At 67.5% G+C, this 48,236-nt stretch carries 97 protein-coding genes (2 of these 97 only partly in view); 91 read left to right on the top strand and 6 right to left on the bottom strand.

Features of this window, described 5'->3' with window-relative positions:
• From KME78_RS48025 to KME78_RS48015, 3 genes are all read right to left on the bottom strand, one after another.
• Positions 1–1,488, bottom strand: the 5' portion of a protein-coding gene (locus KME78_RS48025; protein ID WP_219536682.1) for a site-specific integrase. 69 nt of this gene lie to the left of the window's left edge; 1,488 of the gene's 1,557 nt are visible here — the first part of the coding sequence; the start codon lies at positions 1,486–1,488; its stop codon lies off the left edge, out of view.
• A gap of 179 nt (positions 1,489–1,667) precedes the next feature.
• Positions 1,668–2,453: a hypothetical protein gene (locus KME78_RS48020; RefSeq protein WP_219536681.1), complete on the bottom strand. Its 786-nt coding sequence runs from the start codon at positions 2,451–2,453 to the stop codon at positions 1,668–1,670.
• A 531-nt stretch (positions 2,454–2,984) separates the two neighbouring features.
• Positions 2,985–3,494 carry a helix-turn-helix domain-containing protein gene (locus KME78_RS48015; protein WP_219536680.1) on the bottom strand — a complete coding sequence of 170 codons (510 nt, stop codon included), beginning with the start codon at positions 3,492–3,494 and terminating at the stop codon, positions 2,985–2,987.
• A gap of 202 nt (positions 3,495–3,696) precedes the next feature.
• Here KME78_RS48015 and KME78_RS48010 point away from each other — a divergent pair, with 202 nt between their 5' ends.
• The 27 genes from KME78_RS48010 (at position 3,697) to KME78_RS47880 (ending at position 16,374) form a co-directional block, all read left to right on the top strand.
• Entirely contained in the window at positions 3,697–3,930 is a 234-nt protein-coding gene (locus KME78_RS48010) for a hypothetical protein (RefSeq protein WP_219536679.1), read from the top strand.
• A complete protein-coding gene (locus tag KME78_RS48005) occupies positions 3,927–4,265 on the top strand; it encodes a hypothetical protein (RefSeq protein ID WP_219536678.1) in 339 nt (112 codons plus the stop codon). The genes KME78_RS48010 and KME78_RS48005 overlap by 4 nt, the downstream gene beginning before the upstream one ends.
• Positions 4,266–4,516: 251 nt before the next feature.
• Positions 4,517–4,765: a hypothetical protein gene (locus KME78_RS48000; protein WP_219536677.1), complete on the top strand. Its 249-nt coding sequence runs from the start codon at positions 4,517–4,519 to the stop codon at positions 4,763–4,765.
• A gap of 11 nt (positions 4,766–4,776) precedes the next feature.
• A complete protein-coding gene (locus KME78_RS47995) occupies positions 4,777–5,007 on the top strand; it encodes a hypothetical protein (RefSeq protein WP_219536676.1) in 231 nt (76 codons plus the stop codon).
• A complete protein-coding gene (locus KME78_RS47990; protein WP_219536675.1) occupies positions 5,004–5,315 on the top strand; it encodes a hypothetical protein in 312 nt (103 codons plus the stop codon). Before KME78_RS47995 ends, KME78_RS47990 begins: the two co-directional genes overlap by 4 nt.
• Positions 5,315–6,340 (top strand): AAA family ATPase, encoded by a 1,026-nt coding sequence (locus tag KME78_RS47985; protein WP_219536674.1) that lies wholly within the window; start codon positions 5,315–5,317, stop codon positions 6,338–6,340. Before KME78_RS47990 ends, KME78_RS47985 begins: the two co-directional genes overlap by 1 nt.
• Positions 6,337–6,840, top strand: coding sequence for a hypothetical protein (locus tag KME78_RS47980; protein ID WP_219536673.1), 504 nt, complete (start codon positions 6,337–6,339; stop codon positions 6,838–6,840). Before KME78_RS47985 ends, KME78_RS47980 begins: the two co-directional genes overlap by 4 nt.
• Positions 6,837–7,268 (top strand): hypothetical protein, encoded by a 432-nt coding sequence (locus KME78_RS47975; RefSeq protein ID WP_219536672.1) that lies wholly within the window; start codon positions 6,837–6,839, stop codon positions 7,266–7,268. The genes KME78_RS47980 and KME78_RS47975 overlap by 4 nt, the downstream gene beginning before the upstream one ends.
• Positions 7,265–8,029, top strand: coding sequence for an HNH endonuclease (locus tag KME78_RS47970; RefSeq protein ID WP_219536671.1), 765 nt, complete (start codon positions 7,265–7,267; stop codon positions 8,027–8,029). Before KME78_RS47975 ends, KME78_RS47970 begins: the two co-directional genes overlap by 4 nt.
• On the top strand, positions 8,029–8,421 hold the full coding sequence (locus KME78_RS47965; RefSeq protein WP_219536670.1) for a hypothetical protein: 393 nt from the start codon (positions 8,029–8,031) through the stop codon (positions 8,419–8,421). Before KME78_RS47970 ends, KME78_RS47965 begins: the two co-directional genes overlap by 1 nt.
• Complete coding sequence (locus tag KME78_RS47960; protein WP_219536669.1) at positions 8,418–8,648, top strand: hypothetical protein; 231 nt, start codon at positions 8,418–8,420, stop codon at positions 8,646–8,648. The genes KME78_RS47965 and KME78_RS47960 overlap by 4 nt, the downstream gene beginning before the upstream one ends.
• A 58-nt stretch (positions 8,649–8,706) precedes the next feature.
• Entirely contained in the window at positions 8,707–9,408 is a 702-nt protein-coding gene (locus KME78_RS47955; protein ID WP_219536668.1) for a phage antirepressor N-terminal domain-containing protein, read from the top strand.
• Positions 9,408–9,863, top strand: a complete 456-nt coding sequence (locus KME78_RS47950; protein WP_219536667.1) for a hypothetical protein — start codon at positions 9,408–9,410, stop codon at positions 9,861–9,863. Before KME78_RS47955 ends, KME78_RS47950 begins: the two co-directional genes overlap by 1 nt.
• A 73-nt stretch (positions 9,864–9,936) precedes the next feature.
• Positions 9,937–10,464 carry a hypothetical protein gene (locus KME78_RS47945; protein ID WP_219536666.1) on the top strand — a complete coding sequence of 176 codons (528 nt, stop codon included), beginning with the start codon at positions 9,937–9,939 and terminating at the stop codon, positions 10,462–10,464.
• Positions 10,461–10,703 (top strand): hypothetical protein, encoded by a 243-nt coding sequence (locus KME78_RS47940; RefSeq protein WP_219536665.1) that lies wholly within the window; start codon positions 10,461–10,463, stop codon positions 10,701–10,703. The genes KME78_RS47945 and KME78_RS47940 overlap by 4 nt, the downstream gene beginning before the upstream one ends.
• Positions 10,700–11,041 (top strand): hypothetical protein, encoded by a 342-nt coding sequence (locus tag KME78_RS47935; RefSeq protein ID WP_219536664.1) that lies wholly within the window; start codon positions 10,700–10,702, stop codon positions 11,039–11,041. The genes KME78_RS47940 and KME78_RS47935 overlap by 4 nt, the downstream gene beginning before the upstream one ends.
• Positions 11,038–11,259 (top strand): hypothetical protein, encoded by a 222-nt coding sequence (locus KME78_RS47930; RefSeq protein ID WP_219536663.1) that lies wholly within the window; start codon positions 11,038–11,040, stop codon positions 11,257–11,259. The genes KME78_RS47935 and KME78_RS47930 overlap by 4 nt, the downstream gene beginning before the upstream one ends.
• Positions 11,256–11,468 carry a hypothetical protein gene (locus tag KME78_RS47925; protein ID WP_219536662.1) on the top strand — a complete coding sequence of 71 codons (213 nt, stop codon included), beginning with the start codon at positions 11,256–11,258 and terminating at the stop codon, positions 11,466–11,468. The genes KME78_RS47930 and KME78_RS47925 overlap by 4 nt, the downstream gene beginning before the upstream one ends.
• The gene (locus KME78_RS47920) at positions 11,468–11,881 is read left to right on the top strand and encodes a hypothetical protein (protein WP_219536661.1); all 414 of its coding nucleotides are present in this window, start codon (positions 11,468–11,470) and stop codon (positions 11,879–11,881) included. The genes KME78_RS47925 and KME78_RS47920 overlap by 1 nt, the downstream gene beginning before the upstream one ends.
• The gene (locus tag KME78_RS47915; protein ID WP_219536660.1) at positions 11,874–12,047 is read left to right on the top strand and encodes a hypothetical protein; all 174 of its coding nucleotides are present in this window, start codon (positions 11,874–11,876) and stop codon (positions 12,045–12,047) included. The genes KME78_RS47920 and KME78_RS47915 overlap by 8 nt, the downstream gene beginning before the upstream one ends.
• Positions 12,044–13,993, top strand: coding sequence for a DNA cytosine methyltransferase (locus KME78_RS47910; protein ID WP_219536659.1), 1,950 nt, complete (start codon positions 12,044–12,046; stop codon positions 13,991–13,993). Before KME78_RS47915 ends, KME78_RS47910 begins: the two co-directional genes overlap by 4 nt.
• The gene (locus KME78_RS47905; RefSeq protein WP_219536658.1) at positions 13,990–14,133 is read left to right on the top strand and encodes a hypothetical protein; all 144 of its coding nucleotides are present in this window, start codon (positions 13,990–13,992) and stop codon (positions 14,131–14,133) included. Before KME78_RS47910 ends, KME78_RS47905 begins: the two co-directional genes overlap by 4 nt.
• Positions 14,130–14,456, top strand: a complete 327-nt coding sequence (locus tag KME78_RS47900; RefSeq protein ID WP_219536657.1) for a hypothetical protein — start codon at positions 14,130–14,132, stop codon at positions 14,454–14,456. Before KME78_RS47905 ends, KME78_RS47900 begins: the two co-directional genes overlap by 4 nt.
• Positions 14,449–14,703 (top strand): helix-turn-helix domain-containing protein, encoded by a 255-nt coding sequence (locus KME78_RS47895; RefSeq protein WP_219536656.1) that lies wholly within the window; start codon positions 14,449–14,451, stop codon positions 14,701–14,703. Before KME78_RS47900 ends, KME78_RS47895 begins: the two co-directional genes overlap by 8 nt.
• 192 nt (positions 14,704–14,895) lie before the next feature.
• Positions 14,896–15,204: a WhiB family transcriptional regulator gene (locus KME78_RS47890; RefSeq protein WP_219536655.1), complete on the top strand. Its 309-nt coding sequence runs from the start codon at positions 14,896–14,898 to the stop codon at positions 15,202–15,204.
• A gap of 20 nt (positions 15,205–15,224) precedes the next feature.
• A complete protein-coding gene (locus KME78_RS47885) occupies positions 15,225–15,635 on the top strand; it encodes a hypothetical protein (RefSeq protein ID WP_219536654.1) in 411 nt (136 codons plus the stop codon).
• 1 nt (position 15,636) lies between these two features.
• Positions 15,637–16,374, top strand: coding sequence for a hypothetical protein (locus tag KME78_RS47880; protein ID WP_219536653.1), 738 nt, complete (start codon positions 15,637–15,639; stop codon positions 16,372–16,374).
• A gap of 538 nt (positions 16,375–16,912) precedes the next feature.
• Here KME78_RS47880 and KME78_RS47875 read toward each other — a convergent pair.
• On the bottom strand, positions 16,913–17,098 hold the full coding sequence (locus tag KME78_RS47875; RefSeq protein WP_219536652.1) for a type II toxin-antitoxin system prevent-host-death family antitoxin: 186 nt from the start codon (positions 17,096–17,098) through the stop codon (positions 16,913–16,915).
• Positions 17,099–17,173: 75 nt separating this feature from the next.
• Between KME78_RS47875 and KME78_RS47870 the strand changes: the two genes are divergently transcribed.
• The 21 genes from KME78_RS47870 to KME78_RS47770 all read left to right on the top strand — a co-directional run bounded on the left by KME78_RS47870 (position 17,174) and on the right by KME78_RS47770 (position 27,374).
• A complete protein-coding gene (locus KME78_RS47870; RefSeq protein ID WP_219536651.1) occupies positions 17,174–17,671 on the top strand; it encodes an endonuclease domain-containing protein in 498 nt (165 codons plus the stop codon).
• A gap of 109 nt (positions 17,672–17,780) precedes the next feature.
• Positions 17,781–18,827, top strand: a complete 1,047-nt coding sequence (locus tag KME78_RS47865) for an LvrA C-terminal domain-related protein (protein WP_219536650.1) — start codon at positions 17,781–17,783, stop codon at positions 18,825–18,827.
• Entirely contained in the window at positions 18,817–20,073 is a 1,257-nt protein-coding gene (locus tag KME78_RS47860; RefSeq protein WP_219536649.1) for a DnaB-like helicase N-terminal domain-containing protein, read from the top strand. Before KME78_RS47865 ends, KME78_RS47860 begins: the two co-directional genes overlap by 11 nt.
• An 82-nt stretch (positions 20,074–20,155) precedes the next feature.
• Entirely contained in the window at positions 20,156–20,473 is a 318-nt protein-coding gene (locus KME78_RS47855; protein WP_219536648.1) for a hypothetical protein, read from the top strand.
• Positions 20,470–20,733: a hypothetical protein gene (locus KME78_RS47850; protein ID WP_219536647.1), complete on the top strand. Its 264-nt coding sequence runs from the start codon at positions 20,470–20,472 to the stop codon at positions 20,731–20,733. The genes KME78_RS47855 and KME78_RS47850 overlap by 4 nt, the downstream gene beginning before the upstream one ends.
• Complete coding sequence (locus KME78_RS47845; protein WP_219536646.1) at positions 20,730–21,014, top strand: hypothetical protein; 285 nt, start codon at positions 20,730–20,732, stop codon at positions 21,012–21,014. Before KME78_RS47850 ends, KME78_RS47845 begins: the two co-directional genes overlap by 4 nt.
• Positions 21,015–21,084: 70 nt before the next feature.
• Positions 21,085–22,089, top strand: a complete 1,005-nt coding sequence (locus KME78_RS47840) for a DNA-methyltransferase (protein ID WP_219536645.1) — start codon at positions 21,085–21,087, stop codon at positions 22,087–22,089.
• A gap of 100 nt (positions 22,090–22,189) precedes the next feature.
• Positions 22,190–22,378, top strand: a complete 189-nt coding sequence (locus tag KME78_RS47835; protein ID WP_219536644.1) for a hypothetical protein — start codon at positions 22,190–22,192, stop codon at positions 22,376–22,378.
• Positions 22,379–22,387: 9 nt separating this feature from the next.
• A complete protein-coding gene (locus tag KME78_RS47830; RefSeq protein WP_219536643.1) occupies positions 22,388–23,464 on the top strand; it encodes a DUF5131 family protein in 1,077 nt (358 codons plus the stop codon).
• Positions 23,457–23,945, top strand: coding sequence for a hypothetical protein (locus tag KME78_RS47825; RefSeq protein ID WP_219536642.1), 489 nt, complete (start codon positions 23,457–23,459; stop codon positions 23,943–23,945). The genes KME78_RS47830 and KME78_RS47825 overlap by 8 nt, the downstream gene beginning before the upstream one ends.
• The gene (locus tag KME78_RS47820; RefSeq protein ID WP_219536641.1) at positions 23,938–24,168 is read left to right on the top strand and encodes a hypothetical protein; all 231 of its coding nucleotides are present in this window, start codon (positions 23,938–23,940) and stop codon (positions 24,166–24,168) included. The genes KME78_RS47825 and KME78_RS47820 overlap by 8 nt, the downstream gene beginning before the upstream one ends.
• Positions 24,155–24,412 (top strand): hypothetical protein, encoded by a 258-nt coding sequence (locus KME78_RS47815; RefSeq protein WP_219536640.1) that lies wholly within the window; start codon positions 24,155–24,157, stop codon positions 24,410–24,412. Before KME78_RS47820 ends, KME78_RS47815 begins: the two co-directional genes overlap by 14 nt.
• Positions 24,405–24,632, top strand: a complete 228-nt coding sequence (locus KME78_RS47810) for a DUF397 domain-containing protein (protein ID WP_219536639.1) — start codon at positions 24,405–24,407, stop codon at positions 24,630–24,632. Before KME78_RS47815 ends, KME78_RS47810 begins: the two co-directional genes overlap by 8 nt.
• Positions 24,629–25,054: a DUF397 domain-containing protein gene (locus KME78_RS47805; protein ID WP_219536638.1), complete on the top strand. Its 426-nt coding sequence runs from the start codon at positions 24,629–24,631 to the stop codon at positions 25,052–25,054. Before KME78_RS47810 ends, KME78_RS47805 begins: the two co-directional genes overlap by 4 nt.
• A gap of 118 nt (positions 25,055–25,172) precedes the next feature.
• Positions 25,173–25,523 carry a hypothetical protein gene (locus KME78_RS47800; RefSeq protein WP_219536637.1) on the top strand — a complete coding sequence of 117 codons (351 nt, stop codon included), beginning with the start codon at positions 25,173–25,175 and terminating at the stop codon, positions 25,521–25,523.
• A complete protein-coding gene (locus KME78_RS47795; protein ID WP_219536636.1) occupies positions 25,520–25,915 on the top strand; it encodes a hypothetical protein in 396 nt (131 codons plus the stop codon). Before KME78_RS47800 ends, KME78_RS47795 begins: the two co-directional genes overlap by 4 nt.
• Positions 25,912–26,352, top strand: coding sequence for a hypothetical protein (locus KME78_RS47790; RefSeq protein WP_219536635.1), 441 nt, complete (start codon positions 25,912–25,914; stop codon positions 26,350–26,352). The genes KME78_RS47795 and KME78_RS47790 overlap by 4 nt, the downstream gene beginning before the upstream one ends.
• Positions 26,352–26,639, top strand: a complete 288-nt coding sequence (locus KME78_RS47785) for a hypothetical protein (protein ID WP_219536634.1) — start codon at positions 26,352–26,354, stop codon at positions 26,637–26,639. Before KME78_RS47790 ends, KME78_RS47785 begins: the two co-directional genes overlap by 1 nt.
• A complete protein-coding gene (locus KME78_RS47780) occupies positions 26,636–26,977 on the top strand; it encodes a hypothetical protein (protein WP_219536633.1) in 342 nt (113 codons plus the stop codon). Before KME78_RS47785 ends, KME78_RS47780 begins: the two co-directional genes overlap by 4 nt.
• Positions 26,974–27,156 (top strand): hypothetical protein, encoded by a 183-nt coding sequence (locus KME78_RS47775; RefSeq protein WP_219536632.1) that lies wholly within the window; start codon positions 26,974–26,976, stop codon positions 27,154–27,156. Before KME78_RS47780 ends, KME78_RS47775 begins: the two co-directional genes overlap by 4 nt.
• Positions 27,153–27,374: a hypothetical protein gene (locus KME78_RS47770; RefSeq protein ID WP_219536631.1), complete on the top strand. Its 222-nt coding sequence runs from the start codon at positions 27,153–27,155 to the stop codon at positions 27,372–27,374. The genes KME78_RS47775 and KME78_RS47770 overlap by 4 nt, the downstream gene beginning before the upstream one ends.
• A gap of 4 nt (positions 27,375–27,378) precedes the next feature.
• On the opposite strand, the gene KME78_RS47765 is transcribed toward KME78_RS47770, so the two are convergent.
• Positions 27,379–27,663 (bottom strand): hypothetical protein, encoded by a 285-nt coding sequence (locus KME78_RS47765; protein WP_219536630.1) that lies wholly within the window; start codon positions 27,661–27,663, stop codon positions 27,379–27,381.
• 136 nt (positions 27,664–27,799) lie between these two features.
• On the opposite strand from KME78_RS47765, the gene KME78_RS47760 reads away from it, so the two are divergent.
• The 32 genes from KME78_RS47760 to KME78_RS47605 all read left to right on the top strand — a co-directional run bounded on the left by KME78_RS47760 (position 27,800) and on the right by KME78_RS47605 (position 39,115).
• Complete coding sequence (locus KME78_RS47760; protein WP_219536629.1) at positions 27,800–28,060, top strand: hypothetical protein; 261 nt, start codon at positions 27,800–27,802, stop codon at positions 28,058–28,060.
• Positions 28,057–28,302 carry a hypothetical protein gene (locus KME78_RS47755; RefSeq protein ID WP_219536628.1) on the top strand — a complete coding sequence of 82 codons (246 nt, stop codon included), beginning with the start codon at positions 28,057–28,059 and terminating at the stop codon, positions 28,300–28,302. Before KME78_RS47760 ends, KME78_RS47755 begins: the two co-directional genes overlap by 4 nt.
• Positions 28,303–28,430: 128 nt before the next feature.
• On the top strand, positions 28,431–28,688 hold the full coding sequence (locus KME78_RS47750) for a hypothetical protein (protein WP_219536627.1): 258 nt from the start codon (positions 28,431–28,433) through the stop codon (positions 28,686–28,688).
• Positions 28,689–28,753: 65 nt separating this feature from the next.
• Positions 28,754–28,945: a hypothetical protein gene (locus KME78_RS47745; protein WP_219536626.1), complete on the top strand. Its 192-nt coding sequence runs from the start codon at positions 28,754–28,756 to the stop codon at positions 28,943–28,945.
• Positions 28,942–29,190, top strand: a complete 249-nt coding sequence (locus KME78_RS47740) for a hypothetical protein (RefSeq protein ID WP_219536625.1) — start codon at positions 28,942–28,944, stop codon at positions 29,188–29,190. The genes KME78_RS47745 and KME78_RS47740 overlap by 4 nt, the downstream gene beginning before the upstream one ends.
• Positions 29,191–29,260: 70 nt before the next feature.
• Positions 29,261–29,602: a hypothetical protein gene (locus tag KME78_RS47735; RefSeq protein ID WP_219536624.1), complete on the top strand. Its 342-nt coding sequence runs from the start codon at positions 29,261–29,263 to the stop codon at positions 29,600–29,602.
• Positions 29,603–29,677: 75 nt separating this feature from the next.
• Positions 29,678–30,049, top strand: coding sequence for a hypothetical protein (locus KME78_RS47730; RefSeq protein WP_219536623.1), 372 nt, complete (start codon positions 29,678–29,680; stop codon positions 30,047–30,049).
• Positions 30,050–30,052: 3 nt separating this feature from the next.
• Positions 30,053–30,283: a hypothetical protein gene (locus KME78_RS47725; protein ID WP_219536622.1), complete on the top strand. Its 231-nt coding sequence runs from the start codon at positions 30,053–30,055 to the stop codon at positions 30,281–30,283.
• Entirely contained in the window at positions 30,280–30,468 is a 189-nt protein-coding gene (locus tag KME78_RS47720; protein ID WP_219536621.1) for a hypothetical protein, read from the top strand. Before KME78_RS47725 ends, KME78_RS47720 begins: the two co-directional genes overlap by 4 nt.
• 105 nt (positions 30,469–30,573) lie before the next feature.
• Positions 30,574–31,068, top strand: a complete 495-nt coding sequence (locus tag KME78_RS47715; protein ID WP_219536620.1) for a hypothetical protein — start codon at positions 30,574–30,576, stop codon at positions 31,066–31,068.
• On the top strand, positions 31,065–31,403 hold the full coding sequence (locus KME78_RS47710) for a hypothetical protein (protein WP_219536619.1): 339 nt from the start codon (positions 31,065–31,067) through the stop codon (positions 31,401–31,403). Before KME78_RS47715 ends, KME78_RS47710 begins: the two co-directional genes overlap by 4 nt.
• Positions 31,404–31,648: 245 nt before the next feature.
• A complete protein-coding gene (locus KME78_RS47705; protein ID WP_219536618.1) occupies positions 31,649–31,975 on the top strand; it encodes a DUF7701 domain-containing protein in 327 nt (108 codons plus the stop codon).
• Positions 31,975–32,259, top strand: a complete 285-nt coding sequence (locus KME78_RS47700; protein ID WP_219536617.1) for a hypothetical protein — start codon at positions 31,975–31,977, stop codon at positions 32,257–32,259. The genes KME78_RS47705 and KME78_RS47700 overlap by 1 nt, the downstream gene beginning before the upstream one ends.
• Entirely contained in the window at positions 32,259–32,771 is a 513-nt protein-coding gene (locus KME78_RS47695) for a hypothetical protein (protein WP_219536616.1), read from the top strand. Before KME78_RS47700 ends, KME78_RS47695 begins: the two co-directional genes overlap by 1 nt.
• A complete protein-coding gene (locus KME78_RS47690) occupies positions 32,764–33,159 on the top strand; it encodes a hypothetical protein (RefSeq protein ID WP_219536615.1) in 396 nt (131 codons plus the stop codon). The genes KME78_RS47695 and KME78_RS47690 overlap by 8 nt, the downstream gene beginning before the upstream one ends.
• A complete protein-coding gene (locus KME78_RS47685; protein ID WP_219536614.1) occupies positions 33,146–33,520 on the top strand; it encodes a hypothetical protein in 375 nt (124 codons plus the stop codon). Before KME78_RS47690 ends, KME78_RS47685 begins: the two co-directional genes overlap by 14 nt.
• On the top strand, positions 33,517–33,762 hold the full coding sequence (locus KME78_RS47680; RefSeq protein WP_219536613.1) for a DUF2283 domain-containing protein: 246 nt from the start codon (positions 33,517–33,519) through the stop codon (positions 33,760–33,762). The genes KME78_RS47685 and KME78_RS47680 overlap by 4 nt, the downstream gene beginning before the upstream one ends.
• Before the next feature lie 111 nt (positions 33,763–33,873).
• Positions 33,874–34,101, top strand: coding sequence for a DUF6011 domain-containing protein (locus KME78_RS47675; protein WP_219536612.1), 228 nt, complete (start codon positions 33,874–33,876; stop codon positions 34,099–34,101).
• A gap of 19 nt (positions 34,102–34,120) precedes the next feature.
• Positions 34,121–34,366, top strand: coding sequence for a hypothetical protein (locus KME78_RS47670; protein WP_219536611.1), 246 nt, complete (start codon positions 34,121–34,123; stop codon positions 34,364–34,366).
• Between the two features lie 242 nt (positions 34,367–34,608).
• Positions 34,609–35,253 (top strand): hypothetical protein, encoded by a 645-nt coding sequence (locus KME78_RS47665; protein WP_219536610.1) that lies wholly within the window; start codon positions 34,609–34,611, stop codon positions 35,251–35,253.
• Positions 35,250–35,498 carry a hypothetical protein gene (locus KME78_RS47660; RefSeq protein ID WP_219536609.1) on the top strand — a complete coding sequence of 83 codons (249 nt, stop codon included), beginning with the start codon at positions 35,250–35,252 and terminating at the stop codon, positions 35,496–35,498. Before KME78_RS47665 ends, KME78_RS47660 begins: the two co-directional genes overlap by 4 nt.
• The gene (locus KME78_RS47655) at positions 35,491–35,997 is read left to right on the top strand and encodes a hypothetical protein (RefSeq protein ID WP_219536608.1); all 507 of its coding nucleotides are present in this window, start codon (positions 35,491–35,493) and stop codon (positions 35,995–35,997) included. The genes KME78_RS47660 and KME78_RS47655 overlap by 8 nt, the downstream gene beginning before the upstream one ends.
• Positions 35,990–36,301 carry a hypothetical protein gene (locus KME78_RS47650; protein ID WP_219536607.1) on the top strand — a complete coding sequence of 104 codons (312 nt, stop codon included), beginning with the start codon at positions 35,990–35,992 and terminating at the stop codon, positions 36,299–36,301. The genes KME78_RS47655 and KME78_RS47650 overlap by 8 nt, the downstream gene beginning before the upstream one ends.
• Complete coding sequence (locus KME78_RS47645; RefSeq protein WP_219536606.1) at positions 36,298–36,489, top strand: hypothetical protein; 192 nt, start codon at positions 36,298–36,300, stop codon at positions 36,487–36,489. Before KME78_RS47650 ends, KME78_RS47645 begins: the two co-directional genes overlap by 4 nt.
• Before the next feature lie 102 nt (positions 36,490–36,591).
• On the top strand, positions 36,592–37,251 hold the full coding sequence (locus KME78_RS47640) for a hypothetical protein (protein WP_219536605.1): 660 nt from the start codon (positions 36,592–36,594) through the stop codon (positions 37,249–37,251).
• On the top strand, positions 37,248–37,487 hold the full coding sequence (locus KME78_RS47635; protein WP_219536604.1) for a hypothetical protein: 240 nt from the start codon (positions 37,248–37,250) through the stop codon (positions 37,485–37,487). Before KME78_RS47640 ends, KME78_RS47635 begins: the two co-directional genes overlap by 4 nt.
• Positions 37,484–37,726: a hypothetical protein gene (locus KME78_RS47630; protein WP_219536603.1), complete on the top strand. Its 243-nt coding sequence runs from the start codon at positions 37,484–37,486 to the stop codon at positions 37,724–37,726. The genes KME78_RS47635 and KME78_RS47630 overlap by 4 nt, the downstream gene beginning before the upstream one ends.
• Positions 37,723–38,007: a hypothetical protein gene (locus KME78_RS47625; RefSeq protein WP_219536602.1), complete on the top strand. Its 285-nt coding sequence runs from the start codon at positions 37,723–37,725 to the stop codon at positions 38,005–38,007. Before KME78_RS47630 ends, KME78_RS47625 begins: the two co-directional genes overlap by 4 nt.
• An 18-nt stretch (positions 38,008–38,025) precedes the next feature.
• Positions 38,026–38,346 (top strand): DUF6221 family protein, encoded by a 321-nt coding sequence (locus KME78_RS47620; protein WP_219536601.1) that lies wholly within the window; start codon positions 38,026–38,028, stop codon positions 38,344–38,346.
• Entirely contained in the window at positions 38,343–38,576 is a 234-nt protein-coding gene (locus KME78_RS47615) for a hypothetical protein (RefSeq protein WP_219536600.1), read from the top strand. Before KME78_RS47620 ends, KME78_RS47615 begins: the two co-directional genes overlap by 4 nt.
• A 40-nt stretch (positions 38,577–38,616) precedes the next feature.
• A complete protein-coding gene (locus KME78_RS47610) occupies positions 38,617–38,760 on the top strand; it encodes a hypothetical protein (protein ID WP_219536599.1) in 144 nt (47 codons plus the stop codon).
• A gap of 97 nt (positions 38,761–38,857) precedes the next feature.
• Positions 38,858–39,115: a hypothetical protein gene (locus KME78_RS47605; protein WP_219536598.1), complete on the top strand. Its 258-nt coding sequence runs from the start codon at positions 38,858–38,860 to the stop codon at positions 39,113–39,115.
• Here the strand turns inward: KME78_RS47605 and KME78_RS47600 are convergent.
• The gene (locus KME78_RS47600) at positions 39,112–39,453 is read right to left on the bottom strand and encodes a hypothetical protein (RefSeq protein ID WP_219536597.1); all 342 of its coding nucleotides are present in this window, start codon (positions 39,451–39,453) and stop codon (positions 39,112–39,114) included. The two genes, KME78_RS47605 and KME78_RS47600, sit on opposite strands and share 4 nt — an antisense overlap.
• Before the next feature lie 48 nt (positions 39,454–39,501).
• Here KME78_RS47600 and KME78_RS47595 point away from each other — a divergent pair, with 48 nt between their 5' ends.
• The 11 genes from KME78_RS47595 to KME78_RS47545 all read left to right on the top strand — a co-directional run.
• On the top strand, positions 39,502–40,080 hold the full coding sequence (locus tag KME78_RS47595) for a hypothetical protein (protein ID WP_219536596.1): 579 nt from the start codon (positions 39,502–39,504) through the stop codon (positions 40,078–40,080).
• Positions 40,081–40,197: 117 nt separating this feature from the next.
• Positions 40,198–41,313 carry a hypothetical protein gene (locus tag KME78_RS47590; RefSeq protein WP_219536595.1) on the top strand — a complete coding sequence of 372 codons (1,116 nt, stop codon included), beginning with the start codon at positions 40,198–40,200 and terminating at the stop codon, positions 41,311–41,313.
• Between the two features lie 14 nt (positions 41,314–41,327).
• Positions 41,328–41,618: a hypothetical protein gene (locus tag KME78_RS47585; RefSeq protein ID WP_219536594.1), complete on the top strand. Its 291-nt coding sequence runs from the start codon at positions 41,328–41,330 to the stop codon at positions 41,616–41,618.
• A gap of 33 nt (positions 41,619–41,651) precedes the next feature.
• A complete protein-coding gene (locus KME78_RS47580; protein WP_219536593.1) occupies positions 41,652–42,305 on the top strand; it encodes a hypothetical protein in 654 nt (217 codons plus the stop codon).
• A 16-nt stretch (positions 42,306–42,321) separates the two neighbouring features.
• Entirely contained in the window at positions 42,322–43,008 is a 687-nt protein-coding gene (locus tag KME78_RS47575) for a hypothetical protein (protein ID WP_219536592.1), read from the top strand.
• 9 nt (positions 43,009–43,017) lie between these two features.
• The gene (locus tag KME78_RS47570) at positions 43,018–43,497 is read left to right on the top strand and encodes a hypothetical protein (protein ID WP_219536591.1); all 480 of its coding nucleotides are present in this window, start codon (positions 43,018–43,020) and stop codon (positions 43,495–43,497) included.
• Positions 43,498–44,762: 1,265 nt separating this feature from the next.
• Entirely contained in the window at positions 44,763–45,083 is a 321-nt protein-coding gene (locus KME78_RS47565; RefSeq protein ID WP_219536590.1) for a hypothetical protein, read from the top strand.
• On the top strand, positions 45,080–46,621 hold the full coding sequence (gene terL / locus KME78_RS47560; protein WP_219536589.1) for a phage terminase large subunit: 1,542 nt from the start codon (positions 45,080–45,082) through the stop codon (positions 46,619–46,621). Before KME78_RS47565 ends, terL begins: the two co-directional genes overlap by 4 nt.
• Before the next feature lie 13 nt (positions 46,622–46,634).
• Entirely contained in the window at positions 46,635–46,976 is a 342-nt protein-coding gene (locus KME78_RS47555; protein ID WP_219536588.1) for a hypothetical protein, read from the top strand.
• An 85-nt stretch (positions 46,977–47,061) separates the two neighbouring features.
• Positions 47,062–47,283: a hypothetical protein gene (locus KME78_RS47550; RefSeq protein WP_219536587.1), complete on the top strand. Its 222-nt coding sequence runs from the start codon at positions 47,062–47,064 to the stop codon at positions 47,281–47,283.
• Positions 47,273–48,236 carry the 5' end (the start) of a phage portal protein family protein gene (locus tag KME78_RS47545; RefSeq protein WP_219536586.1) on the top strand. 1,112 nt of this gene lie beyond the right edge of the window, so 964 of the gene's 2,076 nt are visible here — the first part of the coding sequence; it begins with the start codon at positions 47,273–47,275; the stop codon falls past the right edge of the window. The genes KME78_RS47550 and KME78_RS47545 overlap by 11 nt, the downstream gene beginning before the upstream one ends.

Here is a 48,236-nt window from a genome sequence, read left to right as displayed (position 1 = left end):
CAACCCGTCACGGAACGGAGCCAACATCTCGTCCAGTGCCGCCACAGGGGAATGCGGACCGAACCACGCGCGCCGCGCCAGAGCCGCATCCTTGACCCGCTCCAGCTCGGCCCGCAGCCATGCGCGCGACTCGGGCGTCACATGCGAGTACCGCTCCCGCATCCCCCGCATGTCCGGCGAGGCGTGCCCCATCCGGTCGTCGCGGAGCTGCAACGGGCAACTCAGGTCCATCAGCCACGTCGAATGGGTGTGCCGGCCCAGCTCGTGCAGGGTCAACCCCTTCTCGATCGGAAGCCACGTCGCTACCGACGCGTCCGGAGCAACCGGCCGGATGAAGCGGGCAAGGATCTGCTCGCGGGTCATCTGTCGCGCAAGCCTCTCCGGCAACCCTTGTGTGACCGCGAACGCAACCAGGTCCGCCTTAGATGACGCCACGTTCACGCCGAGCCCGAGCGGACGCCGCTGGTAGCCCCGAACGAGCTGCGGCTCCCACGGCTCGTCCTTGACCGCCTTCGGCCACGCCGGCACCGGTACGCCCGGCCACGACGACTCCACTTCCACCAGGACAGGAGCTCCCGCCCGGCGCTTGCCCTTGCCGCTCGGATACCAGCCGTCCATCGCCGGGTAGAAGACCCGCCGGCTGAAATTCGAACGGCGAGGATGCGCCCCTTTCTCGCCCAGGAAGATGTAGGGCTGGCCCCCCTGGCACGGCTGCTCTTCCTGATCTGGGATCGTCTTCGGCTTGCATGCGCAGCGCTGGTCTGGATGGGCGGCGATCTGCCGGTTCAGCAACTCCTGGAGGAAGGGCGGAATGTCGATGTCGCGGTTGCTGTCGTCCTTGGGGTGGAGCCGATAGAACTCCCCGTCCTCTTCGAGTAGTTGCCAGTCGAGGCGGATCCTCCCGAGTCGCACGTCAGGCCGCTGCAGCCCGAACGCTTCCCCGTCGCGCAGAGCACACCAGGCGACCGTCATTCCGAAGATGAACTCGTCATCCCTGCCCGACATGACGCCCATGCGCTCCGCGGTGGTGAGTGCTTGGAACGGGGAGAGTGCCCGCTTCTCCTGGCCACGGCCGGCCGTACCGGCGCCAGACCGGCGTCCGCGGTGGCGCTGACGCAGAGCGGCGTTGGAGTCGATCAGCCCTTCGATGACGGCGTCCCCCAGGAGGGTGGTCAGCCTTGTGCGGGCGCTCTGAGCCACACCGCTCCGGCTATATCCGGCGGCGATCATCCGCTGTTCCCAGGCGTTCACGTCGGAAGACTTGATGTCTCTCAGCGCCCAGTGCCCCCACTCTGGGAGGACGTGAGCGCGGAAGATGTAGGCGTAGTTGTTGCGCCCTTTGAGGCTGAGGTCGATGCCGGGCCACCACCGGGCGAACCATTCGTTGACGGTTATGGCGTCGTCGTCCTGCCCCGGCTCGGGATCAGAAGCAGGCTTCCTTCTGCGGGAGTAGTCGGGGGCGAGGCCACGCCGTTCGAGGTCCTCCATCCAGGCGCCCCACGTCTCCGCTTCACCAGGAGTAGCCCAGTGCTCGCCCGTGTCGGGATTGCGGGACTTGGTCCCCCAGGAGCCGTCGGCCTTCTTCCACCGGGCGACGATGACGCCGTCCTTGCGTACTTGATGGAACGCCATGACGGCTCCTGAGGGTTTGGGAAGTGGAGGTCAGGTTAGCCGAGCACGCACACGTCCACGTCCAGTACTACATCCACGTGCGCATGGATGATGCCGCCGCATCCCGCGACTGCCACTGTCGGTGCCGGGTCTTGGCTCGGCGGCTCGGGTGACGCTTCAGGTTCCGGTGCCGGAGTGTCGCTCGGCGGCTGACGTGTCGGCATGGTCGCGGGGAGCGCTGCCGCCGGCTCGTCGTCGTCGGCCTGAGGAGCGGGTGTGGGCGTCTTCCGGTTCCGAGTGGGCGTCTTCGCGGGAGTCGGGATGGGCGAACTCGTCCTGGCAGACCGGGTCGGATCCGCGGTCGGTAATCGCGTCCGGAACGCAGCTGGCTCGGCCGATTGCGATGGCTGCGTAGGCGGCGCCGCGGACGGTGGAGGGCTCCATGTGATGGTGGTTGTCTCCGTCGCAGCCGGCCGCGACGGTGCCGAGAGGGTGATGACCCGTTCGATCGCGATTGGCGGTGGACGGTGCCTGTCGTCGAGGACTGCCGGAACGACTGTGGTGGCGGTCACCGTGACGACCGCCGTGCTCGCGACGGCGGTAATGGTGCGGTGGTGCTCACTCGCCACCCGTTTGATCAGTTCTGCGAGTCCGCCGAAAGCGGCACCTACCAGAATGATCACTTTCCGAATGGCGGGTTTCGCGGCCGGGTCGTCGATATTGACGATCACCGTCGGCTGGTCGTCGTCTTCGGTTTCGATGGACATTGCGGCGATCTCGGGTTCGAGTTTCTCCCGCCGGTACGGGTGAACATTTCCCGAGTGAGGCTCATCACCGGTCATTTCCGGTCACCTCGCTTCGCGTCCGCCTGTGCACGCAAGCACTGCCAAACCGCGGCCTCACGCTCAAGATCGGGCCTGCCGTGAGGATGGAGCACAGCCCTGATCACTACCCCGTTGTCGTACACGGTGACGACGCGGTCAACGCCCACGGGCGCACGTAGGGCGTCGACGACCTCGTGAGGTGTTCCCCCCGTGATGACGCGGTGCCTGCCTGGCCTGCGTTCTTGGAACTGCGCCTGGTAGTTCTTGAACACCTCCGCAAGTGCTCGTTCTCGTGCGGTGCGGCCACTTATGAGGCGCAGCGCTTTTGCGATCAGGTTGTCGATGGACTGGTCGGATGTGCATGGGGACGTCAAAACGTCGGCACCCCCCTGTGAGTGCGCAGATCGTTTGTGCTACCCCGCGGGTTTAATGCTGTCGGGAAGACCACAAGACGCCTTTTTTGGTTACCGGTCCAGACCGTAAAACGAATCGTGGTCAAACCGTGACAATGCGTGCTTGTGATGCCCGAAGCTGCATCAAGCTCTGACGCTATGCACCCTTGCGATCTCGCCGCTCCTGTTCCCGCTTCAACTCGGCAACGTCTTCGTTGAGCGAGCGGATCTCGTTCGCCATCTCCTGCCTCTCGTTCGCCATCTCCTGCCGCATAGTGGCGATGGCGGCAAGCATCGCCGCCTCATAGGGGGTCGGATCTTTGATGTCGGCGAGGTTGGGCGGCAGGGCAGAGAAGTCTGGCTTGGGCTGCTCGCGGGCGACAGCGATGTCACCCTCGGTGGTCGGCCCACCCGTCGAGTAGCCGGCCGCGGCGAGGACGTCGAGGACGCTGACATCCAGGGCTGGGAAACGGGCATTCAGCGCAGTGCCGAGTGCTACGAGGTTGTCGAACCTAGGGCGGGTTGAGCCGCTGGTCCATCTGCTCACCTGGGATGGGTTGATGCCCAGCAATGCGGCGAGCTGTGCTTTGTTGAGGCCAGTCTCGTCCAGGACTCGGTCGATGAGCGCCTTGAACCTGTCGGCTGGCCAGTCGGGCGTCTTGACCATGCGCATGACGATAGAGCCTTGCGCAAGCGCTGTCCAGCTTGCGTGGGACACAACCCTCCTGGTCAGCCTGTATGTAAGTCCAGTTTCGCGCATCACAAAACTTCCTTACAGCCCTTTTACACCTTCCGAATTGCACATGCGTCTTGCGCAAGGCGCATGCACGTGCGTATGGTGGCATGCATCAACGAAGGGAGGAAACGTGGTGGCACCCACCATCCGCATCCGCGAAGGCGTCAACGACCTGCTGATGAAACGCTTCGGATGCTCTACGTCACGCGAGGTCGCCAAGAACATCGGCGTCAACGAAGCCACATGGAGCCGAGCCATCCGAGGAATCTCTACCCCCGGACCGAAACTGTCGGGCTTGCTCCTCCAGATCGACGGCCTCGGCTTTGAAGACATCTTCGAAGTCCGCACCGAAGAGACAGACCGATGACTCCGCCCGTCCGGCACAACGCGAAGCAGGCAGGCGCCATCGTCGGCAAGAGCCAAAGCTGGATGTACCAGAAGGGCGCAGCGGGCGCGATCCCCCGCACGAAGATCGGTCACCACGTGTCGTGGACCGACGAGCAACTCACCCAGATCATCCGCGATGGCGCCCAGCAGCCCAAGCAGCCCGAACCCCAGCCTGAGCGGTCGAAGCCAAAGCAGCAGCCGGCCAAGCCCAAGGTACAGCGGAAGCCGAAGCCCGCCGCCTCAACAAACACCGCCAACGTCCCCGTCGCTGACTGGACCGTGTCGCGGCTGTACCGGGACGGCGGTGCGAAGTGATCGAACTTCAGGTCTGTGACAGCGGCGGATCTCAGCTTCGCTCCAGGGTGACATTCGGCTCCATCGCTGCCGCGTACGCCACCGCTGGCCTGTCGGTTCGCATGTCCGAACTGCACGAACAGGACCGCGCCGAGTGCGACACGAAGTCCGCCACTTCCTAAACGAGGTCGGGCCCCAGTCGAGGCAACGACTGGAGCCCATAGACCCCGCTCAGGAACCGACCGATCAGACCAGTCAAAGGAGACGGAGTCATGCAACAGAGTACGACGGTCGAGGCCGTAAGACCCACCGGGATCGCCCAGTACCAGGTCAGGTACACCTGCCTGGACTCCGAGGGCGACCAGCAGATGGGCAGCGACCCGGTCGACGGGATCGCTGAGGCGGATCTGGAGTGCGCGCGGATCCTCGAATACCAGGAGCGCTGGGAGCTTCCGACTGACGCCAGCATCTGGTGGCGGGTCGGCACCGGCCCGTGGCAGCCGTGGGGCGGTGCCCGTTGAGAGGCATTCCGATGTCCGGCCCGGCCCTGGTGGTCGGCGACACGCTCGTGATGCCCGATGGCCGCGAACTGCTGATCTCCAAGCTGGTCCCCGCCGATGGCGGTCAGGCGATCGCCTGCGGAGCGCGTGAGGTGTTCTCCGGCTCCTGGTCAATGACGTTGGAGCGCGACGACAAGGTCAACGTGTACCCCCGCCACGGTGTGCGGAACCTGCCGACCCAGCAGGCGGGAGACGCGGCATGACCGGCGCCTGGCTGACCTTGAGCAAGGCCGCTTCCCGCATCTCGCAGGCGACTGGCGAGGCCGTGTCGATGGACGACGTAATCGCGCTCGGCCATCTGGACCGCCTGAAGGTCCGCTACGAGCACGAGCACTACTCGGTCCTTGAGCAGTCGGTCACCGCCTACTGCGTCTCGGAGCTGGCCGCCCACGGGGGCGACGACCTGGCCGAGAACGCGCAGCCGCTCATCCCTCGGGACCCGGCCAACCCAGCCGAGGCCGAGATGAGCCCCGCCGACAACTACGACTACGACAGGGAGCGCGAGAACTGATGGCGATCAAGACCCGCAAGCCGACCGGCGCGGTTCCGTGGCCGCTGATCCTGTTGGAGGGCGGCGAGAAGGCTGGCAAAAGCTGGTCGGCGGCCGAGTTCTCCGCCTCGGAGAAGGTCGGCCAGACGTACTGGATCGACCTCAACGAGGGTGCAGCCGACGAGTACGGCGCCATCCCCGGCACCCGCTACCTGGTCGTAGAGCACAACGGCACCTGGGCTGACATCGTCGCGCAGGTCGCCGAGATCCGCCAGGAGGCCTGCCGCGCCGCCGACGCGGGGGAGCCGCCCGTGGTGTTGGTCATCGACTCCATGACGGCCGAATGGGACCTGCTCAAGGACTGGGTCACCAACCGTGCCAAAGGCTCGCCAGCGAATCAGAAGCGTCTTGCGGCAGACCCGAGCGCTGAAGTGAAAGCGCCGATGAACCTGTGGAACGACGCCACGGCCAGGCACCGGCGACTGATGACGATGCTGATGACCTTCCCGGGCATCGTCGTCATGACCGCCCGCGGCAAAGAAGTCGCGTCCATGGACGCCTCTGGCCGGCCGATCGAGGGGTCGAAGGAGTACAAGGTCGAGGGCCACAAGACGCTCGGCTACGACGCCTCGGTGTGGGTGCGGTTGTCGCGTGAGCACCCGCCGATCGTTGTGAGTGCTCGATCCGTTCACGTCGGCATCCGGCCCGGCGTCGATCGGCCTGTTCCCGCGCCGAACTTCACCCTCGAATGGCTGGTGTTCGACGTGCTCAAGTGCGACCCGACCGTGGCGCGCGTACGGGACCTGACGGAGATCAAGCCCGGAAGCGAGTCACCGGACCTGGACACCCTTTCCGACGCCGCCAAGCAGCTCCTGAGTGAGGCCGAGGACGCGGCCAACGTCGAGGCGCTGCGCCTGGTGTGGACCGCCATCAACCCGCTGCTCAAGTCCGGCGAGATCGTCACCGCTGAAGCGGAGTTCGTCAATCAGCGGATTCAGCACCTCAGCCAGCAGATGACCGCCGAGTCGAACGGGGCTGCGGCATGAACGACTTGACGCCGAAGGAAGCGCGCCTCGCCTTCGCCCTGCTGAAGATGCGCCAGTCGCAGCTCAGCCAGGCCCTGAAGCTGGTGATGCCGTTCATCGAGCAGGAGCCCGGCGACAAGAACGCGGCCAAGCTGGGCGCGGCACGGCTCGGCAAGGTCGCGATGACCGAGCCTGAGGTGAAGCCCCAGGTGACGGACCGGGAGAAGTTCGTCGCCTACGTGCAGGAGACGGCGCCGACCGAGGTCGAGCAGGTACCGACCGTCCGCGCCGCCTACCAGGCGAAGGTGCTGGAGACCGTCGCCCGCATGGGCGGCCCTGTGGACGAGCACGGGCAGGAGATCCCCGGCGTCGGGCTCGGCTACGGGGCTTCCCCGCAGCAGCGCTTCTACCCCGACGACGGCGCCGACGCCCTGCTGGCGGTCGTCGAGGAGAAGGACCTGCCAGACCTGGGCGACATCGACCTGGCTGCACTGCTCGGCATCCGCAGGAGCGAGCCGTGACCACCTTCGAGAAGCGCGACGGGGGCTTCCAGTTCCTCGAAGAGGGTGACGTCCTCACCCCGCCGGAGACCGACCGGTTTCTTCGCCTACTGAACAACGAACTGGCCACGGCCGGTCTGGCGTATCGCGAGGCGCGGCGCGTCGAACTGGACCGGTTCAAGGACTACTCGGACGCCCGCAAGCCGCACGAACTCCACCCGGACTGCCCCGAAGTCGGGCGCGGCGCCGGTCAAGTGACCGCGAAAGCGGAGGAGGCGTGGTTCGAGCGGCGCATCCCTGACCCGTACTGGGCGTGGAAGAACGCCGTGCTGGAGCGGCAGAACGCCGGCGCCTACATGAGTCAGGTCGGAAAGCAGGTCGAGATCATGCGGTCTCTGAACAAGAACGCCACCGACCACTTCGGCACCTACCGGGGCGGTGGCCGGTGAAGACCCGCGTGGAGACCTCGTGCTGTAACAAGGCGACGTTCGCCTCCGAGGAGGAGGCTCGCCGTTACTGGGCCCGGATGGAGGGTCTGGGCCTGCGGCGTGAACTGCCCACGGATGTGGAGCAGTGCATACGCGGCTGGCACCTCACCTTCCCGCCGAAGGAGCAGAAGCCACGCAAGCCGTTGAAACGGACCGCCACAAAGAAGCTGTCGAGGCCGAAGAGCGCCCCGGCCGCGGTGAAGCGGATCCTGGCCAAGCGGTCGGGCGGCGCCTGCGAGGTCGGCCTGGTCTGCGGAGGCCGAGCGTTCGGCGTAGACCCTGCACACCGTGAGGGCAAAGGGACGGGCGGCACCGACAAGGCGTGGTCGAACCTGGCGTCGAACCTGCTGTGGTCGTGCCGGGCCTGTCATGACCTGATCGACAACAAGCAGCCCGCCCGCGCGGAACGGCTCGGTCTGAAGGTCCGTGCCGGCGTCGCCCGCCCGCAGGAGATTCCGGTCCTGCACGAGCGGTTCCGCTGGGTGCTGCTGGACGACAGCGGCGGCTGCAGGTCGGCCCCGCCTGGCACGCACCCGGACGGCAAGCGGCCGATACCGGTGATCGGGCTCGGCGTGTGGGAGCTCATCAAGGCCGAGGGTGCGTTCGTCGAGGCCGTGACCCGGTTCGGGCACGCCGACTGCCCGAGCCGGCCGCAGCCCCGCGAAGGGCTCTACCAGTGCTCCTGCGGCTCCACCCCCTTCTACCTGGAGCAGGTGGCGTGATGGCCGACATCTCCTGCCAGTCCTGCCGCGACGTCTACGTGTGGCCTGTCGCCGCAAAGGGCTCCGTGGTGGACGGCGCCCGCGCTAAGGGGTGGATCGTCTGGGAAGGCATCACGCTCGGCGGCGACCAGGTGAAGCGCACTTTCTGCCCGATGTGCCGTGGTGTCGCCGAGCCGCCTGCTGAGCCTGAGCCGTCGTGGGACGCCGTCTGCAGGACGTGCGACTACTCCATGTCTGAGGAGTGGGGCGCCGACCAGGACGGCCCCTTCACGAAGAAGGACGCCGACCGGTGGAAGTCGGAACACCGGTGTGAGCCGTTGGTGGACACCATCCCGCCAAAGCCGCGTGAGCCTGCTGAGCCCGTTCGAGGTCAGCTCCAGGTGGCGTCATGACGTGGCCTGTCTGGTGCCCCACCTGCCTCAAGCCGACCCGGCACGCCTCGAACGGCACGGAACTCGTCTGCGAGGAGTGCTCCCTGGCCCGCCCGGACGATGTGCCGCTCCTCGTGTCGCAGGTGCAGGACATGCGGTTCTGCGATTACTGCCGCACAACGCTTCCGGCCGATCACAACTGCCCGGCAGGCGCGGTCGGCCCCCAGCCCGACATCGATACCCCCTAACCCCTGCCGGTGGGTGGCCTATCGGGGGCGCCCACCGTCCCAACCCTTAGGAGACCGCGTGAGCGAGATCGTCCAGATCCCCTTTCACGGCCGTGAGGTGCTCGCCGTGGAGGACGGCGGCAAGCCGTTCGTGATCCTTAAGCCTGCGCTTGAGCACCTCGGGCTCGACTACAAGAACCAGCACGAGAAGCTCCGCCGCAAGTCGTGGGCCTGCATGGTGCTCAGGACCATGCAGCTTCCCGGCGACAGCCAGAGGCGCGAGCACACCACCGTGGATGTGCGGACGTTCCTCATGCTGCTCGCCACGATCGACGAGCACCGCGTCCACGAGGACGTTCGCGGGTTGCTCATCCAGTTCCAGAGCGAAGTCGCCGACGTGATCGAGGCGTACTTCACCAAGGGCCATGTAATCAACCCGCGTATGCGGCAGGCGTTCCTCGCCCCGATGGCCGTCACCTTCGACGACGCGATGGCTTTGTACGGCCAGGAGTACGGCTTCGACTACCCGACCCCATTCTTCACTCAGGGCCTGCGCCTCGCCGGCTATCTGCGGCAGGGCGGCTGCGTTCCTCGCCGTAAGAAGCGCAAGTACTTCTGGTTCAACGGCACGTCCTGGGAGATCCGCTCGTGGGCGCTGCCGATCCTCTTCGGCGAGTTCGACAACATCCTGCGCGAACTCACACCCCTTCCCTGGCAGCAGCCCCGCCTCGATGAGGGCTCTGGCCAGCACATCATGCCGCTCAAGCGAGGAGAGTCCTGATGACCGACAAGATCAAGCGTCACCCTCTCGCGGACATCGCCCCCTACCCGGCAACGGTCGACGACGCCACGGCCGACGCCTTGGTCAAGCACTTCGCCGCGTTCGGGCTGATGCACAACTGGCTGGCCACGGAGTTCGTGCCCGGCAAGGAAGACACGCAGTGGCGCCAGTCCGTCGCCTGCGTCGTGTCCAGCTTCACCACCGCCTACATGCTCGCCGAACTGGAAGACAAGGCTGGCCTTCAGGCGGCTGACGCCGCAGCCCGCGAACTGTGGAGTTCGTGGGAGGCCGGGGACGCCGTGGCCGGATGGCTGTGGCAGACCGCCAGCGAGTTCGGGCTGGACATGAAGGTCATCGAGCGGGCTGCCGACCAGGTCACGCAGAACATCCGCGCCAAGGCTGCAGGCGCCTCGCCTGAGGTTCACCCCGACCAGGCCGAGATCCCCTCCCCGTAGACGACCCGCTGCCCGCGCCTGTGCGGGCATGCGTGGCCAACCGAACAGCACCTGCACCAGGAGAACCAAAGCAATGAGCAACCTGTACCCCGTCACCGACCAGGCCCCGCTTCGTCGCCTTACCGAGTCAGGAATCGACCGCTACCGGACCCTCAACTACCGCGACGAGAAGGAACTGGAAGACCTTCGCGCCACCCGCGCGGAGCTCACCGCCGAGATCGCCTCCATCGACGATGTGATGGCCGACCTGAACGAGACGATCGGCCGGCGTCAGGCGAAGATGCGCGGCGACCTGATCTCGTTACTGCCGCCCGGCCGCGAGGTTCCGCTGCTGCCCGGTTCGCAGGGAGACCCGGACGAGCTTGCTGCCACGTTCGGCGGGCTCGGGTCGGCGGTCATCGAGCCCACCCAGATACTCGGCGCCGCGTCTTTCCCAGAGACGAACCCGGACGGGTACTGCATCCACTGCAACCAGCCTGCGTGGCGGGTGTCGACCACCCCTGCCAGCCCGAAGGGCGCCCGCCACTCCTACGGCGCGACGTGCAACCCGGACGACCCGGCCAGCGGGGTGGCCGAGCTCGACGAGCAGGCCGAGTCGTGACCGCGCTGCACCGGGCGGCCCGCCTGCTGGGCCTGATCCCTTCCCGTCATCACGCCGGCTCGTACACCGGCTGGTCGTCGCTGGCCCGGATCGTTCCCGCCGCGCCGACCGAGTACTTCACCCGCCGCCGTTCCACGCCGCTGGCGCTCTGCCCGGTCGTGGAGGACGACGTCGTTCCCGTCGCCCCTTCAGGGGCCTACCGCCACCCCTACGACTCTCCGAAAGGCGATGCAGCATGAGCGAGTTCACTCCCGAAGAGGTGGAGGCCCTTCGCCTCAGCCTCGCCTGCGAACCGCGCATGGTTGAGAGCGCGACGGTACTAATGCTCATCGCCGGATACCAGCGCCTCATGGCGGACGTGCTGACGCTCAGCGACAAGCTTTCACAGGCGGCCGTCGCCAGCCCCGAGTTCTTGGCTGCTGCCCGCGCCCTGTACCGAGCTCACGCCACCGCCGGAAGCCTGTCCACCGAGCAGGCCGTCAGCATGATCTACGAGGTGAACGGCGCTCTCGCAGCGCTGACGCCTGAGCAGATCGCCGTACTCGCTGGAGACGACGCCCAGGACGGTGCCCTGTGACCGCCGCCCAGCACCGGTTTTTCGCTGTCGTCTTCGCTCTGGGCGCTGTCGTCGGCATCGCGGCCACGGCGTGGACCGCCTACGACCTGATCGCGAAGCCATTCACCTGGCCCCACCTCGGGGCGACGGTGTTCGGTGTCGCCGTTACCGCCGTGCTTGTGGTCGGCACCCGCTTCCACCGCCGCGCCGCCCAGGCCGGGACGGAGAGCACCTCATGAAGGCCCTCGACCAGATCGCCCCACTGTCCGACGAGCGCCGCGCCTCGATCGTGGCCGCCTACTACAGCAGCCTGTACGAGCCCATGCAGATGGGCGTGGATGGCCTCACCGCATGGAACGCGGTCCCTGACCTTGTCGCCGAGATAGAGCGTCTCAATCGCGAGAACGCCCGCCTCCGCGCTCAGGCGGCCGAGCAGGAGGGCCAGTGATGGCCCTCATCATCGCGGAGGCCGTACGCCGCCGCCTCAGAGACCTCGCCGATCGCGTCCAGGCGCACAAGCTGGCCCTGGCCGCCACCGCCACCAGCACGATCGGCGTCGCCATCCTGATCGGGCTCGGGTACGGCGCGTTCCTCCTCGCAGCCAGTTGCATGCTGGTCGCCGGCGTCTTCGGTGGGCTGGCTGGCTTCGACCTCGGCCGCAGCCGTTCACGCGCTCAGGGACGCGTGGCCGAACATGATCTGGCCCTGCTCGCCGCCGAGCTCACGGTCACGTCCGCCACCAACCAGCAGCTTAGGCAGCAGGTCGCCGATCTTCGCCTGAAGGTCCGCTTGGCGGATGAGCGCGCCGCATCCCACCTGGACGAGGTCAAGCGGCTACGCGGGGAGGTGTCCGGTGGCTGACCTCATCCTCCCCGCCGTCGCCGTGATCGCCATGATCGTCGGCTACCTGGTCATCGTCTCGCGCATCCTTCGCGACGAGCACATCCCGCCTCGTCACGAGCAACTCGTCCGCGACGCCCTCGCCGACGACCTGCACGACGTGTTCCCCGAGGAGGAGTCTCGTTGAGTCGCCGACCTTCGCAGCCGCACCGCGTTGCGACACATCGCCCCGCCGTACGCCGGCGCCGGTTCCGCCACGACGACCTCATCGCCGTTGACCTCTTCAGCGGATTCGGTGGATTGACGCAGGGCATCGAGCTCGCGGGGTTCACCACGATCATGGCGGCGAACCACAACGCCTACAAGGTCGAGGTCCACGAGGCCAACCACCCGAACGCCGAGCACTGGATCGCGGACCTGGTCGACCGGGAGTCGTCCGACTACCACTCCGTCAGGGACCTGCCCCCGGCTGATCTCCTGGTCGCCGGCGTGAGCTGCGTCAACCACTCGCAGGCCAACACCCAGAAGGCCTACGAGCAGGGCCTGGCGCTGTTCGAGCTCGACGACCCCGACTTCGAAGAGCGCGTCACCCGATCAGAGCGCGACCGCGCCACGGCGAACTGCGCGCTTCACTACGTCGCCGAGCACCACCCTCGGATGGCCCTCATTGAGTGCACCACCGAACTCACCTCGTGGGGCCCGGCCGTGCAGGGCAAGAAGTACGGCGACGGTTCCACGTACCGGTGGTGGCTCAAGCAGTTCGGCGTCCTGAGCTACAAGCACCGCGTCCTCTACCTCAACAGCATGTTCTTCGGCGTCCCGCAGTCCCGCGACCGCGGCTACTGGATCTTCTGGGACGAACGCCTGCCCACCCCGGACCTCGACCACCGGCCCGAGTCGTGGTGCTCCGGATGCAGCACCATCGTCCAAGCCGTATGGACGTGGAAGACCGGGATCCCGCCCACCGGCAGCGTCCGCTACGGCAAGCAGTACGACTATCGGTGCCCCTCATGCAGGCGTGTCGTGATCCCCCCATTCGCGCCGTCGCTGAACGCGCTCGACCTGTCCAACCTCGGCACCCGGATCGGAGACAAGCCGCTCCGCGAATTCACGGACAAGACGACCGGCGAGACCATCCTCAGCCCGCTCGCACCAGCCACCATGGCCAGGGCCGAGCGATGCAAGCAGCGGTTCGCCGACTTTCCCGCCGTCCTCATGCCGGCCAAATCCCAGCGCGGATCCGAACGCCATCCGTGGCAGCCCCTCGTCACGCAGACCAGCCAGCAGGAGACCTCGATCCTCTCGACCGGCGCGCTCATCGCCGCCGCCGGGAACACCTACGAACGCCCCGGCTCCGACTGCCGCACCCGCGACCTGGGCGCGCCTCTGCCCTCGCAGACCGCGACCAACACCCAGGCACTTCTCGCGCCCCCGGTCGCCCTGGTGACCGGACAGGTGATGGTCGCGCACCGGCACAACGGCGACGGCAAGCACATCACCCAGCCGATGGACACGGTCACGAGCACGCACGAGAAGGCGGTCCTGGTCGCGGTGAACAACTTCCAGGGCGCACCTCGTGGCGTCGACGAGACACTCCCCACACAGGGCGGCTCGGAGACCATGGCGCTGCTCTCTACCGGTGTCCTTCCGTTCCGGAAGAACACCACCCCGACATCGCATGCCGAAGCCATGCCCACCGTCACGTCCGACCAGATCCCCGGCGTGCTCACCGCAGCCGGGACCATCAAGAACAACGGGTCGATCGACGAAGCGAAGTACCGCGCCCACGGCCTCGACGACCCGCTCGGCACTGTCGTCGGATCCGCGATCACCCAGAGCATGCTCTTCTCCGGCTGGCACACGCAGAACGGCGCCGAACCACCCCACACCCAATGGCGCGAGGTCCTCGCGAACCTGAAGCTCGAAGACTGCTACTTCCGCATGATGGCCTCGCACGAGGTCGGCGCCGGCTGCGGCTTCGACGTCGACTTCGCCGACCACAAGGGCACCTTCACCGTCTGGGGCTCCGCGCGCGACCAGGTCGACGGTTTCGGCAACGCCGTCAGCCCTCCGGTCGGGCACTGGATCGGCAGCCGACTCCGCGCCTCCCTTCACGCCGAGGAGGTCGCGTGACATCCCCCGATCTCCGCCCCTGTTGCCAGCAAGCCCTCCTGGACCACTGGGCGGTGTGCGACGCCCGCCGTGAGGACCCGCCAACCGGCGCCCTTCCCGACCTTCCCGACGAGCCCCAGCAAGGAGGGCCGCTGCTGTGACCAGCTCCCAGATCGTCCGATGCTCCTTCTGCACACACTTCGGGCTGCACGGCGCGTTCGGCTGGTGCTCGGCCTGCTATCAGCGTTGGAAGAGAGCCGGACGCCCGGAAGACGGGCCGCCGCAGCCGCTGTCCCGGCTGGAGTGTGCGGCACATGCGCGTGCGGCGTACCAGGCCGTGGTGCAGGGCCGCCGGGAGGACTACGTGGACCTCCTTTCGTGGGGCGAGACACGCGAGCAGGCTGCCGCACGCCTGGGCGTTTGCGAGGAGACGACGCGGCGGTACGACCGTGCACTGCGGAAGCAGGTGCCGGCCGATGCCTAACCGTCCCGGCCGCCCCCGCGGCGGCCCTCCCATGGCCCAGCGTCTCGCCCAGTACCGGGCCCTCCGCGTGCGCGGCCTGACGTACGAGCAGGCCGCAGAAGCGATGGACGTGTCCCGAGAAGCGATCTGCCAGTACGTGAGGAAGCTCCGTGAGCTCGGCGAGCTGCCGCCCGTACCGCCTCGCCTGTCTGCGGCGCCAGCCGTGCAGGACTCTCCCGCCGCGGAGGTGCCCTCCGATGGCGCCTGACCTTGCTGACGACCTCGAACGGATAGCCCGCCACATCCCCTGCCTGGACGCTGCCGCCGCTGACGAGTCCGCTCCTGCCGAGGTACGGGCTGGAGCGGCTGCCATGGCCCAACTCGCACGCTCCGCGGTCGCAGCCGGACAGCACCGGACGGATCCGTCCGACCTCGAACACCACCGAACGGAGGCGAACCAATGAGTATTCGTCGACAGCTCGACCGCCCGCGCCCTAGCTGGGCCTGGCAGGACGACGCCGCGTGCCGGGGTGAGGACCTTGTCCTGTTCTTCGGCCCGGACGGCGAACGTCCGCCCGAGCGTGACGTGCGTGAGCGGAAGGCCAAAGCCATCTGCAGCCAGTGCCCAGTGCGCAATGAATGCGTCGACTACGCCATGTCCCGCCCCGAGAAGTACGGCACGTGGGGCGGCCTGAACGAGGACGAGCGCGCCTCCGAGCGTCGCCGTCGTATGCGCCGCGCCGCGAGCGCCGGCATTCCCGCTGCCTGACAACCCTCAAGGACACGATCATGAAGCAGAAGAAGCCGCAGGAGTACACCGCGGAGGAGTTCGACGCCGTGCTGGCGCTGATCCAGGGCGACCCGGATCTGCGCGCCGACATCGAGACGATCACCGGCCAGAGCTTGAAGGGCAAGAGCCCGCGAGACCTGTTCAACCTGTTCCGCGCCGTACAGGGCGCCACGCAGGTGCAGGCAGTGGTCGTCCAGTACGGGCAAGCCAAGCGTGCGCTGCGCCGCACCAGGGTCGAGCTGGCCCACCCGGAGGAACTACCGCAGTCCATCGCCGACTATGTGGCGGACCTGCAGGCGAAGGTCGACGAGGAGAAGCGCAAGCGGGTGCAGGCTGAGGCGGCTCTGAAGCAGGCCGCCCGGCCGGGTTTGGCCGCGGTCCCCTCCGCGCCCCAGAAGGCGGTGGGCTGACGTGGGCGCTACGGACATCTTCGGCGTCCAGTCAAGCGTGGCCCGCTACCGGGTGCGCCTGCAGGTCCTCGACAAGATCGTGGGCGGGGTGCCGTCAAGCGAGTCGGTCATCAAGGGCTGGCTGAAGACGCGCATGGAACTCGGCGACCGCGACCTTCAGGAACTCACCCAGAAGACGCTGGCCGAGCGGTTCCCCGACCGGCAGCCGACCGCGGATGAACTCGCCGACGCCCTCCTGGAGTCCGACGCAGCGCCGTCGATCAACGGGTTTAAGCGCATCCCCGACACCGGCGAGCTCGCCTACGAGGGCCGCTGCATGAAAGCCGCCATCAAAGAGTGGGCCAACAGCGCCTACCCCGGCACCGACTGGGACGGCAAGACCGCCCACGACACGGAGGTCGGCCGGCCGCTGCCGAAGGGCTTCCGCAAGGGCCTCATGGCGACGATCTCGGAGCGCGCGTTCGTCCCCGAGGTCTACATCGGGCTCGGCGTGAAAGAGCCAACCGGTGTCGAGGAGCGCATCAAGCACGTCATGACCCCGCAAGGCCCGCGGTCCAGCATCAACCGGGTCGAGTACGTCGAACGCCCACTCATCGAGTTCGAAGTGAAGGTCCACGACGACTTCCTCACCACGGAGGCGTGGGGCCGCATCTGGGAGCGCGGCGAGGACATCGGGATCGGCGCCGACCGCGGCCGATCGGACGGCAAGTTCGAGCTGCTCGCGTGGGAGCGGATCTAACCCCATGGATGTGACGTTCCGCGACGCCGCGCACGCCGATGCGGCTAGCCCAAATCCGACTTGCCTTCGTCACGCCTGTCTCATGGCACGCCGATTCGACACCTCATGCCTAGACACGAACCCGCCATGCCGGCCCGCGCCGACAGCCCATCCCCGCGCTGCCCACTACAGGCCGACCAGCCCTGCCGTGCCACCCCGCCGCACGTCGACGAGCCTCGTCCGGCCGAGCCGTACATCCGACCTGGCCATCGCGACAGTCCACCCCACTCCCATCCTGGCCGACGAGCCGAGCCTTCAGCCCATCAACACCACGACTGCGCTGCCCACATCCGCCACACCCCCGTGCGACCTGCCAAGCCATGACCTGTGCCTGCCATGCCGACACGCCAACCCGACCCGCTCCACGACAGGGGCCCCACATGCCGCATCGACCGATCTGTTCCAGTCGTCACGGGCCAAGCCCTCAGCGACATGCCTTCCCAACCCCGCCCGAGCCGGAACGGAGGACGTCGTGATCTTCGGGGGCGTTGAGGCGCGGTCAGGAGTCGGAGGGATCGGCCGGCTCGATCGCAGCCTCGCCAACGGCTACGGGGACCACAGCGGCGATGCGCCGGCCGCGGGACGTGATGAACGTGACCGTGCCGTAGGCCGCGGCGTCGTTGATGACGTCGGCCAGCTTGGCGCGTACTTCGCGCGTGCTGAGGTCCTGCGCTGCCTGAGCCATGACCCTAGTGTACCTGTGGGTCATCTGGAGTACGCTGGTGTACACGAGTGTCACTTGGATGCAAGGGAGACCCTGGTGATTCGTACGCTGCCCGGCCATGCCAACTGTCATCACAAGCACTACGGCCTGAGCTGCGCCACCTATGAGCAAATGCTCCAAGAGTCTGGGCAGCGCTGCGAGATCTGCGGCACCGCCCCGCAAGGCAACACCAGCGGGAAGCTCTTTATCGACCACGAGAACGCACTCGGCACCTGGGCGGTACGTGGTCTGTTATGCCACCGCTGCAACAGCCTCAACGCGAACCGGCCGGGCTGGAACGTGACGGCCCCCGAAGGTTCGGACCGTTACCTGGCCAACCCTTGGTTCCACAGGCGACTCGCCGAGCTTGGGATCTCGGCGGACGCACCCGCTGAGCCTCCCCCCGGGGCCCTTGTCAGCGACTCCCTGGGGCGCACCTGGAGCTACTCGCGGGGGAGCTGGCACACCAAGCGCAGTCGCATTCGCGGCAGCGCCTGGGCCGATCTGGTCGATCAATTCGGCCCCATAGGGCTCACGATCACGCTTCCAGTTTGACCAACTAACTCGAACACCTGAGTGACCTGGGGGACTCGGTGGACCAACCCCGAAGACAGGTCCCGCTCCGGACCTGATCGCAGAACTACTCACCAACTGGAGCACGTAAGTGGGATGGGCCCGCATAGATGACGCCTTCGACGATCACGAGAAGGTGCTGGCGCTGCTTGACCTCGACGAGGGCATGGCAGCGCTCGGGCTGTGGACGTTGTGTCTGACCTACGCCCACCGCAACACACGCAAGAAGGGCAAGACGCCCGGCTCGATCCCGTCCACGCTGCCGCGCCGCTTCGGCGGTCCTGATGGCAAGGCGTGGGCTGGGCTGCTGGTCGAGGTTGGCCTGTGGGATGAGGTCGAGGACGGGTGGATGATCCACGACTTCGCCGAGTACCTACCTGGCAAGGAGGTGAGTGCCGCCAGGTCTGCCGCAGGTAAGAGGGGGGCGGCCTCACGCTGGGGAAACAAGCGGGCGGATGGCAATTTGCCATCGTCTGATGGCAAACCGAATGGCAAGCCTATGGCTGGCGATGGCAGCGAAATGGCCGAAGGCGCGTCTTCGCTAGACGAATCTTCTGCAGCCCCGAGTGAAGACGAAGGTGATGTCGAGGAGCCATCAGACGATGGCAAAGTGCCATCCGGAAGCCATTTCGAGGATGACAAAACGATGGCAAGCGATGGCTCGCGCGCGGGCGCGCACCGGGTACGGGCTTGGGAAGGTGTTAAAGGTTCTGACCGTACGTCTGTAACTCACGGTGAAAACGAGTCGCCTCCTGCGGAGTCGGAGAGCAGCGACGAGGACGGTGTGCTCCTCAAGCTGCCCGTGAAGCCGAAGCCTCCCGAATGCGGTAGCGACCAGGACCCCGACTTCGTCGCGTTTTGGACCGCCTACCCCCGCAAGGTCGGCAAACCATCAGCCCGAACCGCATGGCGCAGGGCCATCAAGGACCGCACCGACCCGGCCGTGATCATCGCAGCCGCCGCGGCCTACCGCGACGACCCCGAGCGTCGCCGCAGCCCCAAACGCTTCACCCCGCACCCGTCCACCTGGCTCAACGACGCACGCTTCGACCCTGAGCCGGAAGACGAGGACGACGGCAACTTCACCTGGGATGACGTCGAAGAGCAGGCCCCGAAGGAGTTCAACCATGACCGATGACTACCGGGCACTACCCCACGACATCGACGCCGAGAAGTCCGCTCTCGGCGCGGCCATGATCTCGCCCCACGCTGCGAACGTCGTGTTCACCCACCTGTCGGCGGATCACTTCTACAGACCGCAACACCGGCTGATCTTCCGCGCTGTGGTGAGTCTGTACCGCCGCGGTGACGCCGTGGACGTGGTGAGCGTTCGCGCCGAGTTGGCCAAGGGGAACAAGCTGGGAGAGGCGGGCGGCGACGTCTACCTCTCGGACCTCGCGGCGTTCGTCCCAACCGCAGCGAACATCAACTTCTACGTGGGCCAGGTGCGGGAACTCGGCACCAAGGCGATCACGATCGAGGAGCTGACCCGCATCGCCGGGCAGGGCTACCACGAGTCGACCACCTCCGACGAGATGCTGGTCGCCACCGAGGATGCGCTGACCCGCTTCCGGGCGCTGGCCACCGATGAGGACGAGATCGAAGGGTTCTCGACGCTCGGCTCGTTCATCGACGAGTCCGACACCGACCACGACTGGCTGATCCCCGGCGTGCTGGAGCGGATGGACCGCGTCATCGTCGTCGCCAGTGAGGGGGCCGGCAAGACCACGCTTGCGCGCCAGATCGCCGTACAGCTCGCGGCTGGCGTCCACCCGTTCGCCCACCACTCGCGCATCCCCGCGGTGCGGACCCTGTACATCGACCTGGAGAATCCACCCGCTCTGGTCCGTCGCAAGGTGCGGCACCTGGTGGATCTCGGCCGCGAGTACTCCGGCTGGGACGACGACCGGGCGTGGCGGTGGACCCGGCCGGGCGGTATTGACCTTCGCAAACCGCACGACCAGCACCTGGTGGACCGGGTGATCGCCGCGAGCCGGGCCGAGTTCGTCGCGATGGGCCCGCTCTACAAAGCCTTCACCGAGTCGGGCGAGAAGGCCGAGACGATCAACGGGCAGGTTGCCCGCGTCCTCGACGGCTTCCGGGCCCGACACGGCATCGCCTTGTGGCTGGAAACCCACGCCCCGATGGAACAGCAGGGCATGCGGTCGCTCCGGCCGATGGGGTCGGGCGTGTGGTCCCGCTGGCCCGAGTTCGGGCTGGCACTGCGCAAGGCGAAGGACAAGCCGACCCGCGTCCACCTGGAGCGGTTCCGCGGCGACCGCGACGAACGCGCCTGGCCCCACCACCTCGAACGGTCCAGCCCGTGGCCGTGGAACGCCGTCTGGGACGGCGGCTACCCGGTCGAAGAAGCCGTCAGCGCCTAACCCCTCAAACGAAAGGACAACCGTCGTGATCCAGCTACAGCTTGTCTGCCAGAGATGCCGCCGGCCGATCGATGACGGGCACTTGGGCATCGACACACAGGTCATCGCCGAGTACCAGGCCGCGATGGCAGGCCGGAAGGCGATCGAGAGCGCCGGCGAGTTCGTCGAGGACCTGCTGGCCGGGCCTGTCGAGCCTGCGTGGACCGCGCACTGCAACGCCTGTGAGTCGAACACCTGCGGCTACACCATCGAGTCCGGCGACCTGCGCACGTACAAGGACCTGGTCAAGTGGACCGCCCACCTCATGGGCAAAACGTGGTTCGCCGCCACCGGCTGGGACCACATGCTGGAGAGCCTCATCCAGGGCACCGACACGCGCATCCGCGAGGTGTCCCGGTGAGCGCCACCGCGGACCTGTTCAGGCGCCGCGAGGATCACTTCCGGGTGGTCGTCGTCCCGAACCGGTGGGGCGGCTATGACGTCGCGCTGATCATCGACGGATCGTACGCCGACCCAGCGGACGCTCGCCGCGTTGCCGACGACTTCAAGCGGCAGATCGAAGAGGCGCTCGCCGCGGACGGCATGCCGTACGGCGTGCCACTGAACTCGGAGACAGGCAGGCCGATGCTTGTCGACGCCGCGGTGGAGGAGATCGCGTGACCGTCAATGTCCGCGACCTGCTCACCGACTCCGCCCGTGTCGCCCAGATCCGCTCTCACGCCGCCGAGCGGGACATCATCGTGTCGGTCTGCGCCGAGTCCGGCCGCGCCTGGCTCATCGACCGCGCCGAGAAGGACGTCGAGCAGGCGCTGATCGGGGAGGTGCTCTGCCCGAACTCGGAGCCGTTGCAGGGGATGGTCCGCTTCGAGGCGCTGGACCTGCTCGCTGAGATTGACCGGCTCCGGGCCGCTCTCGCCGCGGCTCTGCGAGGTGCCGCGTGACCGCCCGTCCTTCCCCGTACGCAGCAGTGGCCGGCCTCCTGGACCGGCTCCCCGACCTGAAGGAGACCTTGTGAGTGGCCGCGCGATCGTCGTCCGCGGTGATGCCCGCAACCTGCCACTGCCGGATGCGAGCGTGGATCTCATCTGCACGTCTCCGCCGTACTGGTCGCTGAGGGACTACCGCGACGGCGACGAGAGCCTTGCCGGACAGATCGGCGCCGAGGCCTCACCGCAGGAGTACCTGGAGGCGTTGTGGGAGTGCACCGCGGAGTGGATGCGGGTCCTCAAGCCGTCCGGCTCGATCTTCGTGGTTCTGGGTGACAAGTACTCCGATCGCGCTGATGGCGGGCCGTCTTCGGCGCGGTCCGGCCGTGAGGACCGTGCCGCGGTCATGCCGCCCGGGCGGTCGTCCACGGCGATGGCGCCGCGCAAGTCCCGGCTGATGCTGCCCGAGCGGTACCGGATCGGGTGCGTCGACCAGCTCGGGCTGATCGCCCGTTCGGTGATCATCTGGTCGAAGCCGTCGGCCATGCCGGAACGTGTGACCGACCGGGTCAAGTCCGCGCACGAGGACATCGTCCATCTGACGAAGCTGCCCGTGTACTACTCGGCGATCGACGAGATCCGGACTCCTGCCAGCGACTACGAGCGCAAGCCAGGCGCCCGCCGCTCGACCCCGCCCGGACAGCGGCGTCGTGCCATGGCGGACACGGTGAACCCGCTCGGCGCACTGCCGGGCAGCGTGTGGGAGATCGCCAGCCAGCCGCTCAACGTGCCTGACCACTTGGACGACGATCACTATGCGGCCTTCCCGTTCGAGATTCCGCGCCGGATCATCCAGGGCTGGTGCCCACCCGGAGGCCTCGTAGTCGACCCGTTCGGCGGGACCGGCACCAGCGCGCTCACGGCGTCCGTTTTCGGCCGCCGCGGCGTAACGGTCGACCTGTCCGCGGGCTACTGCCGCCTCGCTCGGTGGCGCACGGGCGATCCCCGAGAGCGCGCTCGGGCGCTTGACGTTCCGAGGCCTCCGCTGGCCGTAGATGGCCAGGCTGCGCTGTTCGGGGAGTCCGCGTGATCGTCTCCCCGCCAGGCCGGACATCACCGTCCACACCTGTGCAAACGCCTGGGGACGACGGCGCATCAGCCGTTAACCGGACAGACACGGAGGAGCCCACGTGCTGAAGATCAGCTTCCGGAAACGGCAGGGCTGGGAGCTCACCAACGCCGCCCGCCGAAACGAGAACCGCTCGCACTGGTACCGGCTGATCGGTGCCCGTCGTTGGGCGCTGATCCTCATGGTCGCCGACGAGAACTTCGTCAGCGAAGCCGAACCGAGCAACACCCCACCCGAAACGATCCCCTAGGAGAGCCTCATGGCCGACAAAACGAGCATCGAGTGGACGGACGCCTCTTGGCCCGTCGTCACCGGATGCGATCACATCTCCGCCGGATGCGATAACTGCTACGCGGCGAAGCTGACCGGCGGCAGGCTCAAGCACCTGCCCGCGTACGAAGGGCTGGCCGAGAAGGGCCGGTTCAACGGCAAGGTCCGACTCCTGCCCGACCGGCTCAACTGGCCGTTCAAGTGGCGCAAGGGCCGCAAGATCTTCGTCTCGGACATGGCTGACCTGTTCCACAAGGACGTTCCGGATGGCTACATCGCCAGGGTGTTCGCGGTCATGGCTGCGACTCCGCGTCATTCGTTCCAGGTCCTCACCAAGCGCCACGGCCGGATGCGCTCGCTGCTGTCGTCGCCGGAGTTTCGCCCCGAGGTCGCGTACTGGGCGGGGCAGACGTGCGAGAACGGCGACGCCATGCACGACTCAGTGATGTTCGGCGCTTGGCCGCTGGCGAATGTCTGGGCGGGGGTCAGTGTCGAGGATCAGAAGTGGGCGGACATCCGCATCCCGGCACTCCTGGAGACGCCCGCCGCCGTGCGGTTCATCTCGGCGGAACCGCTGCTCGGCCCGGTCGATCTGCGCAACCTGCGTGGCGGCCGAATCGACTGCCTCGGCGGCGATGTAAAGGATCCGTCCGACGGCGCGGTCTACTCCAGCACGCCGAGCGTCCTCGACTGGGTGATCGCTGGCGGCGAGTCCGGCCCTGGTGCTCGGCCGATGCACCTCGACTGGCCGCGCGGGCTCCGCGACCAGTGCCAGCAGGCGGGCGTCGCCTATCTGTTCAAGCAGTGGGGCGCCTGGTGCCCGCCTCACCCCGACCACGGGCAGTCCGTCTTCGGCCACGTCACCAACGAGGACGCCTGCCAGGTCGTCACCAAGGCCGGAGCCCTGCGTGGCCGCCCATGGCCCGGCTGGGGCATCCAGGACGGCACCCGCGACGCCTGCGTCATGCGCCGCTACCCGAAAGGCAAGGCCGGACGGCTGCTCGACGGCCGAACCTGGGACGAGTTCCCCGCTGCCATGCCGCAGGAGGTGGCCTCTCGTGGTTGACACCGACGAGAAGACGATCGCCGAAGAACTCCGAGAAGCGGCAGCACGTTCCCGCGAGCACCTGCTGCCGCACGTGGTCGCTGAGGTGCTGCCGCAGACGGCCATCGTGGTGCTGTGCGGCAGCATCCACGACGAGTCGGCGGTCACCTGCCGGAACTGCGTCCTGTTCGACGTGAAGGACCGCGTCCTGGCCCGCTTGGTGGCGGCGCTGCTCAACGCCCGTGAGCCTCTCGCCTCCTGGCTGGAGCAGGCGGCGAAGGACTACGAGGAGGAGGTCTACCAGGAGGAAGGCGCATGTCACCGGGGCGTCTGCGAGCCAGGCTGCCCCGGACATGAGCAGGTAGCGGTCTGCGATCGGTGCGGCAACCTGCTCGCTCCTGCCTCGCCTCGGCAAGGTCCTCCGTGCCCCTGCTGGACCGCTCCGCTGGCTGTGGCTCGGATCGTCAACGGGAGCGCGCCGCAGGAGGCGAACCGTGGTTGACCCTGACGGGATTGAGCAGCTAGCAGGATTCCTCGCCGACGTGCAGGGCTGGCAGGACGACGCTGAACAGGCGTCCGAGCCGACCCGCACCTGCGCGGGGCTGTGCGTAACCGCGTACGACGTCGGCGTGTTCGTGGATGGCAACCCGGTCGCCTACCCGCACCCGGACTGTCCCGTGCACGGCGAGAACGCAGAGGAGGTGTCCGTTGATGCCCGAGATTGAGCCGTCTGTGCAGGCGGCCCGTGAGATGCAGGCTCTCGCCGTCGCCGGATGGAACGCGACTGTCCCGGTCGGAACGCCGGTTCGCTACTGGACTGGCTGGCGTGAAGGTGACGGCAAGACCAGCCGCACCCGCACGGCAGCCCAGCTTCTTGGCGGCCACACGGCGGTCGTGTGGGTGGAGGGCGAGGTGTCGTGCATCGCACTGAGTCACGTCGCAGTCCTGGAGGCGTCGGTCCATGGCTGACATCGAGACCCAAGCCGGCGGCTGGCGCAAGTCCAGCTTCTGCAACGGGGCGAGCAGCTGCGTGGAGGTGGCCGAACTCGCGAACGGCAACGTGGCGCTTCGAGACGGCAAGGAGCAGGACGGCCCGATGTTGGTCTTCACGCCTTCGGAGTGGGCTGCCTTCACAGCGGGCGTACGGGACAACGAATTCGACCTGGCCAGTCTGGAGGCCCGCGCATGAGGTGGATCAAGTCGTCTGCCAGCAACAACGGACATTGTGTGACCGTGGCCTGCGCAAACGCCGATGAGGTGTGGGTGCGGGACTCCAAGCTCGGCGACGCCTCGCCGATCCTGCGCGTCCCGGTTCCGGCCTGGTGGTCGTTCCTGGCGGCCGTCAAGACGAACCAGGTGCTCACCTACAGGGGCGTCCTCTGGGTGGGGGACGTCGACGGCGGGTGGCTGGTGTGGCTGCGCGACGAGCCGGACGTGGTGCTGTCGTTCGACCGGCGGGAGGTGGATGCGTTCGTCGCCGGGGTCGAGGCGGGTGACTTCGATGTCGCGCGACTCGTCGCATCCGGCACGCACGGCTCGGACGGGACCGGCCGTGTGCGCGCCTCTGTGCCGCCTGTCGCCGTTTCTGAGGCGGATTCCGCACCCATCTAAGGCTCGGTCCGGCTGAGAGCTTCTCCGGGGCTCTCAGCGCCTCGCAAATGGATCACCAGTACGGAAAGCGATCAAGAAAAGCATCAACAAGAGCGAGATTTGAGAGAGGAATCGAACGATGCGAGATATCCAAGAACCACCCGTCCGCCTCTACTTGGTGTGGTCTAACGAGCACGACGCCTGGTGGGGGCCGAACAGGCGCGGCTACACGCATGACGTCTGGGCGGCGGGCCGCTACGCCGAGACGGAGGATGCCGAGGTGTGCCGGAAGGCGGCGTACGGCTGGCGCGGTGGCTCGCCCCCACCCGAGGTGATGGTGGCCGCCCCAGAGAACGACCAGGAGCGGTTCTCCGTGGACGACCTCCGGTACATGCCCGAGCGGATGGCGACCAGGGCCGCAGAGGCCACCAGGGAAGCGATCGCCAAGCGGCGGGCTGCCGAGCAGGACCGCGAGGTGTCCGCCCGATGAGCAGCTCTGCGGTAGAGAACTGCTGGATCCTGGCCTACGACAGCGACGGCACACAAGCGGACAACGGCGAGTTCGTCCCGCACTTCACCACCGAAGCCGAAGCACGCAAGCGGGCCGACGGGGCGTGGGCTGCGGAAGGCGGCGTGGCGCCCGGCTACTTCGCCTACACCACGCCCCGCCAGCTCGACCAGCCGTGCCTGATCGTGAAATGCGGCTGCTGCGGTAAGGCGTACGACGAGGAGGGCGAGGGGCGAAGCGTCCACTTCGAGACGGTCGAGGACGCCCGCGCGGTCGTGGCAGAGGACGAGTGGACGGTGCTGGAGGACGGCACCTACCGGTGCGAGCCGTGCACCGTCGCCGCCGAGCTCTCCGGAGAGGCGGCAAGCCGATGAGCGCCGAGCCTCGCCGCTTCCGCCTGCACCGCGTCGAGGACGTATCAGGCGTCTCCGGCACGGGTGTGGTTGCCGAAGGGGTCGTCTTCTCGGACGGCTGGGCGGTTCTGCACTGGCTGGACCGCGAGCCCATGAACGAGCCGACGATCGTGACATGGCTGAACAAGGGCCATGAGGGCGTGGTGAAGGTCCACGGCCACGGCGGGGCCACCCGCATCGAGTGGCTGGACATTCCCAACCCGATTCCCGCAGCCGACTACGACTCAGTGTGTGCCGAACTGCGCGGCTACGTCGAACACGCAGTCGACGACGGCGGCATGATCGCCCCCGAACTGCTGCTCGACTACCTCGACGAGCTCAAACGGCGGGCTCTCACCCCGGCCCGTCAGTGGATGACGGACATCATGTCGGCCGGCGAGTCCGGGGAGGCGTCCTGATGGCCCGCTACCGCCACGGCGACGCTGAAGTCGAGGCTCGCCAGCTCACCCGCGAGAACGGCCAACTGGTGTGGGAGTGGTGGAAGTGGGCCGACGCCAAACCCCACCACGACGCGGACCACATCCTGGACGGGCTCGCCATCTGTACCCGATCTGGGCGCGAGAAAGTCGACTTCGGCGACTGGATCGTCAAGGACGCGGATGGCTTCTATGCGGTCAAGCCGGACGTGTTCGCCGCCGAGTACCAGCCCGTCGCCACCTCCCAGCAGGCTGGGGAGGCGTTGTGATCGTCGAGCCTGTGGTCCGGGTCATCCTGCGCTGCTCCCGCTGCGACACCCCGTGGCTCGACGACGAGGAAGCGGTCGCCCTGTGGGTAGACGCCGCCCAGATCGAGAAGGCGTTCTCCAAGCTCGGCGGCGGCGACTTCTACGGCTGGCGCCGCGCCGGCGACCTGTACCTGTGCGAGGACTGCCACATCGTGGACGGCGGTGTGGTGGTGGAGCGGCCTCCGCTCCGGCCGGTCGAGCAGGCGACGGTCTTGCGTGCTCAGGACGGCTACGCGCGGCTGGTCGGCAGGGTGGCGGCGTACGAACTGCTGCCGTCGGCGCCGGAGGCGGCCCGGTGAGCATCCGTGGCATCTCTCTCGACTGCGACACTCCAGGCTGCTGGGCGTACTGCCAGATCACCGGGCCCACCTTGGAGACCGTGGTCCGCCGCGCCATCGAACGCTACGACTGGAGCGTCCGGGACGGGAAGCACTACTGCGGTCCGTGCACGCGCGCAGCGGCGGGGGAGTCCCGGTGAACGGCTACTCCCGGCGCTGGCGGGTGAAGATCTACGCACACACGGAGATCGCTGCCCGGGACCTGCCGCAAGACCTCGTCTCCCAGGTCACCCCGCTGTACTGCGAAGGCGTCTGGTCCGTCGTTATGACCGCCGAGCAGGAGCACATCTCCGCCTTGCTGGCCTTCGCCCTTGCTTGGCCAGAGTTTGCCCGATTCGACGTCTGGGGAGCGGGGTGAACGGCTACTCGGAGACGGGCTGTTTGCGAGGCTTCGGTCCCGTTGGCAGTGCGGGAATGCCGATCTCGCGGACCTTCCTGCGGATGTACGCGCCACTGAAGGTCAGTCCAGCCTCGACCTGCTCGGGCGTCTTGCGGGACTTCAGCCGGGCGGCAAGGTCGTCGGGGGTGTTGCCATCGCGGACGGCGGCGGCGAACGCCTCGAAGAGTTCCGCCTTGAGTTTGGCGGCGGTCTCTTCGGCGGCCGTCCACTGGTCGTCGGCCTGGTCGAGGCGATCGAGAGCGTCCATGGGGCAAGGATACGAAACTCAGTAGCGAGACTCAAGAAAAATCATGGTACTGAGTGGCGAAACTCTATTGCGAGTCTCAGTTCCAGCTATTACGGTACTGAGTATCGAAACAAGATGAGACGCCAGGGAGAACGAGATGACCGCCACCAAGTCGACCGAACTTCGCTCGTTCACCTCGGACGTTCTCGTCCGCATCGCCGGCGGTCAGCTGTTCGTCATGAACAAGCCCGAGCAGGGCTGGGAGACCTCCTCGCAGTGTTGGACGTGGAACGAGGTCGTCCACCTCGACGGCTGGGAGCTCGGCGGCTGCTACCGCGACGAGCACGGTGACGGTTTCTGGCTCCACGCCGTGGGCGGACCTGTCAACGGCATCTACGGCACCAGCAAGGAGGCATGAGCATGGCCGATCTTGGCCCCACCCACATTCCCGCCCTCAAGGTGCGCGTGGGCTGGCATGTGGACCTCTACCAGAGCGGCGAGTGGTCGCGCGTGGTCGAGGTCATCAAGCGCATCGACCCCGTCGCGACCAGCCAGGCCGGTCGGACCCGCTACCGCGAGGTGACCATCCGCCTGGTGGACGGCAGATTCCGCATCCTCTCCGGCGCCGCTTCCATCGCTGCTCGTCCTGCCCCCCTGTAGCCATATCCGTTCCCCGGGAGGACTCCAGCACCTCCCGGGGCCACTCAGTCCGACCAGCAGTCATCCCGGTGTGCGAGACCCGGGGCGAGCGCCAGAGACCAAGACCTCAACGATCAAGGAGCGACATCATGGCCGAGTTCGGCATCTGGGTGGACGAGGACGGCGGCTTCGCCGAGACCGGCTTCCGCTCCAGCGAGCAGGCGCAGCAGGGGATCGGCGACCTCGTGTTCGCTGAGCCCTATCTGCGCGACTACACGCTGTCCGTCGTCGAGATTTGCCCCGACCACGAGGAACAGCCGAAGGAAGGCTGCGAGGAGTGCGACGCCGAGCCAGGCGAAGACGACGCGGACGACGACGAAAGCGACTCCCTGAGCCACGCCGCCTGACGTTCTTCGGCCCCGGTACGCCGGGGCTCCACCCTCAACCCCCTCGACGACGACCAAGGAGAACCATGTCCGCTCAGCCCGACATCCTCATCCACTACCTGCGCCTTGCCTGCAAGGAGGCGGGAGCGAACTGGAAAGGCGAGAACGAGACAGAACTCGGCATGATCGCCGACGAGATCCGGGCAATCGCCCGCGACGAGTTGGCCGATCTGATCGATGACCTGCGCGACCGCGTCAGCGCTTTGGAGAACCGATGAGCGACATGCCCAACCTCGCCGACGAGCTGCCGGAGCCATCGGACCTCACCCTGCTGATCCTCAAACTCGGCGACGAGTACCGGGTGATCCAGCGCAGCGACGAGCTGGCGCGAGAGCACAGCGAGCACGAGGACGAGCGCTGGTTCGACATGAGCGACGTGGACAGCGACGGCCTCGCCTGGCGTGAGGCGCTCAAGTACGCGACGAAGGTGTACGCCTGCGGCTCTCGGTTGGCGACTCTCTGACCCTGCTGGCCCGGTCTCTTCCCCTACCGGGCCACCCCCTCAATCCCTCGACCCTGAGCGGAGAACCGAGATGAGCACCAACTACTACGCGGTCACCCCTGACACACCAGACGGCGACGAAGGGCTGCATATCGGCAAGCACGTGGGCGGCAAGGAGTTCCTGTTCCGCGCCCACCGCGACATCGGGCTCGTCTCCGTGGCAGCGTGGCGCGAGTTCCTGTCCCGCGAGGACGTGACCATCGAGTCCGAGTCCGGTTACGGGGTGGCGTGGGAGACGTTCATGGCCGACGCCACGAAGCGCCCTGCCGACGCGATCACTGCGGGCGAGAAGCGCATGTGGGACTGGGAGCGGAAGGCGGTGTCGTTCCGCGCCGAGCGTGGCGTGCCCTTCTGCGAGAGCGAGTTCTGCTGACCCGCCCCTTCCCCTGTCTCCCGGCTCCTGCCGGGAGACGGCAGACCTTCAAGCGATCAACGACAAGGAGACCCGATGACCACTCCGGAACACGAGCAGGCCGTGAAGGACTACTTCGAGCAGGCCGCCGCGAACTTCGAGGAGATCCCCGCGATCAACGCGGGCAAGCGCTGCGGCGTCCAGTGGACTCCGTGGATGGACGACTGGTTCACCTCCTGGTCGCCGCGCAACAGCAACAGCAACGCTGAAGGGCCATGGGACCACTGGGTAGACCTCGCCATCAACATCCTCAAGGACCCGCTGACCGAGCTGGTGCGCCCGGAGGCTCACGCTCTGGCGCAGCAGTTGGAGGCTCGCGGCTTCTACAGCGAGGCGAACCGGGACCTGACCGGGGCCGAACTGCGTGCGCGCTTCTCCCCGGACTCCTCCCTCACAGAGGAGGGCTGACCCGTGGCTCTTACGATCGACCCCAAGGCGGGCCGCATGTCCTCCACCGCCTGCGACACCATGGCCACCCGCTCCCCGGACGGCACCTGGACGGTCACGGGACGGGAGGGCGTCTACGACTACAACCACGCGATCACCGCGCTGACCGTCGACGAGTTACGCGCGTCCGGCGTGCCCGCCTCCGACCCGCTCGTGCAGATGCTCGAATCCGAACTCAGGGAGGCATCCGAGTGACCACGCCCGTCCTGAACGCGCTGCTGGAGGCCCACCGCGCTTCCGAGGCAGCCCTGTGGACTCACGCCCGCGTGCAGCACCTCAAGCACAGCCCCGAGCCGGAGTACCCGACCGAGTACCTGGCGTGCCTGCGGGAGCCGTGCAAGACAGTCCGCGAGGCAATTCAAGGGGGCGACGATGGCTGACCTTGCGATCGAGCTTCGCTGCCGAGACTGCCGGGCAGTGCTCCTGCGGACCGAGGTGGACCCTGGTGACGAGATCGAGATTCCCGACCACGAATGCGGGGCGTGATGCCAGACCTTCCCGAGGAAGCCGTACAAGCCGCAGTCGAGGCTCTGCAGGCCGTGGACGACGCCCCTGACGCTTACCCAACGCTCGCCGACTTCCAGCGGGTCGTAGCCAAGGTGGCTCTGGAGGCTGCCGCTCCCATCCTCGCCGAACGCGCGCATGCTAACTCGCATGTAGCTAGCAAGTCCGCGACCCCGGTTGAGATCATCGCCCTGTCCGGCTGCTCCCGCCCAGAGGACGGACGCCCCTGCAAGATCTGCGTGGGCCGGGCGGAGAAGCACGTGAGGGCCGTAGAGGCGGGCGGCTTGGCCGTCGTCTCCGCTGAGGAGCGCCGCGAGCTGCTTGCTCTCCTACGGGAGCTCGCCGATCCCGACCCGTGCGAGTTCGACCACGGGGGCGACTGCCAGGCCCACGGGCCGACATCCACCTGGAACGGATGCCCGCACGCGCGTGCTCTCGAACTGCTCGCCGCCCTACCCGAAAGGACACCGTCATGAGTGTTATCGTCTGCGTCGGTTGCGGCCAGACCGAGGGCCACCCCGCGTGGTGCGACCTCGGAGGCTACGCCGACCGCGAGGAACTCGCCATGGCGCGCCGCGCTGAGCGGGCCCACGAGGACGAGCACTGGTGGCTCGACGAGCGCGTGGAGGGCTGCGACGACTGTCTGCTGGAACCGCCGAGCTTCAGCGTCCGCGTCTCTCCCGCCGGACGGCGTGAGCTGGACGAGGCCCGCGAACGGTATCGGCTGCGGGTGACCACCTTGAAGCAGTACGACGCCGAAAGGGCTGCGATCATCGCCGCCCACCCGGCGACGGAGGCTGGCCGTGACTGACGACCGAGAGCAGACCGCTGCGGTCCTTCAAGGACGTATGTCGTGGCCGGACGCCGGACGCTGCGCCGAAGCCCTGCACGTGGCAGGCGGACGCGCCCTGAACCGCGCGCAGGCGGTGGAAGTGCTGAAACAGCAACTCCCGCCGTCCCGCGCGGAGGGCGCCGCCTTCGACCTCGTCATGGCTGGGCTCGTCCACTGTGTCGCGCCCACAAGCAATGACCCCGCCCTATCCGAGAGGACCACTGGTGAGTTACGTGGATGACGTCCGAGACTCGCTCGCAGCCCGCCTCCCCGGCCTGGAGCCCTCCCTGCTCGACCTGTACACCCTGCTGGCCATGACGAAGGGCGTAAACGCCAGCATGGAGGACGTCCACGACGCCTGGGCAGTCTGGAGGTCACGCAGCAGCCCGGACCATAGGAGCATCGTCCCGTTCGACCAGCTCGATGTGGACGTGCAGGAACTGGACCGGAAGTACGCCGACGCCATTGTGGAGGTGAGCAGTGTCTACTGGCTGGCTCGCGCCAGAGCTGGCATCGACGCAGAGATCACCGAGGAGCTGGGCCGTGGCTGATGACCTCCGCCACCGCTACGCAGAAGGAATACACGGTGGCTGACCCGTACGTGTCCGTCCCTCATCATCTGCCGCTGGCTATGCAGGACATCGAGATCATGCGCTGCGCCACGTGCGGCGCGATCATCCCCGGCACGTGGAACCTTTCGCGGGAAGCCGCGCGGGCCGGGACTGACCACGTGCTCGACGAGCACCGTGAAGGCTTGGCGGCGGGTCGCCTCCAGCCGCCCCTGTTCGTGAACTGTGCCATCCAGGACCCGTTCTGGTGGGAGGAGCACGCGTGATGGCTGCTGAGATCGAGCACCACGAGAACGGCGACTACCGCTGGAACGTCATCACCACCAACAACCCGAGCCAGGGCATGCCCGAACGGGCTGCGCTCATCGATGCCGGAGACCTCGCGGACCTGATGGAGCGAGTCGAGAAGGCTCAGGTTGCCGCCGCCCGCGAGCGCAAAATCAACTACGAACTCCGACAGGAGATCACCCGCCTCCGGATCAACGCCGAGAAGGACGTCTGCTCCGGCTGCATGCAGCGCGAGGAGGCGCGGGACCGGGCGCTGGAGTCGGCCCGCCAAACCGGCGTCAAGTACGAGTCGGCCAAGCAGCGTTGGTACGAGGCGAAAGACCACGCTGAAGACCTGGAGCACGTGATCGCTCGCGTTGAGAACCTGAGAGATAAGTGGCTGGCATGGCCCGTGGGCGACATGCACCATGCTGCTGGGCTCATGCTGGCCAAGTACCTGTCTGATGAGCCTCCCGCTCTCGACGACACCGCGGGGACCGAGAATGGGTAGCCTGCGCCGCCCCGGTGGCCGCTGGCGTCTCCTCGTCCACGAGTGGATCGGCCGCCAGAGGGACAGCGGACTCCTGTACGGCACCTCACACCACGTCTCCAGCGCCCCAGGCAAGGACGGGGAGCACTCCAAGTACCACCACCTGCCGAACACCGAGTTCGATGAGCTGGTGGTCGGCTCATGGCTGCACGTGGAACAGATGGACGCCGGCGTGTGGTGGATGGACGTCGGCGGTGTCGTCTTGACCGTCCGAGTGGACAGAGACGGACGTCCGCAACAGGTGACCACCTACGGGCCGGGCGACTACGCCGCGGCCAGAGACAGTGTGGACTACGAACTCGTGTGGAGACGCGGCAACGAGGAGGATGGATCCCATGTCGACCCCTGACGGCGTGCTGGCCGCAATCGACTCCTGCCTGGACGACTACGTGGTGTCGGACGATGCGATGCGATGGGCGCCAGACCAGCCAGAGCCGACGCCTGCCCTATCGATCGCTCTCTCAGTGGACTTCTCGGCCTTCGCAGACGGCTTGGCAAGAGCAGCGCAGGCGTTCGCGGAGGGCTTCACCAAGGGACTCGCCCCGGTCTTGAGCGGGATGCAGGCGACCTTCCACAAGCGCGCCCACGTCGGCGACCGTAAGCACTTCCGCCGTTGCCCGACCTGCAATCCGCGAGGTTTCCCCAAGTCGTTGCCGATCAACGGGCACGAGTACAACCGCCGCCGCCGACGCAGGAGGAACCTACGATGACCCTGGAGCGCCATCCCGGAGAGTGGACCTTCAATCCGAAGGCCCAGGCCATGTACGTCACCCTCCGCGGCCCTATCCCACGCGGAGGTGTGGACGCCACGCTGCCCGTGGACGCTGTGGTCAACATCGACCTCGATAAGGACGGGCGGATGGTCGGCGTGGAAATCGTCACCAGGTGGTGGCCCGAGGAGCCCGAGACGTCAGCCGTACCCGAGGAGGAGACGACCGATGAGGCTGAGTGAGAGGCTCGCAAAGAGCTTCTGGGAGCTCTTCCACGCCCTCGACGGCATACAGGTGCGCTGGCGACCCTTCAAGGTCTGGCACGAACCTCCCCGTTGGGAGGACCGCGAGGCTTGGCGGCCGTGACCCTCCTCCTCGACCTCGACGTCCCGCCTCTGTCCCCGATGCTCTGCCTCGGCGGCTGCGGCAAGTTCCTGTGGGATCCGAAGTACCGCGAACTCGGCTACGGCAGGGACTGCGCGGAGAGACTAGGGATCATCGTCCCGACAGCGCCGCGCTTCTCCCGGCGTGACGGCGGGGACTGCGAAGGACAGACCAGCCTCATTGAGGATTGCGGATAAGGGATGCCAAAGTGGGTTAATGCACCACCCGCAAGGCCAGGACCAGTGGGTTAAATCCCTCCAACAGCACGCCGCCCACGCGAGCTTCCCCGACTGGCGGCCAGGCCCCGACGACTGGACCCACCTGCACACCTCGTTCACCCCAGACGGCGAGCCGGTGACCGAGGTGGCCGTCTACCGCCACCACGACCGCATCCACTACACCCGATACGCCGGCGACGAGCTCACACGCTTCTGGGAGCGTCTCATGGGCCAGATCGCGTGAGACGATTACTGCCGATTGCACCGTCCCGAAATACGCGACACTCTCACTAGACGCGAAAGCGGCCCTCCACCGCCATGGAGAGCCGCCCCCTACCTCGCCCGCCCCTGATGTCACAGATGGCTCCCCGCAAGCGTACGACCAATCGGGGAGGCAACAGGCATGACCGACAACCACGCCAAGTGCGACAGCGGCGAAACCTGTAGGGCATCGGCGTGACCGCCCGCTTGAGTACGGACGACCTGATGAGACAGGCCGGAGCCGTGCACTGCGAGACGCACACCCGCTGGGAGTGCTCGAAGAAGTCGAAGCGCCGTCCGGGGGAGCGCTGTCACGCCCTGGCTATCAGGGGCACGAACGCGTGTAAGACGCATGGCGGGCAGCGCCGCGAGGTGTTGAAGGCCAAGGGTGAGGCACTCTCCGCGTGGCGTGCCGTTCCGGGCCGTGTGGACGTGTCGCCGGCGGAGGCGGTGATGGCGATGCTCCAGGTCAGTTGGGCGAGGTTCCATCTGTACGCGTCGCTGCTGGAGCGCCAACTGGAGGACGCCGATCCGGGAACCCCGGGCGGTGTCGGTCAGGGGGAGGGGCTGGTCGGCCACACCCGTTCCGCGTCGCCGAGCGTCGGCGTGTACGAGTCAGGCGAAGCGATCCGCGGCCTGGCCCTCCTCGAAGCGCAGGAGCGTGACCGGTGCGTCCGCTTCGCGAAGACGGCGCACGACATGGGGATCGCCGACCGTGAGATCCGACTGGCGGAGGCCCAGGGTGCCCTACTCGCCGGGGCGATCTCGCGGATCCTCGACGCGCTAGAGCTCTCTCCGGGGCAGCGCGCGTTGGTGCCGACCGTCGTACCGCGGGAGCTGCTCGCGATAGCGGGGGAGGCGGCGAGATGATCCGCCGTGCGTGGCGTGTCCTTGTCGACCCGCCCGGAAGCGACGACGCGTGGATACTCCGCAGTCTGGCTATCCCGACCGCTGTCCTGTTCGCCGCCGTGTCGCTGATGCCGTTCTGGGAGGGTCCGCGTCTGGCGGTGCCGATGGATGCGGTGTGGCTGTACGCGGTCTTGTACGCGGTGCGGCAGCGCGATGAAGCTCGCGCCCAGGTCCGCGCCGCACGAGAGGAGACCAACCGTGGCTGAGATCGAAGTCGAGGCTTTGAACGGGGAACTCGCGCGGCTCCGCCACGAGGTGGCCCAACTGCGCGCCGGCGAATCCGAGCAACCCGCCCCGGAGGGTGTCTTGCCCACCCCGGCCGAGTGGATTCACCGCTGGAACCGGGCCACCGCAGCCGAACGCCTCAAGCGAGTCGAGCGGATCATCGACGACAGCGAGATGGCGAACCGCTGCTGGCTGGGGGATCACATCGCCACACTCGACGACCTACGGCGGGCGGGCGCTCGGGTTCGGGACCTGCACCCACGTCCGGAGGAGTTGGCCGCGACGCACGCCGAGTCGGGGCTGTTGTGTCCGGAGTGCATCTGCCCGGCCCCGTGCCCAACTAGACGGGCTCTCGACGGCGACCAGGACAAGTCTGAGAGCACGGTTCAGGCGTTGCGACGGGTGGCGCGTTTCGAGGCTGACCGTCACGGCCGGTGGCCGCTCACCTTCCACAGCGGGGCGGAGGGCGAGCGTGGCTGACGTCATCGTCTTGCTTGCCGGTGGAGTACTGATTTCAGTCGTCTCGTTCGGCTGCGGCTGGTGGCTACGCAGCCGCCGCGCCGCGAACGCGGACGCGGGTCTGGAGACCAAAGACAGCGGCGAGTGGCAGGTCCTGGAGATCATCTACCGGGACGAGGATCGCACCAAGGAGTGGTACCGGCACCTGAACTACACCCGGTACAGCAGCTACGAGGAAGCCAGGCGGAAGGCCAAGCGGTGCGAGGACGAGGACACCTTGAAGAACGTGTTCAACCGGGAGTACGTGGCGGTGAAGGCGCCATGAACCTGCGCCGCCTGTTCCACCGCCACCGATGGACCGCCAAGTCTGTTGCCCACGGCGAGTACGCCATCGTGCCCGGCCTGGCCACCATCGTCCTCAGCGTCTGTGAATGCGGCGAGCACCGCACCGAGACCATCAACGGGCACTGGCCCGCCAACCTGTTTCTGCCGCCCGCCAACCAGGGGGACTGACCGATGCCGATCCATCCGCATGCTTGTCCAGGCCGGTGCAACAACGCGGCGCGTGACGACTGGGAAGGCTACGACCAGGCTAACGACCGGCATGCCGCAGACATGGAAGCGTGGCTGGCGCTGCCTGGCGATGACCGGCCTGAACGACCTGCCGCTCCCGTGCAGCCGGAGACGCCGGTCACGATCGGGGACCCGGTCTGGTGTTCGCGGTGCGCCCGCATGATCGAGGGCGCGCTGCGCCGGCTCGATGACGATGCCGCGGTGGTGGCCGCGAACGTGGACGGCTACCGGGGTGCTGCCATCGCGGGCCCGAACGGGCAGCGTGCCCGCGACCACAAGGCGATCGTCGAGACGTTGGACGACTTGTTCGGGACGCTCGTGGAGACGGAAGACCAGTGGAGGGCCGCTCGCGGCTACCCTCCACGTACTCAGCGGGGGAGGGGCGCGCACGCCCGCATGGTGTCCGCCGCCTGGCTGTGCGGCCAGATCGGCGACATCCTCCTGCATCCGGGGTCGGTGACGTTCGGCCTGGCCGTGCTCAAGTGGCAGCGCACACTGAGGGCGATGGGGAAGACCGAACCGGCGAACGCCCGCTCGCCGATCTGCTGCCCCCGCTGCTCCGACCGGCAGGTGCGCAGGAAGGACGACGGCTACTACGAGTGCGAGTCCTGCGGTCGGCTGTTGACTCAGCGGGAGCACGACGACGAGTACGCCCGGCAGGCGGACGAGCACGACCACGAGCAGCAGGAGGCGCACGCATGACCGACCTTGTGGACTTGTTCGACCAGGTCAACGGGCAGCTTTCACAGCGAGGAGGGTCGATTGTGGAGCAGGAGACGGCGGTGATCGCCGCCTTTCCGGGGTTCAAAGCGGCGCTGCGCATCGAGGACGAGGCCGGGAAACCGCTGGCGGTGATGACGGTGGCGGGGAACGCGGCGATCGTGGCGGAGGCGGTGAAGTGGACGGCCGACGCGTTCAAAGAGGATCAAGAGCGGTGACCGCCGACCATCCCAACTGGGCGTCAGAGTTCAACGAGGGCCTCGCCCGCCTCTACGGCACGATGCGGCACGCCAACGGCATCCTCGTCGGGCAGGCCGCGCTCGGGTGGGCGTACCGGGGCGACCTGGAGCGGGCGGGTGACTCGCTTGCGAAGATGGATCCTGACCAGTTGAGGGAACTGTCGGCCGCCGCCGCGCTTCTCGCGAGCCTTGCCGATGAGGAGTTGAGCACCAGATGAACGACGCCCAGCGGATCGACCACCGCGTCCGCGACGAGATCCACGACTGCATCCGGCCCACCTGCGACAAGCGGGCCAAGACCGCGTTCATCGCCCGTGAGCACGGCCGTTTCGCGGGCCGAGACATGAAGCCGGGCGACTGGATCGACCTGTGCGCGGACGACGCCGCCGACGTCTACCGCGCACAGCACCAGACGCGCGACCAACTTCCCGACTGGCTGCGCGTGGACGCGAAGCCGGACCCGTACGACACGCTGTTCGACCTGAGCGAAGGGCCGTGACCACGATGGAGGTTGGGCGTGGATGACCTGATCGCGTTCCTACGCGCACAGTTCGACGAGGACGAGCAGACATCTCAGTACGCCGGTGTCGACTGCTGGCATGAATGCGGGGATGCTGATCTGGCGCATCATGACCGGTTCGACTCGGCCCGCGTGCTCCGTGCAGTCGAGACTGGCCGAAGACTGGTGGACGAGTACGCCGACGCGCTACGTGTCCAAGGCGGCTTTCGAGAGACTGGCTACGAGGAAGGCCGCAGGGAGGCCCTTGAGCTGGCATGCCGCCTACGCGCCCAGGAGTACGCCGACCACGACGACTACCAAGAGAGATGGAAGCCGTGACCGACTTCCCGAGCTGGGCCAGCGTGCTGGGCAAGAGCGCGGCGTTCGTCGCCTTGATGGTCGCCAGCCAGGCGGTCGGCGTCTACCTGCTGACGGGCGCATGGGGTGGGACGCCGAACGATCCGCTGTGGGTGGGGCCGGTCAGCGCCGCGCTCGCGATGTTCAACACGATCGGGACGGTGGTGATCGCGCTCCTGCTGGCCGACTCGTGGAAGACCCAGCAACCGTGACCGATGTGACACTCCCGTGACTTCTGGGATGATGAGTGTCATGTGTGACGTTGAGACGCTGCCCTGCGACGTGCACCCCGTCGCCGACGGCGTGCTCGTCGTCCCCCACCTGTTGCCGATCCATATCCCCAGGTCGGCGATGCTGCTGACGGTCGCCGAGTGGGTCGGTGTGACGCCGAGTTGAAGAACTCTGTCCCTCTGTGTAACACTTCCTGCGGACAGAACACGAATGCCCTCACGCCACATGCGCGCGAGGGCATCACGCGTTTCAGGGGGTGAGCGTGGACCCCGACCCTGATCCGATCACGGCGAAAGCCGCCGCCGCCCAGCTCGGCAGAAGCCCCATCACCATCCGGCAGTGGGCCCGCCGCTACCAGGCCCGCCAGCTCGGCACCGTGGACCGGGTCGTCTTCTACGACTACCGCGACCTCGCCACCATTGATGGCTGCATCGCCCGTGGCGACGACATCCCCGCCACGCCAGAACTGCGCGACCAACTACGGGCCGACCTGCGCGCCCGCTTCCAGGACGCCGCCTAGCCGACTTTGTACCGGTCGATCCGCTCCAGATAGTCGTCGTCGACGGCCTTGATGTACCAGCAGTTGCCCGGCGGCTCCTGATGCAGCAGCACCCGCTCGTAATCGGGCAGCCCCGAGAATGAGCCGTCCAGGTCGACGAGATAAGCGTGCGCCTCGAAGCGCATCTTCAACCGGCGGCCCTGCTCATCCACGGTGCCGGCCTCGACTCTGGGCGCCACGTAGCGGGCGTGGACGCGGATCACTTCCCACCGGTCGATGGGGTCGCCGTGCGGCATCACCCAACCGCCCGCGCCGCAGTCGTGCGGCCAGTTGTGCAGGTCCACCCTAGTCGGCTCCATCAGGCCATTCTCGTACACCCGTTCGATCGACTGCCAGGAGTGTGCCCCATGCCCGCCGTCGAGCTCGCACGCGCCACCACTCACTGGCTGATCGACAAGTTCGACGCCGACCAGACCACCTGGGTACAGCGCCGCGCCTGCCTCGCTGCCCCGTCCGCGGCCGATTTCGCTCGACTCGGCGTCCTGCCCTACGAGACGACCGAAGTCCACGGAAACCTTGTCACCACCGCCGGACTCACCCGCCTCACCTCGCTTCTGACCGCCGGCGGCGGGCAGGCCATCACCAACACCAGCGCCCGGATCGGCGTCGGGAACGCCACCAGCCCCGCCGCAGCAGTCGGCGACACCAACCTGTCGGCCTCCGCCGGCTCCGCCAACCGCTGGTTCCAAATTATGGACGCCACCTATCCGCAGGTCAGCGCCGGAGTGCTCACGCTGAAGGCGACCCTCGGCACCGCCGACGGAAACTTCGCTTGGAACGAATTCGGGATCGACATCGGTACGCCCACCGTCACCAGTAGCGCCACCGTCAACGCCACCTTGTTCAACCACAAGACGTCGATCGCTCAGGGCACGAAGGTGGCCGGCCAAACCTGGGCGGCTACAGCAACCTGCACATTCTCCTAAATGATCATGGACGCTGCCTGCGCCCGGAGGTAGCCAATGCCATCCGTACGCGGCACATCCCAAGCGAGCCAAGGCGGCGCCGGCGCATCGTTTTCGTGCACCAAACCCTCAGGCACGGTGTCCGGCGACCTGCTGCTCGCCTGGCACTCCGCAGACATCGGCGCCCTCACGAGCATGTCCGTCTCCGCGGCCGGCACCGCATGGAGCACGCTGACCACCGCTGGCGTGGACGGGACGAACCCCGGGAAGCTGTACTGGAAGGTAGCGGGCGGCAGCGAGCCGTCGTCCTACACCTTCAACCAGGACTCCGGTGCTGACGCCGCCGCGACGATGATCGCCATCCAGGACGGTAGTTCGAACACGCCGGTCTTCGCCACTGGCACGGGCGGCTCGGGAACCACAATCCAAACCCCGTCCACCACCCCCGCCGGAACGACTGATCTCGACGTCAGGTTCGTTTCCGCGTCAGGCGCTCTCGGCACATCTGAGTCGCTCACAGCCCCCGGCACCTACACCGAGTTCGCCGACATCGGCTCCCGCCAGTTCGTCTACGTGTCCGCCGCGTACAAGGTCCTCTCCTCCGGTTCCGCGACAGGTACGCAGAACTTCACGATCACGACGTCGCCGACAACCCGCCGCGGCGTCACGGTGACTGTCACGTCCGGGTCGACTACGAAAGACCTGACCGAGGCCGGCTCGGCTGCAGACGATGTCACCGTCACAGCAGACGCCACCCTGGTCGAAACCGGATCCCTATCCGACGCCCTTCAGGCCTCGGCGGACACCAGTCTCACCGAGACTGTCACCGCCGTAGATGATCTGACCGTCCAAGCGTCCGCCGTTCTCACCGACACCGTCGTCGGCGCCGACGATGTGGGCGGCGGCGTCCCGATCGACCTCGTCGAGACCGCGACCGGGACCGACGATCTGACCACGCTGGTAACACCGCTCCTGGACGATCCGGTCGCGGGCGTTGACGCGCTGGCCGTTGCCGCGACGGCCGGACTGGACGACAACGTGTCGGCAGCCGACGCGTTGGCGGCGTCAGAGATCGTCCCGAAGCCGCTGAGCGAGAGCGTGTCGGCCGTCGACGTGCTGGCCGTCCTCGTGCTGCAGGACATCACCGTTATCCCTGGCACACCCCGACGCGGATGGGCAGCGCGCGAGCTGCAGCGTTTCTGGTCGGCGGGTGACCTCGCACGTGGCTGGTCCGCACGTCCACCCACCACCTGACCTGAGGGGTGCGGATGACGGCATTGAAGATCCCCAGCCTGTCGGTCGAGTACGTCAAGGTGCCGGTTGACGGACCGTCCAACCTCACCTCGCTCACGGTGCAGATGGCGATCGTCCCGGCTGGCCAGGACCCCACCGGCGGCGACTGGCAGTCCGCGCAGTGGATCGGCACAGACGCCGCTGTCCTCATCGGGCCGGCCACCGCGCTCGTCCTGACGAAGGGGCTCACCTACGGGATCTGGGTGAAGATCACCGCCGCTCCCGAGATCCCCGTCCTCGGACCGTACGACCTGCACATCACCTGAGCCCGCGACAGATGACCGCCTCGGAGGTGGCCCATGCCGTTCAATGACCTCGGCAAGAACAAGGCGCTGGACGGCTTGGACGAGTCCGTCTCGGGCGCGATAACGCACATCGGGGTTGGCAACTTGACGGATCCCGGAACGGGCGCCAACTATGGGGGCACCGAGGCCACGGGCGGTTCTCCTGCCTACGCCCGGCAGGCGGTCACGTGGGGGGCTGCGGCCAGCGGCCAGAAGGCGAACAGCGGTGCGCTCACTTTCGACGTGCCGGCCGGGACGTATGGGTTCCTGTTGTTCTTCAACCACGTGTCGACGAACTCGAACAACTTCCTCGGCTACGCGCCCATCAACGGCACTGTGAAGGGCTTCTTCTCCGTCGACACCACGTTGACGAATGATGCTTTGTTCTCCGTCGCGCACGGTCTGGCCGATGGCGACCGGCTCCAGCTGTTCAACGTCTTCGCTGAGTCGCTGCCGACCGGGCTGACGGAGGGCACCGTGTACTTCGTGGTTAGCTCGACCACGAACAGCTTCAAGGTGTCGCTCACCTCCGGCGGCGCTGCGGTGGACATCACCGCCGTGGCTGGCGGCGAAGGGTTCTTCCAGAAGGTCATCCCCGAGACGTTCGCGAGCCAGGGCCAAATCACGGTGGCGATCGGCGCTCTCGTGCTGGACGCCACCGGCATCTAGCCGCGGGGGCGGCGCGATGGCTATCTTCGTCCGGTCCTCGTCGACCGCTAGCACCGGCAACCCCACCGTGGTGACCAAGCCGGCCGGAACCACAGCCGGGGATTTGCTGGTGGCCGCACACTTCACCGACGTCTTCGGAAACACGGCCGGGATGACCGGCGCGTCCGGTTTCACGCAGGCGGGCACTACCTACAGCGGGTCCGGCTCCTGCTTCGGCAAGGTGTGGCAGAGGGCGGCCGACGGTTCCGAGGGGTCGTCGTTCTCGTTCGGCAACCCGGACACCACCGTCGTGGTCATGCTGGCCATCGGCGGCCACGACACGTCCACGCCGATCAACGTGCTGCCGACGTGGAGTCAAGGCGGGCCCAATCAGACCTCGCACATCGCCCCGTCTGTCACTCCTTCGGTCGCCGACGGGCTGCTCGTCTGCGGCTTCGCCGCAACAGGAGCGTCAGCCTCGTACACGCCGCCCGGCGGGATGACGGAGCAGGGCGACGCGTTCGCAGGTTTTGCATTCGCCAGCCTCGCCACCGAGATCCTTGTCGGCGGTTCGGGTGCGGCGACCGGCACTCGGACGGCTACCTGCTCGATCGGCGGAGCGAACGACTACACCACGCTGTCGCTCGTGATCGCCCCGGCCGCCGCCACCGCAGCCTCCCTACCGTTGCGCCGTTCCCGTCTCGGTGCTCTCGTCCAGATGTAGGAGGCGTTCATGGCAGCCCAACGCGGCGTCTATACGGTGACCTTCCAGGCGGCGACCATCGCCGCCGCGTCCGGCGACTACGACTTCTTCGAGCTTGACGCTGCGGCGGGCAAGCCGATCGAAATCGTCGCCCTCAAGCTGGGCAACAAGAGCGAGATCGGGGACGCGGCCGAGGAGATGGTCGAGTACGCGATCGTCCGCGGCAACACCACCACAGGCAACGGCACCTCCACCACACCGCGCCCTCTGGACGCGAGCGACGGCGCGGCGAGTTTCACGGCCAAAACCGTCAGCTCAACCCCGGCAAGCGCGGGCACGGCACTCACGCTGGTTGCCGACACGTTCAACATCCGCGCTGGTCTGCCTGAGGTGTATCCCGAGATCATGCGGCCGAAGACGGCAGAAGCGGACCTGCTGTGCGTGCGCCTGATCACTGCTCTCGCGGATGACGCCACCATGAGCGGCACCGTCTGGGTGCGCGAACTGTAGGAGGCTCGCGTGCCCCTGTTCGCGCCGGATCCGACCTTTGAGCTTCGGCGCCGTAGACCTCTACCGCCGAGCAAGGCGGGCACGCCGACCTCCTCGGTAGTCGGTACGGCTGCCGCCGCCCTCGCGGGCCAGACCGTAGCCCGCAAGGTCGCGGTCGTCACGGCGACCGCAAGCCTCCTCTCGACCGGGTCGGCCTCGGCACGAAAGGTGTCCACTGCATCCGGTTCAGCAGCTACGGCGGCAAGCTCGACAGCCACCGCGCGCAAGAGCGGTCTCGTAGCAGGGCAGGCCGCTGCGGTGGCCGGCTCGACCGCGACCGCTCGTAAACGAGCCCCTCTGCTCGGCGCATCTGCCTTGACAGCCGCGGCGACCGCAACCGGACGCAAGACGGCTGCCTCGATCGCCGCTGGGAATCTCGCCCTTGCCGGACGGTCGGGGGCAGTCAAGACAGCAGTGTCAGCCGCCCGCAACGCGCTCGCCCTGGCCTCTACGGTTGCCGCGAGTCACGTCGGTGTAGCCGCCGGCCGGGCACCGCTCACCGTAGCCAGCCGAGTTTCCGCCGTGAAGACGGCATCCGGGCAGGCTCGTGCACCGCTCGCCCTGCTTTCGACGGCCACGCTCGGCAACATCGTTGCGGTCACCGCGTACTCGCGGCTCGCGGCAGCGGCCCGCACTTCGGCCGCGAAGACCGCTCGCGCGGCATCGGTCGGGGGACTCGGGGCCACCTCGGTCGCCACCACCGCGAAGCGGGCCCCAGTGTCCGGTCTGCCGTCTCTCCTGCTGTGGTCGAGGCGGTCGCAGGCCATCATCCGGGCGGTTACTGCTGGTTCCGGACTGGTGCTCGCCGGTTCAAGCTCCGCCACGAAGGCGTCACAGGCTTCAGGAGCGGCGCGGGCGGTCATTGCAGGGACGGGCACAGCACGGCGTACGGCAGGCGCGCAATGCTCCTGCACGACTGCCCTGACCGGTCGCGCGGCTACCGTCCACCGGGCCGCCGCCACGGGCAGCGGCCTGGCAGCCCTCGCCTCGCACACACAGGCCGCCCGCATCACCACCGTGACCGGGCAGTCTCGCCTGGCGTTGGCCGCAGTCTTCACCATTAGCCGCGTCGCGTCCGTGGCTGGCCGCTCGACGTTTGTCCTGTCTGCCGCCATGAGCCTGTCTGACGTCGAAGCGCTCGACTTGGACGTCGGTCCTCCCCGGCTCGCCTGGCCAGGCACTCCAGTCCGTGTCAGTCGGACAGAGTCGGGCCCACCAAGCCTCGGATGGACGACTGGACCGCCGCACACGGGGAGGTCCTGATGGCGTACCTGCCGGCTTCCTCCAAAGAGGACGTGTTCGTGCGATGGGGTGCCGACGCGATCGGCCAGCCCGTCGAGATCGCCATCGTGCCGGTATCCAACGGAGAACCGGGGGACGCGGACTACATCGCGGCCACCTGGGCGGGTGACGAAGCGACCATCCTAATCGGTGCGGGAACAGCGGTTGTCCTGACCCCGGGCGAGTACGTGGTGTGGTCCCGCGTGACAGTGGCCGGGCGCCGGCCGGTACGCCGGTCCGGGCTGCTCACCGTCGGCACCCCATGACGGTCGTCGCGCTGTCGCCATGGGAGATCGCAGCCCAGCATTTCCTGCCACGACCGCGCCGCTGGGCCACGCCGGGCGACCTGGCAACCGCACTCGACCCGACCACCGTCCAGACTCCGGCCCTGGACGTCATCGATCGGGAGCTCGTCGCTCTGGCTGACGGCGACAGCGACCGGCTCATGGTCTTCATGCCCCCTCAGGAGGGGAAAAGCAGCCGTATCTCACATCGATTCGCCGAGTGGCTGCTCGTCAACGACCCCGGCCTGCGGATCGCCATCGTCTCCTACGCCGACGAGATCGCCCGCCGCTGGGGCGCCGACATCAAGCTCGACGCTCAGACGTTCAACGGCGACGACGACACCATCGACCTCGGCATCCGGCTCCGCGCCGACTCCCGGGCCGCTGGCCGCTGGCAGATCAACGGCCACAAGGGCGGCGTCTACTGTGTCGGCGTCGGCGGAGCTCTCGCAGGCAAGCCAGTCGACGTTCTCCTCTGGGACGACCCGCTAAAAGATCTGGAACAGGCGCAGTCCGCCGCCTACCGCGAACGCGCATGGCGGTTCTGGCAGGCCGTCGCAGTTCCCCGCCTCGGCCCGGGATCGCGGGTAGTGCTGGTCACCACCCGCTGGCACGAAGACGACCCCGCCGGACGACTGCTGAAGCAGGACCGCGGCCGGTGGCGCGTCGTCAACATCCCCGCCGTAGCGGAAGCCGCAGACGATCCACTGGGCCGCCGAATCGGCGAACCGATGATATCGGCCCGGGGCGAGCGTGACTGGGCTCAGATCCGGCAGGACGTCGGCGAATACGTGTGGGCCGCCCTCTACCAGCAGCGGCCTCGCCCCGCCGCGGGCATGCTGTTCAAGAGGGCCGGGCTGCGGCACTGGGCGAAGAGTATCGACCAGCGACTGCTGCTCGATGGCCGGACTGTGGATCTGCGGGACTGCTGGAAGTTCCTCACCGTCGACCTGGCCGCCAGCACGAAGACCAGCGCGGACTATACCGCCGCGGCGGTGTGGGCGATTGGTGTGGACGGCGACCTCATCATGCTGGACGGGCTGCGAGAACGCATGGACCCGGCCGGCCACTGGCCCGCAGTACGTGCGTTGCGAGAACGCTGGTCGGCGGACGTGGTGTTCGTTGAGTCGCGCATGTTCGGCACGACGCTCGTGTACGAGGCGGGTCGTGCAGGCGTGCCGGTGCAAGAGCTTCACGCCGATACCGACAAGGTGACCCGAGCGCTCCCAGCTACAGCACGGGCCGATTCGGCGCGGCTGTGGTTCCCGCCCGAAGACCGGTTCCCGGACTGGGGCGACTGGCGGGACGAACTGCTGGCCTTCCCCAACGGGACACATGACGACTGCGTTGACGTCGTCGCCTACGCGGCACGGGTGGCAGGCGCTCACTGGCTGCCGATGGAGTCCTCCGAGCAGGTAGACGCCCGCCGAGCATCCCGCGATGACGGCGCGATCGAGCAGGCATACGCGGCAGCCACTGGCGGCGGTTCGGGCCTCGACTTGATGTCGATCAACTACTGAAACGGGGACGGACATGGCGGTGCAACGGGTCACGTTGACCGTGGGCGACACGGCGTACGACGTTGGCACTGTGGAGGCGCTCGGCACTGACGATGAGCGGTGGGCGGAGCTGGAACGCTTCCTGCGCGCGGTGGCCGACACGCTGAAGGACGGCTACACCCTCCGTCGCAAGGCTCCGGCAACTGGTGAGCCCGCTGAGATCGCCGATCTGCCCGTCGAGGTGCGTCGGCTCGTGCACGCCGTCGACCGCCTCCGGGCCGACTGGGCCGAAGCCGACGAAGACCACCGCCACAACCTGTGGACGAACGTGCACGCGGCCAACGAGCGGGTGTGGAACCGCGTAAAACCGAGCTGATCACAGTCTGATCATTCGATTCCCGGCTTGGGGGATTCCGACCCCGCCGCACCTACACCTACAACCGAAGAGCGGGGTGAGCGTCATGGCCAAGCCCACCCTGCCCGTCATTCTCGCCGTCGGTACCACCGTGGGAGAGATCGGGACGGTCGAACTGCCACTTGCCCCCCGATCGATCGGGCGCGACGCCGCAGGTCGATGGAACGTCGCCGTCGAGGTCGACCACGTCGAACTCCGCCGCCGGATCGCTGACCTCCTGCGCGGCGTCGCTGACGAGTTGGAGAAGGTGCCGGTCGATGGCGATTAGCGCCCCCACTAGGGACATCGGCTACCTGGATCAGGTGTACGGGTTGTGGCTCGGCGACATGCTGGAGCAGATCCCTGACCTGATCTGGCCGCAGTCCGTCCAGACGTACGCCAGGATGCGGCACGACCCGCAGCTCACTGCCGTCCTCGCCGCCTACTCGCTGCCTATCAGGCGTGCGACGTGGGCGATAGACCCGGCGGGATGCCGCGAAGAGGTCGTCCAACTCGTCGCTGACGACCTCGGACTGCCGATCCTCGGATCGGACGCCGAGCCCGGCCCAGCGCGACGGCGCGGCGTGCGCTGGGCCGACCACCTCCGCCTCGCCTTGCAGTCACTCACGTTCGGCTTCATGCCGTTCGAGCGCCGCTACGAGATCCGCGACGGTCGCGCCCGGCTGGTGAATCTCGGCGAGCGGCTGCCGCACACCATCGGCGCCATCAACCTCAACCGCGACGGCACCATCGCCAGCGTTCAGCAGGACGTGGCCCCGGCTTCGAAGCCGATCCCCGCCGATCGCCTGGCGTGGTACGTACACGAGCGTGAGGGCGCCAACTGGGCCGGACGCTCCATCCTGAGAGCGAGCTATGGGCCGTGGCTGCTCAAGCATGAGACGTGGAGGGTCAACGCCACGTCGATCAGGCGTTTCGGTATGGGTGTCCCCAACGTCGAAGCGCCGGCCAGCTCAACCCCGGCTCAGGTGGCGGAGGCGCAGCGCCTCGCGTCGGCGATGCGGGTGGGCGATCAGTCGGGTGTCGGTCTACCCGCCGGGTTCAAGCTGAACATCACCGGCATGACCGGGTCGGCGCCGGACGCGATGGCGTTCATCCACTACCTCGACCAGCAGATGAGCAGGTCAGCCCTGGCCGGGCTCATGGACTTGGGCGACACCAGCAACGGATCTCGTGCCCTCGGTCAGTCGTTCCTCGACCTGTTCCTGCTGTCGCTCCAGGCCG

This window comes from Nonomuraea guangzhouensis (assembly GCF_019396345.1).
GTDB lineage: Bacteria > Actinomycetota > Actinomycetes > Streptosporangiales > Streptosporangiaceae > Nonomuraea > Nonomuraea guangzhouensis.
Note: the sequence above shows the minus strand (reverse complement) of the source record. Positions and strands in the feature narration are given on the sequence as shown.

Coding starts and splice junctions, on each gene's coding strand:
- KME78_RS48020 (WP_219536681.1), bottom strand. CDS start 2,453: ATGACCGGTGATGAGCCTCACTCGGGAAATGTTCACCCGTACCGGCGG.
- KME78_RS48015 (WP_219536680.1), bottom strand. CDS start 3,494: ATGGTCAAGACGCCCGACTGGCCAGCCGACAGGTTCAAGGCGCTCATC.
- KME78_RS48005 (WP_219536678.1), top strand. CDS start 3,927: ATGACTCCGCCCGTCCGGCACAACGCGAAGCAGGCAGGCGCCATCGTC.
- KME78_RS48000 (WP_219536677.1), top strand. CDS start 4,517: ATGCAACAGAGTACGACGGTCGAGGCCGTAAGACCCACCGGGATCGCC.
- KME78_RS47995 (WP_219536676.1), top strand. CDS start 4,777: ATGTCCGGCCCGGCCCTGGTGGTCGGCGACACGCTCGTGATGCCCGAT.
- KME78_RS47990 (WP_219536675.1), top strand. CDS start 5,004: ATGACCGGCGCCTGGCTGACCTTGAGCAAGGCCGCTTCCCGCATCTCG.
- KME78_RS47985 (WP_219536674.1), top strand. CDS start 5,315: ATGGCGATCAAGACCCGCAAGCCGACCGGCGCGGTTCCGTGGCCGCTG.
- KME78_RS47980 (WP_219536673.1), top strand. CDS start 6,337: ATGAACGACTTGACGCCGAAGGAAGCGCGCCTCGCCTTCGCCCTGCTG.
- KME78_RS47965 (WP_219536670.1), top strand. CDS start 8,029: ATGGCCGACATCTCCTGCCAGTCCTGCCGCGACGTCTACGTGTGGCCT.
- KME78_RS47960 (WP_219536669.1), top strand. CDS start 8,418: ATGACGTGGCCTGTCTGGTGCCCCACCTGCCTCAAGCCGACCCGGCAC.
- KME78_RS47950 (WP_219536667.1), top strand. CDS start 9,408: ATGACCGACAAGATCAAGCGTCACCCTCTCGCGGACATCGCCCCCTAC.
- KME78_RS47945 (WP_219536666.1), top strand. CDS start 9,937: ATGAGCAACCTGTACCCCGTCACCGACCAGGCCCCGCTTCGTCGCCTT.
- KME78_RS47935 (WP_219536664.1), top strand. CDS start 10,700: ATGAGCGAGTTCACTCCCGAAGAGGTGGAGGCCCTTCGCCTCAGCCTC.
- KME78_RS47925 (WP_219536662.1), top strand. CDS start 11,256: ATGAAGGCCCTCGACCAGATCGCCCCACTGTCCGACGAGCGCCGCGCC.
- KME78_RS47920 (WP_219536661.1), top strand. CDS start 11,468: ATGGCCCTCATCATCGCGGAGGCCGTACGCCGCCGCCTCAGAGACCTC.
- KME78_RS47895 (WP_219536656.1), top strand. CDS start 14,449: ATGCCTAACCGTCCCGGCCGCCCCCGCGGCGGCCCTCCCATGGCCCAG.
- KME78_RS47890 (WP_219536655.1), top strand. CDS start 14,896: ATGAGTATTCGTCGACAGCTCGACCGCCCGCGCCCTAGCTGGGCCTGG.
- KME78_RS47885 (WP_219536654.1), top strand. CDS start 15,225: ATGAAGCAGAAGAAGCCGCAGGAGTACACCGCGGAGGAGTTCGACGCC.
- KME78_RS47875 (WP_219536652.1), bottom strand. CDS start 17,098: ATGGCTCAGGCAGCGCAGGACCTCAGCACGCGCGAAGTACGCGCCAAG.
- KME78_RS47860 (WP_219536649.1), top strand. CDS start 18,817: ATGACCGATGACTACCGGGCACTACCCCACGACATCGACGCCGAGAAG.
- KME78_RS47830 (WP_219536643.1), top strand. CDS start 22,388: ATGGCCGACAAAACGAGCATCGAGTGGACGGACGCCTCTTGGCCCGTC.
- KME78_RS47815 (WP_219536640.1), top strand. CDS start 24,155: ATGCCCGAGATTGAGCCGTCTGTGCAGGCGGCCCGTGAGATGCAGGCT.
- KME78_RS47810 (WP_219536639.1), top strand. CDS start 24,405: ATGGCTGACATCGAGACCCAAGCCGGCGGCTGGCGCAAGTCCAGCTTC.
- KME78_RS47805 (WP_219536638.1), top strand. CDS start 24,629: ATGAGGTGGATCAAGTCGTCTGCCAGCAACAACGGACATTGTGTGACC.
- KME78_RS47800 (WP_219536637.1), top strand. CDS start 25,173: ATGCGAGATATCCAAGAACCACCCGTCCGCCTCTACTTGGTGTGGTCT.
- KME78_RS47795 (WP_219536636.1), top strand. CDS start 25,520: ATGAGCAGCTCTGCGGTAGAGAACTGCTGGATCCTGGCCTACGACAGC.
- KME78_RS47790 (WP_219536635.1), top strand. CDS start 25,912: ATGAGCGCCGAGCCTCGCCGCTTCCGCCTGCACCGCGTCGAGGACGTA.
- KME78_RS47785 (WP_219536634.1), top strand. CDS start 26,352: ATGGCCCGCTACCGCCACGGCGACGCTGAAGTCGAGGCTCGCCAGCTC.
- KME78_RS47765 (WP_219536630.1), bottom strand. CDS start 27,663: ATGGACGCTCTCGATCGCCTCGACCAGGCCGACGACCAGTGGACGGCC.
- KME78_RS47760 (WP_219536629.1), top strand. CDS start 27,800: ATGACCGCCACCAAGTCGACCGAACTTCGCTCGTTCACCTCGGACGTT.
- KME78_RS47755 (WP_219536628.1), top strand. CDS start 28,057: ATGAGCATGGCCGATCTTGGCCCCACCCACATTCCCGCCCTCAAGGTG.
- KME78_RS47750 (WP_219536627.1), top strand. CDS start 28,431: ATGGCCGAGTTCGGCATCTGGGTGGACGAGGACGGCGGCTTCGCCGAG.
- KME78_RS47745 (WP_219536626.1), top strand. CDS start 28,754: ATGTCCGCTCAGCCCGACATCCTCATCCACTACCTGCGCCTTGCCTGC.
- KME78_RS47740 (WP_219536625.1), top strand. CDS start 28,942: ATGAGCGACATGCCCAACCTCGCCGACGAGCTGCCGGAGCCATCGGAC.
- KME78_RS47735 (WP_219536624.1), top strand. CDS start 29,261: ATGAGCACCAACTACTACGCGGTCACCCCTGACACACCAGACGGCGAC.
- KME78_RS47730 (WP_219536623.1), top strand. CDS start 29,678: ATGACCACTCCGGAACACGAGCAGGCCGTGAAGGACTACTTCGAGCAG.
- KME78_RS47715 (WP_219536620.1), top strand. CDS start 30,574: ATGCCAGACCTTCCCGAGGAAGCCGTACAAGCCGCAGTCGAGGCTCTG.
- KME78_RS47710 (WP_219536619.1), top strand. CDS start 31,065: ATGAGTGTTATCGTCTGCGTCGGTTGCGGCCAGACCGAGGGCCACCCC.
- KME78_RS47700 (WP_219536617.1), top strand. CDS start 31,975: ATGACCTCCGCCACCGCTACGCAGAAGGAATACACGGTGGCTGACCCG.
- KME78_RS47695 (WP_219536616.1), top strand. CDS start 32,259: ATGGCTGCTGAGATCGAGCACCACGAGAACGGCGACTACCGCTGGAAC.
- KME78_RS47690 (WP_219536615.1), top strand. CDS start 32,764: ATGGGTAGCCTGCGCCGCCCCGGTGGCCGCTGGCGTCTCCTCGTCCAC.
- KME78_RS47685 (WP_219536614.1), top strand. CDS start 33,146: ATGTCGACCCCTGACGGCGTGCTGGCCGCAATCGACTCCTGCCTGGAC.
- KME78_RS47680 (WP_219536613.1), top strand. CDS start 33,517: ATGACCCTGGAGCGCCATCCCGGAGAGTGGACCTTCAATCCGAAGGCC.
- KME78_RS47670 (WP_219536611.1), top strand. CDS start 34,121: ATGCACCACCCGCAAGGCCAGGACCAGTGGGTTAAATCCCTCCAACAG.
- KME78_RS47665 (WP_219536610.1), top strand. CDS start 34,609: ATGAGACAGGCCGGAGCCGTGCACTGCGAGACGCACACCCGCTGGGAG.
- KME78_RS47660 (WP_219536609.1), top strand. CDS start 35,250: ATGATCCGCCGTGCGTGGCGTGTCCTTGTCGACCCGCCCGGAAGCGAC.
- KME78_RS47645 (WP_219536606.1), top strand. CDS start 36,298: ATGAACCTGCGCCGCCTGTTCCACCGCCACCGATGGACCGCCAAGTCT.
- KME78_RS47640 (WP_219536605.1), top strand. CDS start 36,592: ATGGAAGCGTGGCTGGCGCTGCCTGGCGATGACCGGCCTGAACGACCT.
- KME78_RS47635 (WP_219536604.1), top strand. CDS start 37,248: ATGACCGACCTTGTGGACTTGTTCGACCAGGTCAACGGGCAGCTTTCA.
- KME78_RS47625 (WP_219536602.1), top strand. CDS start 37,723: ATGAACGACGCCCAGCGGATCGACCACCGCGTCCGCGACGAGATCCAC.
- KME78_RS47610 (WP_219536599.1), top strand. CDS start 38,617: ATGTGTGACGTTGAGACGCTGCCCTGCGACGTGCACCCCGTCGCCGAC.
- KME78_RS47600 (WP_219536597.1), bottom strand. CDS start 39,453: ATGGAGCCGACTAGGGTGGACCTGCACAACTGGCCGCACGACTGCGGC.
- KME78_RS47595 (WP_219536596.1), top strand. CDS start 39,502: ATGCCCGCCGTCGAGCTCGCACGCGCCACCACTCACTGGCTGATCGAC.
- KME78_RS47585 (WP_219536594.1), top strand. CDS start 41,328: ATGACGGCATTGAAGATCCCCAGCCTGTCGGTCGAGTACGTCAAGGTG.
- KME78_RS47580 (WP_219536593.1), top strand. CDS start 41,652: ATGCCGTTCAATGACCTCGGCAAGAACAAGGCGCTGGACGGCTTGGAC.
- KME78_RS47575 (WP_219536592.1), top strand. CDS start 42,322: ATGGCTATCTTCGTCCGGTCCTCGTCGACCGCTAGCACCGGCAACCCC.
- KME78_RS47570 (WP_219536591.1), top strand. CDS start 43,018: ATGGCAGCCCAACGCGGCGTCTATACGGTGACCTTCCAGGCGGCGACC.
- KME78_RS47565 (WP_219536590.1), top strand. CDS start 44,763: ATGGACGACTGGACCGCCGCACACGGGGAGGTCCTGATGGCGTACCTG.
- terL (WP_219536589.1), top strand. CDS start 45,080: ATGACGGTCGTCGCGCTGTCGCCATGGGAGATCGCAGCCCAGCATTTC.
- KME78_RS47555 (WP_219536588.1), top strand. CDS start 46,635: ATGGCGGTGCAACGGGTCACGTTGACCGTGGGCGACACGGCGTACGAC.
- KME78_RS47550 (WP_219536587.1), top strand. CDS start 47,062: ATGGCCAAGCCCACCCTGCCCGTCATTCTCGCCGTCGGTACCACCGTG.